The sequence below is a fragment of the Hydrogenophaga sp. genome (assembly GCF_030373225.1).
Taxonomy (GTDB): domain Bacteria; phylum Pseudomonadota; class Gammaproteobacteria; order Burkholderiales; family Burkholderiaceae_C; genus Hydrogenophaga.
On record NZ_JAUCZG010000034.1, the window covers coordinates 1 to 47,761 of the forward strand.

A 47,761-nucleotide genomic window follows, 5' to 3' on the forward strand; every position below is an offset into this window, starting at 1 on the left:
TTACTCACTGATTTATCAGGGGGAGGTGACGCAGGTCATATTGGCACGGGGGGGAGCAGGCTGGCTACCCTGTCTCAGGGGGGCTATTGGGTGGACCGACCCATGCCTCTAATCTGTTTTAAAGCAAACAATATTTGTATTTATAACAACAGTGTGTGATACTCGAAACCTGACCAAGCCAACACAAGGAGCCCACCATGAGCGCAGTTGCTGAGCGTGAAGTGACCACGGCAGACGACCGTGGCGCCCTTGCCAAGATGGTTATGGGGTTGTTCGACCACTGGAAGCTGAGTACCGAAGACCAGGCAGCTTTACTGGGTATCGCTAGCAGCAACCGGGCGGCTTTGTCGAACTACCGCAGTGGCAAGCCTATCGGCACCAGCCGTGACCAGTACGAGCGCGTTGGCCACTTGCTTGGCATTCACAAGAATCTGCGCCTGCTGTTTCCACAAAACCGGGATCTGGTCTATCGCTGGATGACCACCCGGAACAAGGCTTTCGACAATTTGACCCCTGTTGAGGTGGTGAGGGAGTGGGGTTTTGCGGGCCTGCTGATGGTGCGCAGCTACCTGGACCGCGCCCGGGGCATCTGAGTCAGACCTGGAATGAATTCCCTGTTCGCCCAACTCACCCTGGCAGACTTTCAGCAGGATGTGGCCCGCAATATCGTGTCGTTGCGTCAATCACAAGACCTGTTCGATGACCTGACGCCAGATCCAGCCGAGTGGCTGTTGGCGCAAAAGGTGGAGGACGAAGTCAAGCCACCGCCATACCGATCCAGGACGCCAATCATTGATCGCCCGTTTGAAGATGCACAGTGGTTCAACGCCATCATGTGGCCGTTCAAGCATCGGCAGTCGAGCCGGTTTTCTGATGGGACCTACGGCGTCTGGTACGGCTCGGAATCGGTCGAGACGACGGTGTATGAGTCTGCTTACCACTGGCACAGAGGCTTGCTGTGCGACGCTGGGTTTGAGCAGATGGGGGTTATCGCCGAGCGCAAGGTGTATTCGGTGGCCTGCCATGCAGCGCTGCTGGATTTTCGGCAAGCTTCTCACAAACATCCGTATCTCTTGCATCCATCGGACTACGGGTTGTGCCAGTCGGTGGGGTCCAGGATTCACCGGGAGGGCCACCCTGGGCTTGTGACCCAGTCGGTGCGCCGTCCAGCCGGCCAGAACGTGGCGATTTTCAATCCAGGTGTTCTATCCAATGCACGGCACAACTGCCAGCTGACCTACCGGCTGGAGGGCGAGCAGATCGTGGTGGAAAAACAGCCTGGGATCACGTGGATCACATTGGCCACAGCGCGCTTTTCTTAGCTTGCTGAGCCGTCAGAGGGCCGCAAAGAGTTTGTGGGTGGCAACAGAAGGTATGACCAGGGGTGCGCGAATATTTTGCGACCTGGGATTTCTGGTCAGCACGGAAACGCCAACGTGAGCATCGCAGTGGAGGTGATGTTGGTCCGAACACGGACGCAAGGTGCCGGAAAAAAATACTTCCGACTGTCATCTTGTAGGAGAAGCTGACGTAGTCCGAGAAGAATCACCCTGCTCAAGGGAGAAAAACTACGACTCGGTCTTCATGGAAGAAACCAAGCAGTTTTATAGAGACCTATGTCTCAGTGCTTAGCAAGCCAGTGCTTCCCAATACATACGCTTTTATCTCCACCCTACCCACGATTTAATGTGGGTTTTTTTGTGGGTCAGAAATCTTAAACTGACGTAAGTTGTTGATTTATAAGGAATACTGGCGGAGAGGGCGGGATTCGAACCCGCGGTGGGTATTAGCCCACACACGCTTTCCAGGCGTGCGACTTAAACCGCTCATCCACCTCTCCGGGAAGCCCGCGATTGTAGCAGTGTCCCGGTGCGGTTCAGGATGCCGGGCTGCCGTCGGCGGTTTTGTGCCAGGCGTGTTGTTGCAGCACTTCCAGCGAAACGTGTTGCAGCGTGGCGGCGTTGGTGGCCTCGAGCACCAGGGGTGGGGCCACGCCGGCCTGCAGGGCTTCGAGCCAGCGCTGCACGCACAGGCACCAGCGGTCGCCGGGTTTGAGGCCGGCGAACCGCCATTCAGGCCGTGGCGTGCTGAGGTCGTTCCCTCGCTCACGCGAGAAGTCGAGGAACGGCGCGGTGACGCGCGCGCACACCACGTGGGTTCCGTGGTCATCGGGGCCGGTCTCGCAGCAGCCGTCTCGGTAGAAGCCGGTGAGCGGGTCGTAGGAGCAGGGCAGCAGTTCGGTGCCGAGGACGTTGCGCGCCAGGGTCATGGTGGTCTCTGCAGAGGAATGGGAATCAGACGGTCTTGGTGCTGCCCACCATCTTCATGGCCGAAGCGATGAGGGCGGAGACTTCGGTCATGTTGCTCGGAACGATCAGGGTCGTGGTGGCATTGGCGGCTACCTTGCTGTAGGCCTCCACAGCGCGCTCGGCCACCTTGAGTTGCACGGCTTCCTGACCACCCGGCTGGCGAATCGCCTCAGCCACTTTGCGGATGGCTTCTGCGGTCGCTTCGGCCACGGCCAGAATGGCCGAGGCTTCGCCCTGGGCGTTGTTGATTTCGGCCTGCTTTTCACCTTCGGAGCGGGCGATGAAGGCCTCGCGCTCGCCGGTGGCGATGTTGATCTGTTCCTGGCGACGGCCCTCGGACGCCGCGATCAAGGCGCGTTTTTCACGTTCTGCCGTGATTTGCGCCTGCATGGCCAGAAGAATTTCTTTCGGTGGCGTCAGGTCCTTGATCTCGTAGCGCAGCACCTTCACGCCCCAGTTGAGCGCGGCTTCGTCGATGGCATGCACCACCTGCGCGTTGATGATGTCGCGCTCTTCGAACGTCTTGTCGAGCTCCAGTTTGCCGATCACCGAGCGCAGCGAGGTCTGCGCGAGCTGGGTCACGGCGACGATGTAGTTGGACGAACCGTAGCTGGCGCGCATCGGGTCGGTGACCTGGAAATACAGGATGCCGTCAACCTGCAACTGGGTGTTGTCGCGCGTGATGCAGACCTGGCTCGGCACATCGAGCGGGATTTCTTTCAGGCTGTGTTTGTAGGCCACCTTGTCGATGAAGGGCACGAGGAAGTTCAGCCCCGGGGCGAGCGATGACTGGTATTTGCCCAGGCGCTCGACCACCCAGGCGTTTTGTTGCGGCACCACCTTGACGGAGCGGGTGATGAAGATGGCGGCGACGATGATCAAAAGGATGGCAATTTCCATGGCGGGCGGTTCTCTAAGAGTTGCAAAAACGGGGGGGGGGACGCGGGGGCAGGGCGGCTTCGGCGTCAGACCTTGTCGACCAGCAGGCGGCTGCCCACCAGCTCGGCCACGCGGTAGGCGCCGGGTGTGGGCGGGTTGCCTGGACGGTGGATCACGGTCCATTGCGCACCCCGGTATTTGACGCTGGCGGTGCCGTCGACGTTCCATTCATCGATCTGCAGGATCTCGCCCACGTCCAGGTTGACGCTGCGCATCGCACGAACGGACGGGTCGCTGGCGCGCCGCTTCTTGACGAAGTACCACGCCACGACGGCCGCAGAGCCGGTGAGCGCGGCAACACTCAGCTGGCCTGTCATGCCCAGACCGGCGTGTGCGGCCAGCGCCCCTGCAGCCATGCCCACAGCCAGCATCAGCAGGTAAAACGTGCCTGTGAACAGTTCCAGCGCGACGGTGGACCCCGCCAACAACCACCACAATGTTGATTCCGACATGCATGCTCCCGATGTTCTGAGGTGATGTGTGCGGCCTGAGCGCCACCCGAAGTGTGAAAAGCGAAGGTGGCGTTTGTCTGACCGAAGCCACATTTTGCGGCAAATGCTCGGCAACGCCCGGACCGGGACACATGTTGTCCGTACACTTCGCGCCTGCTTGGCCGCAAAGGCCCATTCACCAACAGCCTCCTTTTGCCCGATGGCCGCCTGCGCGGCTGGAGAAACCCATGAAATTCCGCTTCCCCATCGTCATCATCGACGAGGACTTCCGCTCTGAAAACACCTCGGGCCTGGGCATCCGCGCGCTGGCTCAGGCCATCGAAGTCGAAGGGTTCGAGGTGGTCGGTGTGACCAGTTACGGCGACATGAGCCAGTTCGCGCAGCAGCAAAGCCGGGCCAGTGCCTTCATCCTGTCGATCGACGACGAAGAGTTCAGCCATGGCGCCGATCTCGACCCGGTGGTGCTGAACCTGCGCAACTTCATCAACGAGGTGAGACGCAAGAACTCGGACGTGCCGATCTACATCTACGGCGAGACCAAAACCAGCCGGCACCTGCCCAACGACATCCTGCGCGAACTGCACGGCTTCATCCACATGTTCGAGGACACCCCGGAGTTCGTGGCCCGCCACATCATCAGGGAAGCCAAAAGTTACCTCGAAGGCATCCAGCCGCCGTTTTTCAAGGCGCTGCTCGACTATGCCGAAGACGGTTCCTACTCCTGGCATTGCCCGGGGCATTCGGGTGGCGTGGCCTTCCTGAAGAGCCCGGTGGGGCAGATGTTCCACCAGTTCTTCGGCGAAAACATGTTGCGGGCCGACGTCTGCAACGCGGTGGAAGAGTTGGGCCAGCTGCTCGACCACAACGGCGCCATTGGTGCGAGTGAACGCAACGCCGCGCGCATCTTCAACGCCGACCACTGTTTCTTCGTGACCAACGGCACCAGCACCAGCAACAAGATGGTCTGGCACCACACGGTGGCGCCGGGCGACGTGGTGGTGGTCGATCGCAACTGCCACAAGTCCATCCTGCACAGCATCATCATGACGGGTGCCATTCCCGTCTTCCTGAAACCCACGCGCAACCACTACGGCATCATCGGCCCGATTCCGCAGAGCGAGTTCGAGATCGATGCCATCAAGGCCAAGATCCGCGCCAACCCGCTGCTCGCCGGCGTGGACCCGGACACGGTCAAACCCCGGGTGCTTACGCTCACGCAATCCACCTACGACGGCGTGCTCTACAACACCGAAGCCATCAAGCAGATGCTCGACGGCTACGTGGCCAACCTGCATTTCGACGAAGCCTGGCTGCCGCACGCGGCCTTTCACCCCTTCTATGGCAATTTCCACGCCATGGGCAAGAAGCGCGTGCGCCCGCTCGAGTCGGTGGTGTACGCCACGCAGTCCATCCACAAGCTGCTCGCGGGCATCAGCCAGGCCAGCCACGTGCTGGTGCAGGACTCCCAGCATGTCAAGCTCGACCGCCACCTCTTCAACGAGGCCTACCTGATGCACACCAGCACCAGTCCGCAGTACGCGATCATCGCCAGCTGCGACGTGGCGGCGGCCATGATGGAGCCGCCCGGTGGCCGCGCGCTGGTGGAAGAGAGCATCTTCGAGGCACTCGATTTCCGCCGCGCCATGCGCAAGATCGATGCCGAGTTCGGTGACGACGACTGGTGGTTCAAGGTCTGGGGTCCGGACGATCTGGCCGAGGAGGGCATGGGCGAGGCGACCGACTGGGTGCTCAACCCCGACCCCGCCGGCTCACAGGCCACGGCCAAGGAATGGCACGGCTTTGGCGACATGGCGCCGGGCTTCAACATGCTCGACCCGATCAAGGCGACCATCGTCACGCCGGGCCTGAATCTGGACGGCCGCTTCGAGCCCGAAGGCATACCGGCATCCATCGTCACCAAGTTCCTCGCCGAGCACGGCGTGGTGGTCGAGAAGACGGGCCTCTACAGCTTTTTCATCATGTTCACCATCGGCATCACCAAGGGCCGCTGGAACACCTTGCTCACTGCGCTGCAGCAGTTCAAGGACGACTACGCCAAGAACCAGCCGATGTGGCGCATCCTGCCGGAGTTCTGCCAGAAGCACCCGCGCTACGAGCAGATGGGCCTGCGCGACCTGTGCCAGCACGTGCACGAGCTCTACGCCCGCTACGACATCGCCCGCCTCACCACCGAGATGTACCTGAGCGACCTGACACCCGCGATGAAGCCCACCGACGCCTTCGCGCACATCGCGCAGCGAACCACCGAGCGGGTGCCGATCGACGAACTCGAAGGCCGCATCACCACCAGCCTGGTGACGCCGTACCCGCCCGGCATTCCTCTGCTGATCCCCGGCGAGGTGTTCAACAAGAAGATCGTCGACTACCTCAAGTTTGCTCGCGAGTTCAACGCCCAATGCCCGGGCTTCGAGACCGACATCCACGGCCTCGTCGAGATGGTGGGCGACGACGGCAGGAAGCGTTATTTCGCCGACTGCGTGAAGGCCTGATCAGCGCAATGCGTCAGGTCGCACCCGCAGGAAACTGGCAAAGCGCGGCACACCGCTTTCGTTGACGCCGCGAAAGCGGTACGTGACCCACTCGCCCAACGCGGGCGGATGATCACGCTGGGCATCGGTGAAGCCGTTGCCCAGGCGGAAGCGCACACCATCGGGCGTTTCCACGAGCAAGGCGCCCATGCGGCCGGTGTGCCGGCCCTGCCCGGGCAGGTGCTGCAGCACGCGCGCTTCGGCGTCTTCGTGCGTCTTCACCTTCAGCAGGTCGCCGGTGCGTTTGGCGCGGTAGAGCGAATCGCCCCGGTGCAGCATGAGCCCTTCGCCGCCGTTCTTCACCGTGTGGTCGAGCCGCGCCATGAGCTCGGCATGGCTGCTCACGCGCTCCTGCGCCACCGCCTGCACCCATGGTCGATCGAGCTGCAGGACCAGCGTCTGGTAGGCCTGGATGCGCTCGGTGAAACGCCCCGGTTGGGCTGGCAGGTCGAACACCATGAAGCGCACCTTGCGCCACGCGTTGTCGTCGGGGGTCTGGCGGCGCACGGCAGAGAGTGTTTCTTCGAAGCGGCCGCGGCCGATCCACAGCTCGCCATCCATGGGCTCAGCGGGCCAGCCGGCGGTGAACCATGCAGGTGCGGCGATCACGTCGCCTCCACGGGTCAGCAGTCGGCGTCCATCCCAGAAGCCGCGCAAGCCGTCGTACTTTTCGCTCAGCCAGTAGTCGCCCAGCGGCACGCCGGGCCGATAGACGTTGGCGAGCATCAGGCTGGGCACATCTCCAGCCCACGAAGGACCGGACACGCCAGCCGCCACCAGGCTCAGCAAGCCAAGAAAATCCCGCCGCTTCATGAAGGAGTTTGGAGCAGGCCGTTTTCAGCCCAGCGCGTCGCTGTCGCGGCTCACGCCCGTGGTGTGGCTGTAGCCACCGTCCACGTAGGTGATCTCGGCGGTCACGCCGCCGGCCAGGTCGCTCAGCAGGAACGCGGCCACGTTGCCGACGTCCTCGATCGTCACGTTGCGACGGATCGGCGACGCACTGGCGACCATGCCCAGCAACTTGCCGAAGTCCTTGATGCCGCTGGCGGCAAGGGTCTTGATCGGACCGGCGCTGATGCCGTTGACCCGCATGCCCCTGGGGCCGAGCGACTCGGCCAGGTAACGCACTGACGCCTCCAGGCTGGCCTTGGCCAGACCCATGGTGTTGTAGTTGGGCACCGCGCGCAGCGCACCGAGGTAGGTGAGGGTGAGCAGGGCCGACTTCGGGTTGAGCATCGGCAGCGCGGCCTTGGCCATGGCGGGGAAGCTGTAGGCGCTGATGTCGTGGGCGATTCGGAAGTTCTCGCGGGTCAGGCCATCCAGAAAATCCCCGGCGATGGCCTCGCGCGGCGCGAAGCCGATGCTGTGCACAAAGCCGTCGAAGGTGGGCCACACCCGGGCCAGGTCGGCAAACAGTTTCTCGATCTGCGCGTCGTCACCGACATCGCAGTCGAAGATGAGTTTGGAGTCGAAGTCGGCGGCGAACTCGGTGATGCGCTCCTTGAAGCGTTCGCCGACATAGCTGAAGGCCAGCTCGGCGCCTTGCTGGTGGCAGGCCCTGGCGATGCCGTAGGCGATGGACCGGTTGGACAGCACGCCCGTGATCAGCAGTTTCTTGCCGGTAAGAAAACCCATGTTTCTGTCTCCAATGAAAAATCCTTCAGAATTGTCGCATGCACTTTTTGCCCACCCGACCAGGCCACCGACTCGCTTCGCTGTCTCTGGCCGCGTTGCTGGTGCTCTGGAGTTCGTCGGGCTGGGCGGCCCACGGTTACGCGCTGTGGGGCGAGCTGAAGTACCCCGACGGCTTCACGCATTTCGCCTACGTCAATCCGCAGGCACCCAAGAGCGGCGAGTTGCGTCTGGTGAGCAACCAGCGGGCCAGCACGTTCGACAAGTACAACCCCTTCACCCTGCGAGGCAACGGCCCGGCCTACCTCTCCAACCTGATGTTCGACTCGCTGCTGGCGGGCTCGCTTGACGAAACCGGTGCCGGCTACGGCCTGCTGGCCGAAGACGTTCAGGCCGCGCCCGATGGCCTGTCGGTCACGTTCCGGTTGCGCACCACCGCGCGCTTTCACAACGGTGACCCGGTGCTGGCAGCAGACGTCAAGCACACATTCGACACCCTGATGGGCCCGCACACATCGCCGGTCTACAAGACCATCCTGGCCGACGTGGCCGGCCTCGATGTTCTTGACGAGCGCACCGTGCGCTACCGTTTCAAGGTACCCAACCGCGAACTGCCGCTCACCGTGGGCGGTCTGCCGGTGTTCAGCCGGGCCTGGGGCGATGAGGCCGACCCGGCCACCGGGCAACGCAAGACCTTCGACAAGGTGGTCACCGACATCCCCATTGGCAGTGGACCCTACAGAATCGGCCCGGTCAGTTTCGGCAAGGACATCACCTATGTGCGCGACCCGGCGTATTGGGGACGCGACCTGCCGGTGCGCCGCGGCACCGCCAACTTCGACCGCATCACGGTCAAGATCTACCGCGACAACACCGCGCGGCTGGAGGCGCTGAAAGCGGGCGAGTTCGACCTCATGCGCTTCTTCTCGGCCGGTGATTGGGCGCGCCGTGTGACCGGGCGCAAGTTCGACACCGGCGAGCTCGTCAAGGGCGAATTCACGCACCGACTGCCGACCGGCTTCCAGAGCTACGTGCTCAACACCCGGCGTCCACCACTGGACGACATCCGCGTGCGCCAGGCCTTGGGCCTGGCCATGGACTACGAGTGGATGAACCGGCAAATGTTCTACAACGCGTACCAGCGTGTGCAGGGCCTCTTTGGCAACACCGACTGTTCGGCCAGCGGCATGCCCGGCGCACAGGAGCTGGCGTTGATGGAGCCCCTGCGCGCCCAGTTGCCGCCGGCCGCGCTGGGCCCGGCCGTTGTCCCTCCACGCACGGATGGTGAGAACTCCTTGCGCCAGAACCTGCGACAGGCCCAAGCCTTGCTGCGCGAGGCGGGTTGGTCGGTGCAGAACGGCGTGCTCAGGGACGCCCAGGGCCAGCCGCTGGAGTTGGAGTACCTCGACAGCAACGAGGTCGGCGCAAGGGTGGTGGCGCCATGGATCCGCAACCTCGAGAAGCTGGGCATCACGCTGCGCTTTCGTCCGGTGGACTTTGCGCTTTACCAGCAGCGCCTGCGCACCTTCGACTTTGACGTGTTGACGCTGGCCTTCGGCGGAACACACAACCCTGGCTCGGAGTACGCCGATCTGTTCGGCTCCGAGGCGGCCAAAACGCCCGATTCGGGCAACTTCACCGGCATTGCCAGCCAAGCGGTCGACACGTTGATCACCCGCATGACCAGCGCCAGCACACGGACCGACTTTCTGGCGGCGTGCCGCGCACTGGATCGCGTCATCACCCACAGCCATGTGCTGATCCCGCAGTGGTCGGCCACCACGCACCGCATGGCCTACAACGCATGGCGGTTGGAGCGGCCATCGGACATGCCTCCCTATGCCACCGGTGAAGCGTGGGCCATCGATACCTGGTGGGCGAAACAATGAGCACCTCCGTGCTTTGGCCGTGTTGGTTTGATCGACCGTTCGTGAAGGCGCAGTGACCATGTGGGTGTACATCCTCAAACGCCTTTTGCTCATGATCCCGACGCTTTTCGGGGTGCTGCTCATCACCTTCGTGGTGGTGCAGTTTGTGCCCGGCGGCCCGGTGGAGCAGTACCTGGCCGAAGCGCGCAGTGCCGAGGGTGGAGCAGCCGAAGGAGGTTCGGTGTACCGCGGAGCACAGGGCGTCGATCCGCAACGCATCGAGCAGATCAAGGCGCTGTATGGGTTCGACAAACCGGCGCACGAGCGCTTCATCGACATGTTGGGTCGCTTTGCGCGTTTCGATCTGGGCACCAGCTTTTTCCAGAACAAACCGGTGGGCGATCTCATCATCGAAAAGCTTCCAGTCTCCGTCACCCTGGGCCTCTGGACCTTTCTCATCAGCTACGGCGTGGCCGTGCCACTGGGCGTGGCCAAAGCGGTGCGAGCCGGTTCGCGTTTTGATCTGGTGACCACGCTGCTGGTGCTCATCGGCTACGCCATTCCGGGGTTCGTGCTGGGTGTGGCCCTGCTGGTGATCTTTGGCGGGCAGTTGCAGTGGTTTCCCTTGCGCGGGCTCACGTCGTCGAACTGGGAAGAACTCGGTTGGGGCGCGCGCATCGTCGACTACCTCTGGCACATCACGCTGCCTGTCACAGCCATGGTGCTCGGCAGTTTCGCCGTGACCGCGATGCTCACCAAAAACGCGTTTCTGGAAGAGATCCGCAAGCAGTACGTGATGACCGCGCGCGCCAAGGGCCTGAGCGAGCGGCAGGTGCTGTGGAAGCACGTGTTCCGCAACGCACTCATTCCCATCGTCACCGGATTTCCGGCCGCCTTCATCGGCGCGTTCTTCACCGGCGCGCTGCTGATCGAGACGCTGTTTTCGCTCGACGGCCTGGGCCTGCTGAGCTACGAGAGCGTGATCCGGCGCGACTATCCGGTTGTCATGGGAACGCTGTTTCTGTTCACCCTGATCGGCCTGGTCACCAAGCTGATCTCCGACCTGTGCTACGTGTGGGTCGACCCCCGCGTGAAGTTCGACTGATGGCCACCGCTTCCGTGAGCCCGGGGCGGCGCGCCTGGCAGCGCTTCAAGCGCAACAAGCTCGGCTACTGGAGCTTGGTCGTCTTTTGCGTGCTGGTGGTGCTCAGCCTGTTTGCCGAGCTGATTTCCAACGACAGGCCGCTGATCGTTCGTTACGAGGGCCAAACCTATTTTCCGGTACTGAAAGACCACGCGGAAACGGTCTTCGGCGGCGACTTCGACACCCCCACCGACTACCTCGACCCCTTCATTCAGGAGCAGATCTTCAAGGGTGACAACTGGGCGCTGTTCGCGCCCAACCCCTATGGCGCCAACACCATCAATTACTTTGCGGAGTCGCCCAACCCGGCCGGGCCCACGGCCGCCAACTGGCTCGGCACCGACGATCGCGGGCGCGACCTGCTGGCGCAACTGATCTACGGTTTTCGGGTGAGTGTGCTGTTCGCGCTGGCGCTCACCGCCATCGGTGTGGTGCTGGGCATCGTCACGGGCGCGATTCAGGGCTTCTTTGGTGGCAAGACCGATCTGGCTTTCCAGCGCTTCATCGAAGTCTGGGGCTCCATGCCCGAGCTCTACCTGCTCATCATTTTCTCGGCGGTGTTCGCGCCCAGTCTGGCGCTGTTGCTGGTGTTGCTGAGCCTGTTCGGCTGGATGGGGCTGTCCGACTATGTGCGCGCCGAATTCCTGCGCAACCGCCAGCTCGACTACGTGCGCGCCGCGCGCGCGCTGGGCCTGTCGAACTGGCAGATCATCTGGCGCCACGTGCTGCCCAACAGCCTCACGCCGGTCGTGACCTTCCTGCCGTTTCGCATGAGCGCGGCCATCCTGGCGCTCACCTCGCTCGACTTTCTCGGCTTGGGTGTGCCGCCCGGCACGCCATCGCTGGGCGAGTTGCTGAGCCAGGGCAAGAACAGCATCGATGCCTGGTGGATATCGCTCTCCACCTTCGCGGTGCTTGTGGGCACGCTGCTGCTGCTGACCTTCATGGGTGATGCGCTGCGCGATGCCCTGGACCCACGGAAGGTGGACAAATGACAGCCCCCACGCTGCTCGAGGTGAAAGACCTGCGCGTGTCCTTTGGTGGTCAGGAGGTTGTGCACGGCATCGATTTTTCCATCCAGGCCGGCGAGAAACTGGCGCTGGTCGGAGAGTCGGGCTCGGGCAAGACGGTGTCTGCCCTGTCGTTGCTGCGCCTGGTGCACAACGCCGAGGTGAGCGGCTCGGCGCTGCTGAACGGACGCGATCTGCTGTCCCTGACCGAGCACCAGTTGAGAGGTGTGCGTGGCGACGAGGTGGCGATCATCTTTCAGGAGCCCATGACGGCGCTCAATCCGCTCTACACCGTGGGCGACCAGATCGGTGAGGTGCTTCAACTCAAGAAGGGCTTCACGCCGCGGCAGGCCCTGGCCGCCACCGTGGAGTTGCTGGCTTCCACCGGCATCCCCGAGCCGGCGCGCCGTGCCGATGCGTTTCCCCACCAGCTCAGCGGCGGCCAGCGGCAGCGCGCCATGATCGCCATGGCCCTGGCCAGTGCGCCCAGGCTGCTGCTGGCCGATGAACCCACCACCGCGCTGGATGTGAGCCTGCGCGGCCAGATCCTCGACCTGCTGGCCGACCTGCAGCGCCAGCACGGCATGGCCGTGCTGCTGATCACCCACGACCTCAACCTGGTGCGACGGTTTGCCGACCGTGTGGCCGTGATGGAGCAGGGCCACCTGGTGGAGCAGGGCGCCGTGGCCGACGTGTTCGCCGCACCCCGGCATCCGTATACGCAGATGCTGCTGGCGAGCAAACCCGAACGCGACGTGGCGCCCGCCGAGCCACCGGCCGCCGATGCCACGCCGGTGTTGCAGGCCCGCGGCCTGCGCGTGAGCTACCCGGTGCCGCTGCCCGGGCTGCGTGGCTGGTTCAAGAAAGGCGAATTTGTCGCGGTGCAGGGCGCCGACCTGACACTGGCGCCCGGCCAGACCCTGGGCGTGATCGGGGAGTCGGGTTCGGGCAAGTCGACGCTGGCCCTGGCCGCGCTCGGCCTGTTGCCCCACCAGGGCAGCCTGCAGGTCACCGGCGCCGATTGGGCACAGGCCATCAGGAGCGGCCAGGGCCGGGCGCTGCGCCAGCGGGCGCAGGTGGTGTTTCAGGACCCGTTTTCCTCGCTGTCGCCGCGCATGACCATCGAGCAGATCGTGGGCGAAGGCCTGCTGGTGCACCAGCCCGGACTCACGTTGTCGCAGCGCCGCGAACGGGTGGTGCTGGCGCTGGCCGATGTCGGCCTGGTGGACGATCCAACGCGGGGCGGCGACTGGCTGCAACGCTATCCGCACGAATTCTCGGGCGGGCAGCGCCAGCGCCTGGCGATCGCCCGCGCGCTGATCATCGACCCCCGGTTGCTGGTGCTCGACGAGCCCACGAGCGCCCTGGACGTGACGGTGCAAAAGCAGGTGCTGGCCCTGCTGCAGCGCCTGCAGCGCGAACGCGGCCTGAGCTATCTGCTGATCACACACGATGTGGACGTGATCCAGGCGATGGCGCATCAGGTGATCGTGATGAAGGACGGTGCGGTTGTGGAAAGCGGCACCGTCGAGCAGGTGCTGCGCGCGCCCGAGCACCCCTACACCCGCACCCTGGTGCAGGCCGCGGCCTGACACCTGGCTCCGCTTTGACCTGAGTCAGGGCCGCGGCGGGGCGTGGGGCGTATAACCTGCGCATGGATCTTTTGCCAGCTTCTACCCCCACCCAACCCGTCACCCTGCAGTCGCCCTGGCGCTGGCTCGCACTGGGCTGGGCCGACCTGCGGCGCAACCCCTTGCCCGGGCTGGCTCACGGTGTCTTGCTGACCGCCTTCGGCTGGCTGCTGTTGTGGGCCGCGCGGGACCAGTTCTGGTTGCTCGCGGGCGCCTTTTCGGGCTTTCTGATCGTCGCCCCCATCCTGGCGACCGGCCTGTACCAGGTGAGCCGCCAGCAACGCGCCGGGCTCGGCGAGGTGGTGCAACTCTGGCGCTCGGGCGACGGCCGACTGATCAGGTTCGGCCTGTTGCTGGGTCTGGCCGGCACCGGCTGGGTGCTCACCTCGGCCGGGCTGATCACCTGGGGGTCACCGGTGCCCATCCTCAAGCCGATGGACTTTCTGCGGCACGTGGTGCTGGTGCGCCAGATTGGCCTCTTTGAAGCCTGGTTGCTGCTGGGCGCCTTGCTGGCAGCACCCGTGTTCGCGTCTACGGTGGTGGCCCTGCCCATGCTGGTGGACAGGCCGGTCTCGGTGATGGCAGCGGTGGCCGAGAGCTGGCGTGCCGTGGCCAACCACCCCGGACCCACGGCGTTGTGGGCGGTGGTGATCGCCCTGCTGGTCGTCGTGGGCATGGTGACCGCCTTGCTCGGGCTGGTCGTGCTGATTCCCCTGCTGGCCCATGCAAGCTGGCACGCCTACCGCGACCTGACCGCCCATCGGATGGGGCGCTGAGCCATGGGCAACACCGTTTTCGGCTACACCGAGGGCCAGATCGCCCAGTTCGGACTGACCTTCGGGGTCGGGGCCTTCATCCTCTACATGCTCTTCATCGTGTTCAATCTGGCGCGCGAATCCAAGGCCGGGAAGTTCGGCACCTTCGTGCTGTTTCTGGTGCTGTCATTCGGCATGCTGGGGTTTCTGGCCAAGAACCTGATTCAGTGGGTGCTTGGAATTTGAACGGCGTTCACGACTGATCGGCGATTCGGTTGCCAATCGCTCGTCGCAGGCGTTACAATGCGAGCTTCACGACCAAATGGGCGGGTAACTACCGGCCCATTTTTTTTGGCCGAACGCTTTTGACCCTGGGGTAATCCACAGGGTTCAACGCATGGCACGCATCGGGCACGCATCGGGCACGCATCGGGTAAACAGCATCAGCATGGCTTGGCAAGAGATCGTAGAGCAGACCGTCACCGGACTGGGTTTTGACCTGGTGGAGCTGGAGCGCTCGGGCAGCGGCTTGCTGCGCATCACGATCGACTTGCCATGGCAGGCACCGGTTGAAGGTGAGCCGGCGGCGCCCGAGCGTTTTGTCACGGTCGAAGATTGCGAAAAGATCACGCGTCAGCTGCAATACCTGCTGGAAGTGGAAGGCCTGGAGTACCGGCGCCTCGAGGTGGGTTCGCCGGGCATCGACCGGCCGCTGAAGCGCGAGATCGACTATGTGAGGTTTGAAGGTCACGTGATCGACCTCACCTTGAAGGCGCCGATCGGCGCCACCGGAACCGATGTGGCGGCGAACCGGAAGAAATTCAGGGGCACGCTGGAGCGTGCGGACGATGGTGTGCAGTGGCAGGTGGTGTGGAGCGATGCGCCCGAACCCAAGCCGGGCGCGCGGGTGAGCAAGAAGCGCGCTGCCGTGCCGATGCAGGCCATGACCTTTTCGCTGGACGACATCCAGCAGGCGCGTCTGGCGCCGATCGTGAATTTCAAGGGCCGACAGGCTCCCGGAGCATTGGCTTCAGACAGTGACGAGTGAGAGAAATCAAAGTGACCCAGGACAAGCAATTCGGAAAGGTGGGCGAGTGAAATGAACCGCGAAATGTTGATGCTGATCGATGCGATCTCGCGCGAAAAGAACGTCGAGCGCGACGTCGTGTTGGGCGCTGTTGAACTGGCGCTGGCCTCGGCCACCAAAAAACTCTACAAGGGCGACGTGGACATCCGCGTGGCCATGGACCCGGACACCGGTGCCTACGAAACCTTCCGTCGCTGGCTGGTCGTGCCCGATGAAGCCGGCCTGCAGAACCCCGATGCCGAAGAGCTGCTCACCGATGCCCGCGACGAGCTCGCCGACATCGAAGAGGGTGACTTCATCGAGAAGCCGGTGGAGAGCGTTCCGATCGGGCGCATCGGCGCCATGGCCGCCAAGCAGGTGATCCTGCAGAAGATCCGCGACGCCGAGCGCGAGATGCTGCTCAACGACTTCATGTCGCGCGGCGACAAGATCTTCGTGGGCACCGTCAAGCGCATGGACAAGGGTGACCTGATCATCGAGAGCGGCCGCGTCGAAGGCCGCCTCAAGCGCGGCGAGATGATTCCGAAGGAAAACTTCCGCACCGGTGACCGCGTTCGCGCCATGATCATGGACGTGGACCTGACCCTGCGCGGCGCACCCATCCTGCTGTCGCGCTCGGCACCGGCCTTCATGATCGAGCTCTTCCGCCAGGAAGTGCCCGAGATCGAACAAGGCCTGCTGGAGATCAAGACCTGCGCCCGTGACCCGGGTTCGCGAGCCAAGATCGCGGTGCACACCAACGACCGCCGCATCGACCCGATCGGCACCTGCGTGGGTGTGCGCGGTTCGCGCGTCAACGGCGTGACCAACGAGCTGGCTGGCGAACGCGTCGACATCGTGCTGTGGTCCGAAGACCCTGCGCAGTTCGTCATCGGCGCGCTGGCCCCGGCCAACGTGGTCTCGATCGTGGTGGACGAAGAGCGTCACGCCATGGACGTGGTGGTGGACGAAGAGAACCTGGCGATCGCCATCGGCCGCGGCGGCCAGAACGTGCGCCTGGCGTCCGAGCTGACCGGCTGGCGCATCAACATCATGACGGCCGACGAGTCGGCCCAGAAGCAGGCCGAAGAGGCCGACGGCATCCGCAAGGTGTTCATGGCCAAGCTGGACGTGGACCAGGAGATCGCCGACATCCTGATCGAAGAAGGCTTCACCAGCCTCGAAGAAGTGGCCTACGTGCCGCTGCAGGAAATGCTGGAGATCGAGTCGTTCGACGAAGACACGGTCAATGAGCTGCGCACCCGCGCCAAGGATGCCCTGCTGACGATGGAAATCGCTCGCGAAGAGAGCGTCGAAGAAGTTTCGCAGAACCTGCGTGACCTCGAAGGCGTGACCCCCGAGTTGATTGCCAAGCTGGCCGACGCCGGCATCCACACCCGCGACGAGCTGGCCGATCTGGCCACCGACGAGCTCACCGACATCACCGCACAGACGCCTGAAGAGGCCACCGCGCTGATCATGCTGGCACGCGCTCACTGGTTCACCGGTGACGAAGCGCAATCCACGACCTGACCAGCGGAGGCCCATCGGAGAATAGAGACCTATGACAAGTACCACCGTCGCCGAACTGGCTGCCGAGCTGAACAAGCCCACCACCGTCCTGCTGGAGCAACTCTCCGCGGCCGGCGTGCCCAAGTCATCCGGGGCCGATCCAGTCACCGAATCCGACAAGCAATCGCTGCTGGGCCACCTCAAGGCCAGCCACGGCACGGCCGGCGGTGAACGCAAGAAGATCACCCTGGTGAAGAAATCGACCTCCGAGATCAAGCAGGCCGACTCCACCGGTCGTGCCCGCACGATCCAGGTGGAAGTGCGCAAGAAGCGCACCTTCATCAAGCGCGATGACGAGGTTGCCGTGCCCGAGGCGGTTGAAGAGCCGGTGGTGGCCGCGCCGGTGATCGACACCGAAGAGTTGGCCCGCCGCGAGGAAGATGCCCGCCGCCAGGCCGAGCTGCTGCGTCGCCAGGAAGAAGAGTTCAACGAAAAGCGCCAGGCGCGCGAAGCCGAAGAAGCCCGTCAGGCGCAAGCCGCTGTCGAGCAGGAGCGGGCCAGCGCCGCTGCGGCCGAAGCGGCTGAAGCGGCCGAAACCGCCGCACGTGCGGCGGCCGAAGCGGCCTCGCCCGAAGGCATCTCCGAGGCAATCGCGGCCCGCACCGCGAAAGAGGCCAAGACCAAGACGGCCAACCTGGAGCGCGACTCCGCTGCCCGTGTCATCGCCGACCGCAATGCCGAGAGCAAGCGCGCCGACGACCTGCGCGCGCAGGATCTGGTGGAGCGCCGTCGCAAGGCCGAGGCCGAAGCGGCCAACATCCGCGCCATGATGTCGGCCCCGGCCAAGACGCTCGTGGCCAAGAAGCCCGAGCCACCGCCGGTCGACCCCAAGGCCGGCATCAAGGGCACATTGCACAAGCCCGCCGGCACGCCCGGCAAGCCCGCCACCACCGCTGCAGGCGCAGCCACGGCCGGCGCGGCCGGCAAGAAAGAGGTCAAGTCCGAGAACCTGTCCTCGACCTGGAAGGACGACGCGGCCAAGAAAAAAGAAATCAAGACGCGTGGCGACACCAGTGCCGGGCGCTCGACCAACTGGCGCGGCGGCCCGCGCGGTCGACGCGACTCGCGCGACTCCCGCGACACCGGCCAGAGCAATTTCGTGGCGCCGACCGAACTCAAGGTCATTGAAGTGCACGTGCCGGAGACCATCACGGTGGCCGAGCTGGCGCACAAGATGAGCCTGAAGTCTTCCGAGGTGATCAAGCAGCTGATGAAGCTGGGCCAGATGGTCACGATCAACCAGCCGCTGGACCAGGACACCGCCATGATCGTGGTGGAAGAACTGGGTCACAAGGCCGTGGTGGCCGCGCTCGACGATCCGGAAGCCTTCGCCGACGATGAAACCGCGCAACAGGAACACGAGTTGCTGCCACGCGCACCGGTGGTCACCGTCATGGGCCACGTGGACCACGGCAAGACCTCGCTGCTTGACTACATCCGCCGCGCCAAGGTGGCTGCGGGCGAAGCGGGCGGCATCACGCAGCACATCGGCGCCTACCACGTCGAAACCGAGCGCGGCATGATCTCGTTCCTCGACACCCCGGGTCACGAGGCGTTCACCGCCATGCGTGCCCGCGGCGCCCAGGCCACCGACATCGTGATCCTGGTCTGCGCGGCCGACGATGGTGTCATGCCGCAGACGAAGGAAGCCATCAAGCACGCCAAGGCGGCCGGGGTGCCCATCGTGGTCGCGCTGACCAAGATCGACAAACCGGGCATCAACCTCGAGAAGGTTCGCTCCGAACTCGTGGCCGAAGAAGTCGTGCCCGAAGAGTTCGGCGGTGACGTGCCGTTCGTGGGTGTGTCGGCCAAGACCGGCGTGGGTATCGACGCCTTGCTGGAGCAGGTGCTGCTGCAAGCCGAGGTGCTGGAACTCAAGGCCCCGGTGGAAGCCATGGCCAAGGGCCTGGTGATCGAGGCCCGTCTCGACAAGGGCCGCGGCGCAGTGGCCACGGTGCTGGTTCAGAGTGGCACGCTCAAGACCGGTGACGTCGTGCTGGTGGGCCAGACCTCGGGTCGTGTGCGCGCCATGCTGGACGAAAACGGCAAAAGCATCAAATCGGCCGGCCCTTCGATCCCGGTGGAAATCCAGGGTCTGTCGGAAGTGCCCCAGGCCGGCGACGACTTCATGGTGATGACCGACGAGCGCCGTGCGCGCGAGATCGCCACCTACCGTGCCGGCAAGTTCCGCAATACCAAGCTGGCGCGCCAGCAGGCCGCCAAGCTGGAGAACATGTTCTCCGACATGTCGGCTGGTGAAGTCAAGCTGCTGCCCATCATCGTCAAGTCCGACGTGCAGGGCTCGCAGGAAGCGCTGGCCCAGTCGCTGCTCAAGCTCTCGACCGACGAGATCAAGGTGCAGCTGGTGTTTGCCGGTGTGGGCGGCATCAGCGAGTCCGACGTCAACCTGGCGATCGCCTCCAAGGCGGTCATCATCGGCTTCAACGTGCGCGCCGACGTGGGTGCACGCAAGCTGGCCGAAGGCAACGACGTCGATCTGCGCTACTACAACATCATCTACGACGCGGTCGATGAGTTGCGCGCGGCGATGTCGGGCATGCTGGCGCCCGAGAAGCGCGAAGAGGTCATCGGCTCTGCCGAGATCCGCACCGTGTTCGTGGCCACCAAGATCGGCACCATTGCCGGCTGCATGGTCACGGCTGGCCAGGTCACCCGCAGCGCGCATTTCCGCCTGCTGCGCGACAACGTGGTCATCTACACCGGCGAGATCGACACCCTCAAGCGCCTCAAGGACGACGTGCGCGAAGTCAAGGAAGGCTTCGAGTGCGGTATCAAGCTGAAGAACTACAACGACATCAAGGAAGGCGACCAGCTCGAATTCTTCGAGGTCAAGGAAGTGGCCCGCACGCTGTAAGCGGTGATCTGCATGGTTCGCAAAGCCTCCTCCACCCCCAACCGCGGTTTCCGCGTGGCCGACCAGATCCAGCGCGATCTGGCCGAGCTGATCGCGCGCGAGTTGAAAGACCGCCGGGTGGGCATGGTCACGATCAACGCGGTCGAGGTCACGCCCGACTATGCGCACGCCAAGGTGTTCTTCAGCCTGCTCACCGGTGACCCGGCCGAAACGCTCGAAGGCCTCAACGCCGCGGCGGGTTTCCTGCGCAGCGGCTTGTTCAAGCGGCTGCACATCCACACCGTGCCCACGCTGCATTTCGTGTTTGACCGCACCACCGAGCGTGCGGCCGACATGAACGCCTTGATTTCCAAGGCAGTGTCTTCTCGGTCAAAGGAAGAGTAAACATGAGCACCGCAGGGCCGCCCCAGGGAGCGAACGCCCCCTTGGGGGGTGGCGATGCACGCGCAACGGGCGAGCGTGGGGGCAAGACGCACGCGCCACGCACAAGGGTGCAACGGCGCCCTGTGCACGGGGTGCTGTTGCTGGACAAACCGCTGGGTCTCTCCAGCAACCAGGCCTTGCAGAAAGCCAAGTGGCTGCTGCGCGCCGAGAAGGCCGGCCACACCGGCACGCTCGACCCGCTGGCCACCGGGGTGTTGCCGCTGTGTTTTGGCGCCGCCACCAAGTTCAGCCAGATCCATCTGGATGCCGACAAGACCTACGAAACGGTGGTGCGCCTCGGCGTGAAGACCAGCACGGCCGACGCCGAAGGTGATGTGATCCAGACCCGTGACGTGGCTTGCACGCCGGGGCAGGTGGTCGAAGTGCTGGATGGCTTCATGGGCCCCGTCACGCAGGTGCCGCCGATGCACAGCGCGCTGAAGAAAGACGGCAAGCCGCTGTACGAATACGCCCGCCAGGGCGAGACCGTGGAGCGCGAAGCGCGCCATGTGGTGATCCACGACCTCGACCTGCTCGACATGCAGCTGCAGGGCGAGGCGCCGTTCTTGCGCCTGCGCGTGCGTTGCAGCAAGGGCACCTACATCCGCACCCTGGGTGAAGACATTGCCGAAGCCCTGGGCTGCGGTGGTCACCTGAGCATGCTGCGCCGCATCGAAACCGGGCCGTTCGATGCTTCGCAATGCATCACGCTCGACGCCCTCGAAGCGCTGGATGAAAGCGAGCGCGTGTCGCTGCTGCTGCCGGTGCAGACCCTGCTGGTCGGACACCAGCGCGTCACGCTCGACGCCGACGATGCCGGACGTTTCCTCAGCGGCGTGCGCCGCCGGGGCGACTGGGCCGACATCGAGCGGGTGGCCGTGTTCGGACCGGCGCCCTCTGCGGACGAAGAGACCCTGCCTTCACAAGCCGTGCTGCTGGGCAGCGCGCACACCCTGTCGGGTGAACTGATCCCGGGGCGGCTGCTGAGCCCCATCGAAATACAGCAAATCCTGGAAACCTCACCGGAACTCGCATCATGAGCAAACAAATCCGCAACATCGCCATCATCGCCCACGTCGACCATGGCAAAACCACCATGGTGGACCAGCTGCTTCGCCAGTCGGGCACCTTCGCCGAACACGAAAAGATCGTGGACACGGTGATGGACAACAACGCCATCGAGCGCGAGCGGGGCATCACCATCCTGGCCAAGAACTGCGCCGTGAGCTGGGAAGGCACGCACATCAACATCGTCGACACCCCCGGCCACGCGGACTTCGGTGGTGAGGTCGAGCGCGCCCTGTCCATGGTGGACGGTGTGGTGCTGCTGATCGACGCGCAGGAAGGCCCGATGCCGCAGACGCGCTTCGTGACCAAAAAGGCGCTGGCCCTGGGCCTCAAGCCCATCGTGGTCGTGAACAAGGTGGACAAACCGGGCGCGCGTCCGGACGCCGTGATCAACGCCGCGTTCGACCTGTTCGACAAGCTCGGCGCCAACGACGAGCAGCTCGACTTTCCCGTGGTCTACGCCTCGGGCATCAACGGCTGGACCTCGCTGGTCGAAGGTGCGCCCGGCGAGCAGTGGGGCCCCGACATGTCGGCCCTGTTCAACACCGTGCTCAAGCACGTCAAGCCGCAGGACGGCGACCCGGCCGCTTCGCTGCAGCTGCAGATCTCCGCGCTCGACTTCTCCACTTTCGTCGGCCGCATCGGCGTTGGCCGCATCAGCCAGGGCACCATCAAGCCCAACATGGACGTGGTGGTGATGGAAGGCGCGGACGGCAAGGTCGTCAAGGGCCGTGTCAACCAGGTGCTCAAGTTCCAGGGCCTGGACCGTGTGCAGGTCACCGAAGCCGGCCCGGGCGACATCGTGCTCATCAACGGCATTCCCGACATCGGCATCGGCGTGACCGTGACCGACCCGCTGAACCCCGCGCCGCTGCCCATGCTCAAGATCGACGAGCCCACGCTGACCATGAACTTCTGCGTGAACACCAGCCCGCTGGCCGGGCGCGAAGGCAAGTTCGTCACCAGCCGCCAGATCTGGGACCGCCTTCAGAAGGAGCTGCAGCACAACGTGGCCCTGCGCGTGAAGGAAACCGACGAGGACGGCATTTTTGAAGTGATGGGCCGCGGTGAACTGCACCTGACCATCCTGCTGGAAAACATGCGCCGCGAAGGCTACGAACTCGCCGTCTCCAAGCCACGTGTGGTGTTCCGCGAGATCGACGGCGTGCGCCACGAACCCATTGAAATGGTGACGGTGGACATCGAGGAGCAGCACCAGGGCGGTGTGATGCAGGCGCTCGGCGAGCGCAAGGGCGAACTGGCCAACATGGAACCCGATGGCCGTGGTCGTGTGCGTCTGGAGTACCGCATTCCCGCGCGTGGTCTGATCGGCTTCACCAACGAATTCCTGAACCTCACCCGCGGCTCCGGCCTGATCGCCAACATCTTCGACGGCTACGAGCCGCACAAGGGCGACATCGCCAGCCGCAAGAACGGCGTGCTGATCTCCATGGACGACGGTGAGATCTTCACCTACGCCCTGGGCAAGCTCGACGATCGCGGCCGCATGTTCGTGCGTGCCGGCGACCCGGTGTACGAAGGCATGATCGTCGGCATCCACAACCGCGACAACGACCTGATCGTCAACGCCACGCGCACCAAGCAGCTGACCAACTTCCGCGTCAGCGGCAAGGAAGACGCGATCAAGATCACGCCACCGGTCGACCTCAACCTCGAATACGGCGTCGAATTCATCGAGGACGACGAGCTGGTGGAAATCACGCCCAAGAGCGTGCGTCTGCGCAAGCGCTTCCTGAAGGAAAGCGACCGCAAGCGCGCGTCCAAGAGCGCCTGAATTCCCGATCGCCCCGAGCTGGTCCTCCGCCAGGCTCGGGACGAACGCATCCAGGGGGCTTCGACAGGCTCAGCCCGAACGGGGTGAGTTCATCCGAACAACGGCAAAAGACCACCATGCCCTTGCGCGCACTCAACCGCCTGACCCATACCCAGGCGGTGTTCCTCATGCTGGCGGTCACGCTCATGTGGTCGATCGCAGGGGTGGTGTCGCGCCAGCTGGAATCGGCAGCGCGTTTCGAGATCACATTCTGGCGCAGCGCTTTCACGGCGCTGTCGCTGCTGGTCATCCTGCCGCTGTGGCGTCAGGCCGACCGCCGCCAGGGCCACCTGGTGGAGCCGACGGCGCAGCCTTCGCTGCGGCGCTGGCTCAAGCGCCACTGGGGCCTGATTCCCGAATCGTCGGCGTTCTGGATCTCGGGCGTGTGCTGGTCGGTGATGTTCACCGCCTTCATGCTGGCCCTGAGCTTCACCAGCGTGGCCAACGTGCTGGTGATCATGTCGGTGGGGCCGCTCTTCACCGCGCTGGTGGCGCGCATCTTCATCGGGCAGCAGCTGGCTGCGCGCACCTGGCTGGCCATCCTGGCCGCCGGTGCCGGCATCGCCTACATGTATGGCAGCCAGTTCGTGGCGGCGCTGGCCCGTCCCGAGATCGACACCGGCGGACTGGTGTTGGGCTCGCTCACCGCCCTGTGTGTGCCGATCGCAGGTGCCATCAACTGGACGGTGGTCCAGCGCAGCCAGAGCCAGGGCGAAAAGATCGACCTCGTGCCCTCGGTGCTTCTCGGCGCGGTGATCTCCTCGCTGCTGACACTGCCGCTGGCGTTGCCATTCGCCGCCACCGCTGGCGACGTGGCCTGGCTGGCGCTGCTCGGCCTCGTGCAGCTGGCCATCCCCTGCGCGCTGTCGGTGGTGTGCGCACGTGTGCTCAAGGCACCCGAAGTGTCGCTGCTGGCCTTGCTGGAGGTGATCTTCGGCATCCTGCTGGCCTGGGTCTGGGCCAACGAAGTGCCGGGCGACGAGGTGCTGCGGGGCGGCAGCCTCGTGATCGGCGCCCTGGTGATCAACGAACTGCTGGGCTGGCGCTCGCGCACGGGGTCCCCGCGCATCCAGACCGTCGACCAGCAACCCCGATGAACGATTCCTGCGGAAGAACCCCGATGAACGCCTCCACCTCCGAATCCCACGTCATCGCCGAAGTCCTCGGACGCGTCGGCTGCATCACCCTCAACCGCCCGAAGGCGCTGAACGCCCTGTCGCTGGACATGATCCGCAGCATCACCCAGGCGCTCGTGTCCTGGCGCGACAGCGATCAGGTGCAGGCGGTGGCGATCCGCGGCGTCAACAAGGAGGGCCCGTTCGGCAGCTTCTGCGCCGGTGGTGACATCCGTTTCTTCCACCAGGCCGCCCTCGCAGGCGACCCATCGCTGGAGGACTTCTTCACCGAAGAGTACGCGCTCAACCACCTGATCCACACCTACCCCAAGCCCTACATCGCCTTCATGGACGGCATCGTCATGGGCGGCGGCATGGGCATCAGCCAGGGCGCGAGCCTGCGCATCGTCACCGAGCGCAGCAAGCTGGCCATGCCGGAAACCCACATCGGACTCTTTCCCGACGTGGGCGGTGGCTACTTTCTGAGCCGGTGCCCGGGTCGCCTGGGCGAGTACCTCGCGCTCACCGGCCAGGTGCTCGGCGCACGGGATGCCATGGCCGCGGGCCTGGCCGACGGTTTCATCGAATCGGGCCGCCTCGCGGGCCTGTGGAACTCGCTGGCGCAAACGCCGTTCGAGAACGGCGCCGCGGTGGAGCGCTGGTGCGCCAGTCACCTCAGCACCACGGTGGCCCCGGGCAGCTGGCCAGCCAGGACCATCGATCGGGTGTTCGGCCTGCCCGACATGCACGCCATCATGTCCACGCTGGAGTCGGACGACAGCGACTGGGCCAAGGCCACCGCCGCCACGCTGCGCCACCGCTCACCGCTGATGCTTCATGTGGTGCTCGAACAGGTGCGCCGCGCCCGTGCCCTGGGTCTCGCCGACAACCTGCGCATGGAGCGCGGCCTGGTTCACCGATGTTTCCACCTGCGCCCGGGCGCGGCCAGCGAGACGGTGGAGGGCATCCGCGCGCTGGCGGTGGACAAGGACCATCAGCCGCGCTGGAACCCGCAGCGCATCGAAGAGGTGGGAAGAGGGCAGGTGGCCGAGTTCTTCACCAGTCCGTGGCCGGCGCAAGACCATCCGCTGAAACACCTGGGCTGATGCGGCGCGGGGGCTGGCGCGCGAGCGCTCAGCGGTGGCGCGTCTTCATCACCCGCTCGACCTCGCGTTTGCCTTCGCGGTCCTTGATGGTGTCGCGCTTGTCGTGCTCGGCCTTGCCCTTGGCCAGCGCCAGCTCGCACTTCACCTTGCCGTTTTTCCAGTGCAGGTTGAGCGGAACCAGGGTGTAGCCCTTTTGCTCCACCTTGCCGATGAGGCGGCGGATCTCGTCCTTGTGCAGCAGCAGTTTTTTGGTGCGCACCGCATCGGGGCTGATGTGCGTGGAGGCCGTGTGCAGCGCATTGATCTGACAGCCGATGAGGAACAATTCGCCGCTGCGGATGACCACATACCCGTCGGTGAGCTGCACCTTGCCTTCGCGCAGGGCCTTCACCTCCCAGCCTTCGAGCACCATGCCGGCTTCAAAGCGTTCCTCGATGGCGTAGTTGAAAAACGCCTTCTTGTTGTCGGCGATGCGGCTGTCGAGGCCTTTGGTGGGAGTTGCTTTGCTGTTTTTGGTGGCCATGGCGCGCGAGGTGCGGCCGTTTCAGGCCAATACAATGCAGTTGATTGTATGAAAACGATTCACAAGTCAGTCCTGCTGTGGCACAGCGCTCCCGAAATGTTCGCGCTGGTGACCAACATCGAACACTATCCGCAGTTTCTGCCCTGGTGCGATCACGGCGAAGTGCTGGAGCAGGTCGAGGACGGCATGGTGGCGCGTGTGGGCATGGCCATCAGCGGCCTGCGCCAGAGTTTCACCACACGCAACACCCACGAAACCGACCGCAGGGTGCTCATGGAACTGGTCGATGGGCCGTTCTCCCGGCTCGACGGCGTCTGGGCGTTCACGCCTCTGGGTGACGGCACCCAGCGCGCCTGCAAGGTCGAATTCACCCTGAGCTACGGCTTCTCCAGTTCCACGCTGGCAGCGCTCGTGGGCCCGGTGTTCGACAAGATCGCCGGCAACCTGGTCGACGCCTTCGTCAAACGCGCCGATCAGGTCTACGGCGCGGACTGAACCCGCCATGCACATCACCCTGGTTCATTCGCCGGCGCCGCGCCAGGTGACCGAGGTCGCCATCGAGGTACCGCCGGGCTGCACCGCTCAGCAGGCACTCGGGCAAGCCGGCTGGTTCGACAGCTTCCCCGAACTTGGCACGCCGGCCCTCACGCTGGGTGTCTGGGGCCGGCGGGTCGGCCCGGGCCACGTGCTGCGCGAGGGTGATCGCCTGGAGGTCTACCGGGCCCTGCGCGTGGACCCCAAGGTGGCCCGCCGCGAGCGATTCGTTGGACAGGGTGCGCGGGGAACCGGGCTGTTCGCCCGAAGAAAAGCCGGCTCCAAGGCCGGCTACTGAACCGCTGAGGCAGACCGCCTGACGGCTATTTGGGCATGGGGCCGCAATCGCTGCGGATGATGCTGTCCATGCGCTGCGATTCCGCGGCCTTGGCCTGGTCGTCCATGATCACGCGCTCTCCCTTGGCGTTGGTGGTTGCCAGGCGCACACCGGACTCCATCGTGATCTTGGCCTTGCGTGCGCGCTCACAGCTCTCGGCACGCACCTTGGCCACGCGCTCGAGTTCGGCCTTCTTTTTCGCTTCCTCGGCCTGTTCGGCCTGCTTCTTTTTCGCTTCCAGCTCGGGGTCGCGGGCCGGAATCCGGGGCGCGGCGGGCGTGGCGCCGGCAACAGCCCCCGTGGCTGCTTCCACGGCTGCCGGTGGAGGCGCCACCGTCAAGGCACCTGGCTGCTTGAGGATGTTCTTGTCGGGGATGTTGGCCGGCGGTGGGGTGTCGCTGAACACCTTGCGCCCGGTGCCGTCGATCCATTGCCACTGGGCCAGAGCCGCGGAGCTGCAGACGAGCAGCAAACCCAGCAGAAAGGGATTGCGCCAGGACGATTGGGGTGTGGGAGCTTGTGCCATGGCGCCAGTTTATCCGCGAGACCTGGCACGGCAGCACTCCTTCGGCCTCGGGCACGCACCAGCAGGGGCAGCGGTGGTTTTTCCGCACTGAGCGGTCGCGGCCCGGGGTGGCCGCGCGCGGGTTTGCCCGCAGGGTGGGCGGCTACAATCGACGCTTTTGGAGCTTTCCTCATGCGCCTACTCGGCAAAGCGCTCACCTTCGACGACGTGTTGCTGGTGCCAGCGTACTCCCAGGTCCTGCCCAAGGACACCTCTCTTGCCACCCAGTTCTCCCGCAACATCCAGCTGAACCTGCCCCTGGTGTCAGCCGCCATGGACACGGTCACCGAAGCCCGGCTGGCGATCGCCATCGCGCAGGAAGGCGGCATCGGCATCATCCACAAGAACCTCACGCCGCAGGAACAGGCGGCGCATGTGGCCAAGGTCAAGCGCTACGAGTCGGGGGTGCTGCGCGACCCGGTGGTGATCTCGCCGCAAACCACCATCAGGCAGGTGATGAAGCTGTCCGAAGAGCTGGGCATTTCCGGCTTTCCCGTGGTCGAGGCAGGCCGGGTGGTCGGCATCGTCACCGGACGCGACCTGCGTTTCGAGACCCGATACGACCTGCCGGTGAGCGAGATCATGACGCCGCGCGAGCGCCTGATCACCATGCCCGATGGCACCACGCCGGCCGAGGCCAAGACCCTGCTCAACAAGCACAAGCTCGAACGCCTGCTGCTGGTCAATGACGGGTTCGAGCTCAAGGGCCTGATCACGGTCAAGGACATCACCAAGCAGCTCAACTTTCCCAACGCCGCCCGCGATCCCTCGGGTCGCCTGCGCGTGGGTGCGGCGGTGGGTGTGGGCGAGGGCACCGAAGAGCGCGTGGAAGCCCTGGTCAAGGCCGGTGTGGACGCGATCGTGGTCGACACCGCGCATGGCCACAGCAAGGGCGTGCTCGATCGCGTGCGCTGGGTCAAGCAGAACTACCCGCAGATCGACGTGATCGGCGGCAACATCGCCACCGGCGGTGCGGCCATGGCGCTGGTCGAGGCGGGTGCAGATGCGGTCAAGGTCGGCATCGGCCCGGGCTCGATCTGCACCACCCGCATCGTGGCCGGCGTGGGTGTGCCGCAGATCATGGCCATCGACAGCGTGGCCACCGCGCTGCAGGGCACGGGCGTGCCGATGATTGCCGACGGCGGTATCCGCTACAGCGGCGACATCGCCAAGGCGATCGCCGCCGGTGCCAACACCGTGATGATGGGCGGCATGTTCGCCGGCACCGAGGAGTCGCCTGGCGAGATCGTTCTGTACCAGGGCCGCAGCTACAAGGGCTACCGCGGCATGGGCTCCATCGGGGCCATGCAGCAGGGCAGCGCCGACCGCTACTTCCAGGAGTCGAGCACCGGCAATCCCAACGCCGACAAGCTGGTGCCCGAAGGCATCGAAGGCCGCGTGCCCTACAAGGGCTCGGTCGTCTCCATCATTTTCCAGATGGCCGGTGGCCTGCGCGCGGCCATGGGTTACTGCGGCTGCCCGAGCATCGAGCACATGCGCCACAAGGCGGAGTTCGTCGAAATCACCTCGGCCGGCATCCGCGAGAGCCATGTGCACGACGTGCAGATCACCAAGGAAGCCCCCAACTACAGAGCAGACTGAGCGCCCAGGCGCCGGCGGCCGTCCCGATGGACGGCCTTTTTGCTTTCTGAACAGCCCAACCCGACACCGCCATGCAGCACCAGAAAATCCTCATCCTCGATTTCGGCTCCCAGGTCACCCAGCTGATTGCGCGCCGCGTGCGCGAGGCCCATGTGTACTGCGAGGTTCATCCCTGCGACGTCAGCAGCGACTGGGTGCGCGAGTTCGCCGCCGACGGCCAGCTCAAGGGCGTGATCCTCTCCGGCAGCCATGCCAGCGTGTACGAGGTGGACGACAAGGCGCCGGATGCGGTCTACGAGCTGGGTGTGCCGGTGCTGGGCATCTGTTATGGCATGCAGACCATGGCGCAGCAGCTCGGCGGCAAGGTGGAGGGTTCGAACTCGCGCGAGTTCGGTTACGCCGAGGTGCGCGCGCGCGGTCACACGCCGCTGCTCAAGGACATCGCCGACTTCCACACGCCGGACGGCCACGGCATGCTCAAGGTCTGGATGAGCCACGGCGACAAGGTCACCGAAATGCCCTCGGGCTTCAAGCTCATGGCCAGCACCGACAGTTGCCCGATCGCCGGCATGGCCGACGAGGCTCGTCACTTCTACGGTGTGCAGTTCCACCCGGAGGTCACGCACACGGTGCAAGGGCGCGCGATGCTCGAGCGCTTCGTGCTCGACATCTGCGCCACCCGGGCCGACTGGGTGATGCGCGATCACATCGAAGAAGCGGTGCAGAAGATCCGCGAACAGGTGGGTGACGAAGAGGTGATTCTTGGCCTGTCGGGCGGTGTCGATTCGTCGGTGGCCGCCGCGCTGATCCACCGTGCGATTGGCGAGCAGCTCACTTGCGTGTTTGTCGACCACGGCCTGCTGCGCCTGAACGAGGGCGACATGGTGATGGACATGTTTGTCGGCAAGCTGCACGCCAATGTGATCCGGGTGGATGCGGCCGACCAGTTTCTGGGCCACCTGGCCGGCGTGAGCGATCCGGAAGCCAAACGCAAGATCATCGGGCGCGAATTCGTCGAGGTCTTCAAGGCCGAGGCCGCCAAACTCATCTCAAGTGGTGCATCAACAAACGGCGCCAAGTGGTTGGCACAAGGCACTATTTATCCCGATGTGATCGAATCGGGTGGTGCCAGAAGCAAGAAGGCCGTGACCATCAAGAGCCACCACAACGTGGGAGGCCTGCCGGAGCAGCTGGGCCTGAAATTGCTGGAGCCGCTGCGCGATCTGTTCAAGGACGAGGTGCGTGAACTGGGCGTGGCGCTCGGCCTGCCGCACGACATGGTCTATCGCCACCCGTTCCCGGGTCCGGGCCTGGGCGTGCGCATCCTGGGCGAGGTGAAGAAGGAATACGCGGACCTGCTGCGCCGGGCCGACGCGATCTTCATCGAAGAACTGCGCTCCACCATCGACCACCCCAGCGGCAAGAGCTGGTACGACCTGACCAGCCAGGCCTTCACTGTCTTCCTGCCGGTCAAGAGCGTGGGTGTCATGGGCGACGGCCGCACCTACGACTTTGTCGTGGCCCTGCGCGCCGTACAGACCAGCGACTTCATGACCGCCGACTGGGCCGAACTGCCCTACGCCCTGCTCAAGAAGGTCAGCAGCCGCATCATCAACGAGGTGCGCGGCATCAACCGCGTGACCTACGACGTGAGCAGCAAGCCGCCGGCCACGATCGAGTGGGAGTGAGCCGGCTACATCTTTCTTCCTTCAAGCCCTGAAGGGCTGCCACCAAGTTTCAAAAAAGCAAACAGCAGGCGTCCGCACGACCCGACTAGCCTTTAGGACCAGCAATTTCCAGGGAGATGGCTCCCAGCCTGCGTGGATCCCATGAGGATGAGCCGACTCACCAAGGACATCATGGACGTCTCCTGAGTCCTTTTCGATCGCGAAGGGTGTCCAATCCACCGGCCAAGGAAAACGCCATGCTCGCTGAGATCGAGCTTGGATTTTGCCCAAAGCTTCTTTCAGGTGCACTCGGCTGACCCCCGGACAGGAGAAATCACCAAGCAGTAGCTCAGACGCGCGGAGACGGAGGCGGGCGGAACGCCGTGGTCGAGGCCAGGACCGCCCAGCCACACCAGCTCCGCGCGGTGTCCACAAACTGGGATGGGCTCTTCCGGAGGGCAAGCACTGGCGCGAGAAACGTCTGCGGCAGTCATGCGCGAGTGCCTGATAGGCGACGTCGTCGGCTCCATTCGTAGATGTGTGAGATGGAGCTGCGCTCCCGGCTGGTCGTGCATTGCGACAATGCACCAGATGCAAGAGGTGTTCCGACAAATGGCAACAGTATCGCGACCGCCTTGAGCGATCCTGCCAAGCCTTGGCACTACGGGGTCAACAATAGCTTCAACGGCGAGTTGCGCGACGAGCGGCTGTCGTTGGAGTGGTTCAGATCCTGAAAGGGGGCTGCCGCGGTCAATGAAGTTTGGCGGAGCCACTGCAACACGGTGCGTCCCCGAAGCAGCTTGGATTCCCTTACGCAACATGAATTCAAGTCGCATAATCAATCCATTACCATCCGGGCTGCCTTCCGGGAAGGAATAGATTGAAAAAGCCGAGCATGTCACACACTTTTAAATCATAAGTGACAGTGAAGGCTTGATGACCGTACTGAAGACGGTTTGCACCCGAACATTTGATCCCGGAACGGGGGGTGACCTGCTTGGGTAGGTGGTGCAACCGCCGGCATCGCATACAGAGTCAGGACATGCGAACTCACGGAATTGAGAGTATTCGGCGTAAGCTTGGCTGTGAGTGGTGCAGGAACACCAAAGGATATTGGAGTCGAATGTTGCCATGGCTGCGAACGGACTTGGCTGACCCGTCTCGATCAAGGATTTTCGTGAATTCATGTCCGAGATCTTGGCAAATAGGACTATGTCAATAGCCACCTCGGGGTTGCAAGTGATGATGCCGGACCATTATTTGTGGACTTTTGATTTGAAATGAGGTTGGGCAGGGATTGATTTGAACTTGTACATTCAAATGGATTGATATCATGATTGTAAGATCTGGCCAAGCAACACTACTCCCCATACAGTATCTGAGAGGGGTTGCAGCCATGATGGTCGTTTATCATCATGCAGGGTCTCAAATACCGGCATTTGAACCATTCCTGCCGGGTTCATTTGGCTCCCTGGGCGTTGATATATTTTTTGTAATCAGCGGCTTCATTATGTATATCACCACCGCTGGTTCAGTCATTACTCCCGGCGAATTCATGATGCGCCGCATCATTCGCGTCGCGCCCTTGTATTGGCTTCTAACATGTCTGATGTGCCTATTGTGGCTGATATTTCCCGGCTTCTTCAAAACACTGTCTGTCACGACATCGACATTTTTTCAGAGTCTTTTCTTTATCCCTCATTATTCTCGGGCCTTCCCTGACAGCATTTTCCCGCTGCTCGTTCCTGGATGGACATTGAACTATGAGATGTTCTTTTACGCACTTTTCGCGCTTGCATTGTTCTTGCCAAAAAATTATCTTCTCCCCGCTGTGGCCGCGCCGATGTTGGGACTTGTGTTTTTGGGTGCAACGTTCAGTCCGATCGATTCGGCTATGTTGTCCACCTACACTAGTCCACTTCTGCTGGAGTTTACATCTGGTGTTTTACTTGGAAAAATCTGGGCAAACCAGCAAAAGGGCTTCTCCACTGTCGTTGGAGTTTTTTTATTTTTTTCAGGCTGGTTTTTTCTTGCCTACAACAGTCTGCATCCTGCTGCCAAATACCTGCATATTCTTGGTGCCACATTGATCGTTGCAGGGTCGCTCAATGTTGATTTTCTGCGCTGGAAAAATGACCTTCTCAGAATAGTGGGTGATGCCAGCTATTCAATTTATCTCAGCCACATTTTTACCCTTGGAGTTTGTCGAGTGGCATGGGTTCGTCTATTCGATACCGACAGCAACGGCTTCAATGCCATTGTATTTGCAGTTGCAGTGATGGTGATTTGCATTGTCGTCGGCGTGGTGGTTTATCGGTATGTGGAGAATCCACTCACCCGTTACCTAACCCGACGTTACTCCGTGCAGTTGAATCAATCAGGTGTGCGATCCGTGTAGTCCGGAACTGGATCGCCTTTGCACAACCATGAATGGTCTGCCAACCATCCCCGTCCCCGGGACTTCCGTCGACTACCCGGATCAGTGCCTCTGGCGATCGCCCCGTTCCTGATGGGCCTGCAGATCGACCGTCGACTCGGCCTGCTGCGTTCGCTGCTGGTGTACCGCGGCATTCCGTGGCGGGGCAGGCAGCTGCGGCGGTTTTATCGTCGTTTCGTGCCGGCGGGTGGGCTGGCGTTTGATGTGGGTGCGCATGCCGGCAACCGCACGGCGGCGTTTCGACAGCTTGACGCGCGGGTGGTTGCGCTGGAGCCGCAGGCCGATTTTCTGCGGCTGTTGCAGCGCCGTTTCGGCAGCGACGACCGGGTGAGCCTGCTGCCGCAGGCGCTGGGCCGCGCGCCGGGACAGGCGCAACTGATGGCGAGTCCGCGAACGCCCACGGTGGCCACCTTGTCCAGCGACTTCGTGCGGCGCGGCGGTGCGGCACCCTCGTTTCGCGGCGTGCAGTGGCAGGCGGGGCCGCTGGTCGAGGTGACCACGCTGGACGCGCTGATCGCGCAGCACGGCGTGCCCGACTTCGTGAAGATCGACGTGGAAGGCTTCGAGCTGGAGGTGCTCATGGGCCTGAGCCAGCCGCTGGCGGCGGTCTCGTTCGAGTTCCTGCCTGCCGTGCGCGACGTGGCCCTGGGCTGCATCGACCGGCTGGAAGCGCTGGCCGGCGTTGGCCGTTACCGCTATGCCGTGTCGCTGGGTGAGCGCCTGAGCCTGCTGCAGCCGCAGGGCGAGTCGGCCGAGGCCATGCGCGACTGGCTGCGCGCCATGCCGCCCGATGGTCCGTCCGGCGACGTGCACGCCTGGCTGGCCCGCTGAGTTCAGGAACCCGGCAGCGATCGATCGTTTGAGCTGGCCGGGTCTGCCGGCCGCTGAACGTGCTCGAAGCCCTGGCTCTCCTGGGCGCCTGGCGCGTCGAAGGCGTTCAACAGCACGGGTGTCAGGGCGGCCATGTTGCCCAGCGCGGTCGGCGGCAGCGCCAGGCCCGGCACAAACCCGCTGCCCAGCAGACGCTGCAGCAAGGCCGGGTCGTCGGCGATCACGTGCACCGGCACGTCCCACGAGGCACGCTGGCCACTCACCAGGGCCGGCGGCTGGTGGTCGCCGACGATGATCATCACCATCGGCCGGGCTGCCCGGTGTCGCAGGTAGTCGGCCATCCACGCATGCTGGTAGTGCATGCCCTGCAGATAGAGCGCCACGGGCGGGTTCAGGGACGCGCTGGCCGGGGGCGTCGCAGCCACGCCGGCCGCGTAGGCCGCCGGGCCGGTCAAGGCCTGCCAGTCGGTGCTGAACGGGGCAAGCGGGTGGAACGGCGCGTGCGTGCTGGTGGTGGCAAAGACGGCCAGACGCGGTTCGCGCGGAGTGCTGCGGTCAAGTTCCTGCGACTGCAGCAGGGCCAGTGCGGCCTGGTCGGGGATGCGCCAGTAGCCGAAGTCAGGCCCCTGGTAACCGATGCCCGCGTCGTCGGCGAGCCGGTCGAAGCCGTAGAAGGCGCCCTCGGGCCAGGGGCGTTTGAGACCGGGCATCCAGCCCACAGTGCGGTAGCCGTGGTTCGCAAAATGCCGCACCAGCGTGGGCCGCTGGCTGGTCAGCAGCAGGTCGTGATCGGCCGGATCGGCGGTGTCGACGCCCGCGAGCAGGGCGGCGTGGGACAACCACGACGAGCCGCCGAAGGTGGGTGCGGTCACGCGCGCCGACACCACGAGGCGGCCGCTGTCTTCGATCGCCCGGGCCAGCTCGGCGCGCGGTGCGGCCAGCGCAGCGGCCATTGCGGGGTCGTCGAAGCTGATGGCACCAAAGGACTCGGCGAACACCAGCAGCACGTCGGCAGGCCCCTGCGCGCCCACCAGGCCGGAGAGATCACCGTCGAACGCCGGGCCTGGGCCCAGCGCGGCGCGGGCCTGCCCGGGCAGCCACACCCTGGCGAGCAGCCGGCCCTGCTGCCACAGCGTGGGCGCCAGCGGCAGCGAAAAGAACCAGCGGGTGTCGCGCTGGTCGGGCACATGGGCAGCAAAGCTCAGCGTGCAGGCCGCCGTACCTGTGAGCAGCCAGGGCCGGCAGGCAGGCCAGGCCAGGCAGCGCGCAAGCGCCTCGATGGCCAGTCGCACCAGCGCTGCGAGCAGCAAACCGCCCAGCACCAACGTCGCGACACCGGCGGCCACCTGCCAGCCCGGCAGCGATTCCAGCGCAACCTTCAGCAGTTCGCCGGCATGGCGGCCGTCCCAGTAGAGGTTGACCGGGCGCCCGAGCACGGCCGGTGCGGTGACGCTGGCGTACCGCGCCAGCACCAGCGCCATGAAGCCCACGGTGCAGACGGTGGCGGCCCGGCGCGACAAGCCGTTTCGCCAGCCCACCCAGGCCATCAGGGCCACGACCAGCAGGCACAGCTCGAACGACAGGCGCGGCATGTGGGCCACGCCGAAACCGGGCCAGCGGTTCTCGAACGTCAGCAGCGTGTTGAGCAGGCCGAAGGCAATGACAAAACGCAGCAGCCAGACCGGCGCCCCGGAAGGCGCCACGGCCCCCGACCTCACTGCCGGACGGCCTCGAATTCGATGATCAGCGGCACCTCGTCGCCCACCCAACCGTTGGCCACCGCGTAGTTCATGCCGTAGGCGCTGCGCTTGAAGCTGCCGCGTGCGGACACGCCCATCACATAGGGTTTGCGCAGCGGGCCACCCAGCGGCGATTCGGCGCTCTTGTTCCAGGTGGCCTGCAGGGTCAGCGGCAACGACTTGCCGAGCAGCTCGAGCTGGCCGCTGATCTCGAAGTTGCGCTCGGCGCTGCGCTTGGCGCTGGTGGCGGTGAACACCATCCTGGGAAACTCGCCGCTGTTGAGAAAGTCCGGCCCTTTGAGGTGGTCGTCGCGCTTGCGCTGGTTGCTGAAGACGCTGGCGGTCTCCACCTCGATGCGCACGTCCGACAGCGTGGCCGTGGCCTCGTCGAAGCGGTAGCTGCCGCGCACCGAGCGGAACAGGCCGAGGATCTTGGCGTAGCCGATGTGGTCGACGAGGAAGGCCACCGTGGTGTGGTCGGGATCGAGTTCGTAACGCGCCGCCTGGGCCTGGGCGGGCGCCGTCATCAACAGGGACGCGCTGCCGGCCAGGGCGGCCCACAGGGTGAGGGTGGTCAAGGTGTTGGCACGCATGGTTCAGGTCTCCGGTGGGGTGGGGCGCTGGCGCGCCAGGGTTCGCACGTCGATGGCGAAGGACAGGGTCAACAAGGCCAGGCTGGTCGCGGCCAGGCCGCTGGCCAGCAGCGGCGGCACGATCGGCCCCAGGCAGACGATGAGGGTGGTGATCTGCACCACGCACACGGTCTGGCGGCGCTTGCTGGGTGGCAAGGGCCCGTTCAGCCAGGGCCAGACCAGGGCGGCTGCGACAAAGGCGTAGCGCATCAGCCCGCTGGCGAGGATCCAGGCACCCGCCTGACCGGCCTGCAGCACGAGCGCACACAGGACCAGGGTGAAGGCGGCATCGGTTTCCATGTCGAAACGCGCGCCGAACGCACTGGCCAGGCCACTACGCCGCGCCAGTGCTCCGTCCACCGCATCGAGCAGCGCCGTGAGCGTGGCCGCAACCACCAGCGCCCAGGCAGCGAGCGACACGTCGCCCAGCGGCGCGCTTGGCACGGCCTCGCCCACCAGGGCCGCCATCAGCGCCATGGCGCCCAGGCGGGCCAGCGTGATCCGGTTGGCCGGGCCGAAACGGGCATGGGGGTGGGGCCGGGCCGGCGCCACCAGCGCCCGCCACACCAGCCAGGCACCGGCGGCGTACACGGCGGCGGCCTTGAGCACGTGGTCGGCGCCGAGTCCACCGATCGAGGCCAGAGCGGATGCCGCGAGCAGCACAACGGTGCCCACGGCCGCCAGTTCGCGCGCGGCATCTCGCGCCAGACCCGGGTGGTTTGCGATGTCCTGTCGGGGCGGGGGCGTTATCGGAGGGCTGCCTGCGGTTTTCATCGGCTGCAACATAAGATGGGCTCGCCTGTCGGCGGTTCCAGGGCGGTTCGGGGGATCATGGCACGCACCTCCGTTCGGACACGACATATCCCTTTTTGTTCATGGCCTCGCCTTCACCCTCTTCAGACACCACCGCCCAGGCCTGCTGGACGGTTGCACCCGGACTCGCCCAGATCCGCGAAGCGCCACTGCCACCGCTGGCCCCGGGAGAGGTTCGCGTGCGCACCCTGCACACCGGCGTGAGCCGGGGCACCGAGCTGCTCGTGCTGCGCGGCGAGGTGCCGGCCAGCGAGGCCCAGCGCATGCGCGCGCCGTTCCAGCAGGGCGACTTTCCCTTCCCGGTGAAATACGGCTACGTGAACGTGGGCGTGGTCGAGGCGGGTGCGGCCGAGCTGCTGGGGCGCACGGTGTTCTGCCTGTATCCGCACCAGACCGTGTTTCAGGTGCCGGCCGACGCGGTGGTGCCGCTGCCGGCGGGTGTGCCGCCGGCGCGTGCCGTGCTGGCCGCGAACCTGGAGACCGCGATCAATGCGCTGTGGGACGCCAGCCCGCGCCTGGGCGACCGCATCGCGGTGGTGGGCGGCGGCACGCTGGGCCTGCTGGTGGCCTGGCTGGCGGCCCGGTTGCCCGGTTGCCAGGTGCAGGTGGTCGATACCGAACCCGGTCGCGAGGGCCTGGCGCGCGCGCTCGGTGCCGGCTTTGCCTTGCCGGCCGACGCACGCACCGACGCCGACCTGGTGGTTCACACCAGTGGGCAAGGCGCGGGGCTGGCCACGGCGCTCGGGCTCGCCGCCTTTGAAGCCACCGTGCTCGAACTGAGCTGGTACGGCAGCCGCGCGGTGAGCGTGCCGCTGGGCGAGGCTTTCCACTCGCAGCGCCTCACGCTCAAAAGCTCGCAAGTGGGCCATGTGGCCACCGCGCAGCGCGGGCGCTGGAGCCACCGCCGCCGCCTTGAACTCGCGCTGTCCCTGCTCACCGACCCGGTGCTGGACCGCCTGATCACGCACAGCGCGCCGTTTCACGAACTGCCGACCGTGCTGGAGCGTCTGGCAGCGGGTGCCACCGACACGCTTTGCCACCGCATCGATTACCCCATCTGAAGAAAAGAGAACAACCCATGTACGCCGTCAACGTCAGAGACCATTTCATGATCGCCCACAGCTTCCAAGGCGAGGTGTTCGGCCCCGCGCAGCGCATGCACGGCGCCACCTACGTGGTGGACCTGGAGCTGCGGCGCGCAGTGCTCGACGCCGACGGCATCGTGGTCGACATCGGTCTGGCCACGCAGGTGCTGCGCGAAGAACTCGCCGCACTCAACTTCCGCAACCTCGACGAGGTGCCCGAGTTCAAGGGCCGCAACACCACCACCGAATTCCTTGCCCGCTTGATCTTCGACCGCGTCGCAGCGCGTCTGGCCGCGGGTGCACTCGGCGTGAACGCCTTGCCATCGGCGACTTCCGCCGGTGTGCAGCACCTTCGCGTGACCCTCAACGAATCGCACGTGGCCTGGGCCTCGTACGAGGGTGCCGTGCCGGTGCCTGCCACCGCGTGAGCGCCATGCCCGGCCCGCGCGCCTGCTGCTTCCTGATTCCGGGCGACTGGAACATCCCCACCGGCGGGTACACCTGCGACCGCCGGCTGGTGCTGGCCTTGCGCGAGGCCGGCTGGAGCGTCGAGGTTCTGGTGCTCTCGGGCGCCTGGCCGCAACCCGACGCGTCGGACCTCGCTGCCGCCGCGGACCTCATCGAACAGCTGGCCGACGGCACGCTGGTGGTGGCCGACGGACTGGCGTTCGGCGCCCTGGCCGATGTGGTGGCGCCGCACGCCGCACGCCTGCGCTGGGTGGCGCTGGTGCACCACCCGCTGCACCTCGAAACCGGCCTGGACGCGCAAGCACAGGAGCGCCTGCGCACCCGCGAGACGCAGGCGCTGCGGCATGCGCGGCAGGTGGTGGTGACCAGCCCCCGCACCGCGCTTGACGTTGCGGCCATGGGAGTACCACCACGGCAGATTGCCGTGGTGGAGCCCGGCACCGACCCGGTGCCGGCGCGCGACCGACCGGCCACGTCATCCGGCCCGGTGGCGCTGCGCCTGCTGTGCGTGGCCACCCTCACACCGCGCAAGGGCCACGCGCTGCTGCTGCAGGCACTTGCCGGGCTGATGCACCTGAACTGGACGCTGCACAACGTGGGCAGCGCCGGGCGCGATCCCGGCACCGCCACCCGCCTGCACGGGTTGGCGGCGCCCCTGGGCGAGCGGGTGTTCTGGCACGGCGAGGTCGATGCTGCTGCGCTGCAGGCGCACTACGCAGCGGCCGACGTTTTTGTGCTGCCGTCGCTGCACGAGGGCTACGGCATGGTGATCACCGAGGCCTTGGCACACGGGCTGCCGGTGGTGGCCAGCGACGCCGGCGCACTGGCGCAAACGTTGCCGGCCCAGGCGGGTCTGCAGGTGGCCGCCGGCGAGGTCGCCCCGTTGCAGCTCGCGCTGGAGCGCGTGCTCAGCGACGCCGCACTGCGCGAACGCCTGGGCGCCGGTGCCCGAGCCGCCGCCTCGCAGCTGCCGAGCTGGCCGCAACAGGCCGCGCGCTTCGCCGGCGTGCTCGGGGAGGTCGCATGAGCGCGGCCACCTTCAGCGCGGACTGGCTGCGGCTGCGCGAACCCTTCGACGCAGCGGCGCGCGAGGAAGCGGCCGCCGGGCTTCGCTTGACGTCGCGGCTCTCGGCATGGCGACCGCCGGAGACCGGTCCCTGGCGCGTGATCGACCTGGCCTGCGGCACCGGCGCCAACCTGCGCTGGCTCGCGCCCCGTCTGGGCGGTTCGCAGCAGTGGCTGGTGGTCGATCACGACGCGCAGCTGTTGCAGCGCTGGCCCGAGCACCTTGCACCGGCAGGCGGCCTGCCTGGCGAGCCCGCGGAAATGGACAGCGAGCCGGATCTGAACCGCCCGCTGGCTCTGGCCGGAGCGGGGTTCGAAGCGGCCATCGTGCGCCAGCAGATGGACCTGATGGCGGGGCTGGAGTCGCTGCCCTGGCACGCCGCCGACCTGGTGACGGCCTCGGCCCTGCTCGATCTGGTGGGGCTGGACTGGTTGCACCGACTGGTGCGGGCCAGCGCGGCATCGGGCGTGGCCTTGCTCATGAGCCTGAACGTGGATGGCCGGCACATCTGGACGCCCGAGGACGAACTGGACGACACCGTGGGCCGGCTGTTCGCCGACCACCAGCGGCGCAACAAGGGCCTGGGCCCGGCGCTCGGGCCCGCCGCGGTCGACGCGCTGCAGGCAGCGCTGGGCGCCGCCGGCTACCGCGTGTTCCGCGCTGCCAGCGACTGGTGGGTGGATGGCAGCGGCGGCGAACAGCCACTGGCGCTGCAGAGCGCACTGATCGACGGCATGGCGGCGGCGGCTGGCGAACAGTCACCCGCGTCGGCGCCGGCGGTGCGCGCCTGGCGCCAGCGGCGGCTCGCGGTGGCCGCCGAGGCCCGGTTGCGCGTGGGCCATCTGGATTTGCTGGCCCTGCCGGGCTGACAGGCGCCCGGCCTCACACCGAGCGCAGGTCCAGGTCCCAGAGCATGTCCGGGCCGAGGGCCACCGTGCGAGCTGGCGGGCGCGGGCAATCGGCCATCACCGCCTGGGCCGGTGCCTGCAGGCCCCGGCGTCCGTTGCCGATCAGCACCGGCGCCACCACCAGATGCAGGCGGTCGAGTGCGCCCGCCGTGAAAAACCGCGAGACGGTGATGCCGCCGCCTTCCACGAACAGCAGCCGCAGCCCGCGACTGGCGAGTGCGTCCACCGCCCGCTGGGGGTGGTGGCCCGCCGCTGTGTCATCGGCGATCAGGTCGTCGACGGCCAGCACCTCGGCTGAGCAGGTCCGCTGGCCCGGCGAGCGACCCAGCCGGGCGCGTGCCCGGGCCGCATGCCGGCTGTCACACAACCACAGCGTGGGCGCCTGCCCGTCGCGGAACACGCGCGAGAGACCATCGAGTCGCGCCGCCGGATCCAGCACCACGCGCACCGGCTGCGGGCCGGGTACGCGCCGGGTCGTGAGTTGCGGGTTGTCCGTGGCCACCGTGCCGGCGCCCACCAGCACCGCGTCGCACAGCGCGCGCAGGCGGTGCAGGTGCAGCAGACAGTGGGGCCCGTTGACGTAATAGGAGTCACCGGTGGCAGTGGCCACGAAGCCGTCCAGGCTCTGGCCGAGCTGGGCCACCACCCAGGCGCGGCCGCCCGGCCCACGCTGGCGGGTGCGCGCATCGAGCAGGGGCTTGTACAGCTCGAACAGGGCCGCGGCACGCGCGCTCATCGGCCCTTGAACCGCCCAGCCCTCGCCAGGCTTCGATTGCAGCAGCGAGCAAGGGCCGCCATCGCGGGCACGCAGCATTTGCGTCCACAGGCCGGGCCAGTCGTGCGGCACATCGAGCACCGGGTCGCTGGCCGCTGGCAAGGAGGTGAGCGTCACGGTCGAAGGCATCGCGGCATCATCGCATCGGCTCTGCGGCACCGTGGCATCAACCGGAATAGCCCTCGACTTCACCACCAGACCCCCCGGTGCTCACTTCCACCGGGGTGCGTAGTAGGGGTCGTCGGCATCGCTGCCCCCCGCGCCTTCGGGTGCCGCTGCAGGCAGGCCGGCCAGGCACAGGGCGATGCCGATCCCGTGCAGCCACAGCGGCAGCAGCGCCGCCGGCGTGATGGATGCACTGCGCCACGACACCAGCACCAGCACGCCGGCGACCGAGCCCAGCATCGCAGCGAGCTGGGCCAGCAGCAGCGATCCGCCAACAGCGGCCCAGGCGGCCAGCGCCAGTGCGGCCAGCGTCAGCAGCAGGGTGGACACCCGCCCGCGCACCCGCCCCAGGGCCCTCGTGCCCGGCGCATGCAGTTCCGTGGCGAGGGCAGCCAGCACGGTGCCCACCAGCGTCACCCAGGGCAGCATCTGCACGCGCGAGCGGGCTGGCCAGTCGAAACCGGGCCAGATGGCCAGCGCGATGACGAGGCCGAGGGCAGCCCCCAGGCTCGCCCAGCGCGGGCCGGCCAGGCGCAGCAACAGGCAGGCCAGCACCGCCAGCGCGAGGGGAAGCACCAGGCTCTGGAAGGCGGGGTGGTGAAGAAAGGACATGGTGGTGGTGCTCGCAAGGCGCGGCGTGACAGGACGTGGCTGGATCATCCCACCGGCGCCCGAATCCGGACTGCGGGAATACACTGCGGCAGCCCCACCCAAAGCAACGTCCGCGAGAGTCCCGCATGTACCTGCCGCCACAGTTTGCCGCCCAGGATCCCGCCATTGCCCGCGACCTGATGCGGGCCCACCCGTTCGCCAGCCTCGTGTCCACCGACGACGACGGGTTTCCGTTTGTCACGCCGCTGCCGCTGCACCTGGTGGAGGAAGACGGTGGTCTGACCCTGCTGGGCCACGTGGCCAGGCCGAACCCGCACGCCCGATACCTGCGCCGGCAGAGCGCGGCCCTGGTGGTGTTCCAGGGCCCGCAGGCCTACATGACGCCGCGGGTCTATCCCGATCTCACCCGGGTGCCCACCTGGAGCTATCTCGCGGTGCACGCGCGGGTGCAGGTGAGCTTCATCGAGGCCTTCCAGGACAAGGACCGCCTGATCAAGCACCTGATCCACGACCACGATCCGGCCTATGACGCTCAGTGGCGCTCGCTGCCCGAGGACTACCAGCACAAGATGATGGGCGGCATCCATGCGTTCGAACTGCGGGTGAGCGAACTGCAGTGCAAGGTCAAGCTCAACCAGCACCGGCCGGAGTCGCACGCCGCCATGCTGGCGGCCTACGAGGCGGGCAACGAGAACGAGCGCGCGCTGGCCGGCTGGATGCGCCGGCTCGGTCTGACCGGGTCGCCCGCATGAGGCGACGGACCTGGCTGCTCGCGTCGTCGCTGCTGCCCCTGGCTGCGTGGGCGCAGGCGGCTGCGTCTGCCGAACGGCGCTGGAAGCCCGAACTCGATGCGTTCGCGGCGGCCGATCGCCAGCAGATGCCGCCGCCCGGCGGGGTGTTGTTCATGGGCAGTTCGTCGATCCGTTTCTGGAACGGCCTGGCGACGGCCTTTGACGATCAGCCGGTGGTGATCCAGCGGGGATTCGGCGGCTCGCGCCTGGCCGACTGTGCCGACCTGGTGCCCCGTCTGGTGCTGCCCTACCAGCCGCGCCTGGTGGTGCTGTACGCCGGAGAAAACGATGTGAACGAAGGCGCCCGGCCGGCCGAGCTGCTGGCGCATTTTGTTCGGTTCGTGCAGCAGGTGCGCGCGGCCTTGCCGGCCACCCGCGTGGCCTACATCTCGATCAAACCGAGCCCGTCACGGCTGGCCCACCTGGCCGACATGCGCGAAGCCAACCTGCTGATCCAGACCCACGTGCTGCAGCACGACCACCTTGACTACATCGACGTGCACGCCGCCATGCTCGACAACGACGGCCGCCCGCGACCCGAGCTGTTCGTGCGCGACCAGCTGCACCTGAGCGCCGAGGGCTACGGGCTGTGGCGCCAGATCGTCTCAGCGCACCTGCGGCCCTGAGCGCCACACGGGCGCTGGCCGACGGCCCCGTCGCTCATGCGCCTGCACCGCCATCGCCACCGCAAACAGGCCGGCGAAGGCGCCCGCCAGCAGCGCCACATCGGTGCGCCACGGACGCACCACCTCGGTCGAGCCGAAGAAGGCGAGGGTGAAGAGGGCGATCACGATGTGGGCGCAAAACACCGACAGCGCATGGCGCCCGAGCAACTCCAGCGGCAGCGGACGCGGCAGCACGCGCTTGAGCCAGGGACCCGAAGCCACCAGCAGCACGAACACGCTGGCGAAATTGAGCACCCGCAGGGGCCCCAGCGACCACTTGTCCAGCAGCAGGCCCACCGCGGGCACGCCCGGCATCGGATCCTGGCCGACCATGTGGCGCCACAGCAGCATGCCCGCGGCGTACACCGCGGCCGGCACCACCACCCACAGCGGCATGCGCGGCAGTGGCTGCTGGCGCGCGCCCAGCCACAGACCTGCGATCCACAGCGCCTGCCAGGCCAGCCAGTGGAAGGCGCCCATGTCCTTGTAGGGAATCGGCAGCCCGGTCATGCTCACGGCCAGCCCGTGCAGCGTCAGGCCCAGGCCCCATTGTTCGGCCAGCCAGAGCAGGGCGCTGAGCGCCAGCACGGCCGACCAGCCGCTGTGCAGGGCGTGTCGCAGCAGCCAGGGGCTCAGCAGCATCAGGGCGATGTACAGCGGCAGGATGTCCAGCAGCGGCGGGTTGTGCAGCAGCAGCGCCGCACCGACCACGGCGGAACGCGGATCGATGAAGAAGAACTCCAGCAGGCCGGTCACGCCCCCTTGCCGGTTGTGCACGCCCAGCCACGCGATCACCGTGAAGGCCAGCAGCAGCAACGCGAGCTGGCACAGGTAGAGCCTGAGCGCCCGCTCGTGATAGGCGGTCTGCATGGCCGCCACACCGTCCCGGCGGGCGCGCTGACCATAGACGCGGCCGGCCATGAAGGCCGACAGGAACACGAAACCCTCGGCCGCTGAAACGAAGCCGAACGGCTGGCCCGATGGCAACGAATACATCGTCGGCATGTGGGTGAGCGTCATCAACACCAGCATCAAGCCCCGCAGGGCGTCGAGCTCCCAGCGTCGGGTCGAGGGATGGAGGAGGGGCGTGGACATAGGGAAAACCAGAACAACCCGCGATCATGCCAGAGGGCCCGGGCGCAGCCGCGGTGCAGGGGCGCTGTCCTACACTCGAGCGGATGTCCGAATGCACGCTCACCGACGAAGACTTCATGCGACTGGCGCTTGCCGAGGCCCGGGCCGCGGGCAGGGCAGGCGAAGTCCCGGTGGGGGCGGTGGTGGTGAAGGACGGACGCGTGATCGCCACCGGGCGCAACGCCCCGATCGACGGATTCGACCCAACCGCTCACGCCGAAATCAAAGCCCTGCGCGCCGCCGCGCAGGCATTGGGCAACTACCGGCTGGACGGCTGCACCCTGTACGTGACACTGGAGCCCTGCGCGATGTGCAGCGGCGCCATGCTGCACGCCCGGCTGGCCCGGGTGGTGTTCGGTGCGTCCGACCCCAAGACCGGCGCGGCCGGCTCGGTGCTCGACCTGTTCGGGCTCGCCCAACTCAACCACCAGACCGTGGTGCAGGGCGGTGTGCTGGCGAGCGCCGCCGCCGACCTGCTGCGCGGATTTTTCAAGGAGCGACGCGTGAACCCACATCCCCTGCGCGAAGACGCGCTGCGCACGCCGGACGAGCGCTTCGCCGACCTGCCGGGCTACGCCTGGCAGCCCCGCTACCTGAGCGATCTCCCGGCGCTGGACGGCTGGCGCATGCACTACCTCGACGAGGGAGCGTCCGCTGAAGGAACTGCGCAGCCTGGCCTCACCTGGCTCTGCCTGCACGGCAACCCGGCCTGGAGCTACCTCTACCGCAAGATGATCCCGGTGTTGCTGGCCGGCGGCGGTCGTGTCGTGGCGCCCGACCTGATCGGCTTTGGCCGCAGCGACAAGCCCAAGAAAGACGCTGCGCACACCTTCGCCTGGCACCGCCAGGTGCTGCTCGAATTCATCGAGCGGCTGGACCTGAACAACGTGGTGCTGGTGGTGCAGGACTGGGGCGGACTGCTCGGTCTCACGCTGCCCATGGAGGCGCCCGGGCGCTACCGCGGCCTGCTGGTGATGAACACCACGGTGGCCACCGGTGAGACACCGTTGTCGCCGGGCTTCCTCGCCTGGCGCACCATGTGCGCGCAGAACCCGGAATTCGACGTGGCGCGTCTGTTCGCGCGCGGCAACCCCCAGTTGAGTGCGGCCGAGTGCGCCGCCTACAACGCGCCGTTTCCCGACCGCGGCCACCGCGCCGCCCTGCGCGCCTTTCCCGCGCTGGTGCCCGAACACCGGGGCGACGACGGTGCCGACGTCAGCCGTCGGGCCCGGGCGTTCTGGTCCAGCGACTGGCGTGGTCAGAGCCTGATGGCGATCGGCCAGCTGGACCCGGTGCTGGGTGAACCGGTGATGCGCGAACTGCATGCGTCGATTCGCGGCTGTCCCGAGCCGATGCTGCTGCCGCAGGCCGGCCATTTCGTGCAGGAGCACGGCGAGGCCGTCGCCGAGGCGGCGGTGCGCCATTTCACCCCTTGAGCCATCCGATCACGACCCCCCTTGCCGACCTCGCACACCATGAGCCACATCTACATTTACTCTCCCTCCAGCGCGGTGCGCGACAAGGCCGCGTTTCGCCGTGGTGCGGCCCGGCTCCGGCAGCTCGGACACGACGTGGAAATCGACGAGACGGCGCTGGCCAGCCACATGCGCTTCGCAGGCGACGACGCCACCCGGCTGGCCGCCATTGCGCGCGCTGCGGCCAGTGGCGCCGACGTGGCGCTGATCTCGCGGGGCGGCTACGGCCTCACGCGCATCCTGGGCGAGCTGCCCTTCAAGAAGCTGGCCAAGGCCATCGACGGCGGCACGCAGTTCGTGGGCCTGAGCGACTTCACCGCGCTGCAAATGGCCTTGCTGGCGAAGACCGGCGCATGCAGCTGGGCCGGCCCGGCGCTGGGGGAAGACTTCGGGGCCGAGGCGCCCGACGACATCATGGAAGCGTGTTTCGACGACCTCGTGGTCGGGCACGGCGAGGGCGCCGGGTGGCGCCTGCCGGTTGGCGATCTGCGGGCCATGAAGCCCGGCAAGGGCGATGCGCCGCCCGCACTGCGCGTGCGCTCGGCCACGCTGTGGGGCGGCAACCTGAGCGTCGTCTGTTCACTGGTCGGCACGCCCTGGCTGCCCGCCATCAGCGGCGGCATCTTGTTCCTGGAAGACACCCATGAACACCCCTACCGGATCGAACGCCAGCTCACCCAGTTGCTGGATGCAGGCATCCTGGGTCGTCAAAAGGCGGTGCTGATGGGTTCGTTCAACCGTTTCAAGCTGGTGCCCGGTTACGACCGGGGCTTCAATCTGCAGACGGTGGTCGACTGGCTGCGCACCAGGACCCGAACGCCGGTGTTCACCGGCCTGCCGTTCGGCCATGTGCCGACCAAGGTGCTGCTGCCCGTGGGGCGTAAGGTCGACCTGATGGTGGAAGGGCGCGACGCCCTGGTGTACTGGGGCTGAGCAGCCCCGGGTCGCTCAGCGGCGGCTGCGGCTGGCTTCGATGAGGCTGCGCGGCACCAGTCCCTGAAACACCGGCGAGAGGCTCTGCACGCGGTGCACGGCGAGCGCTTCGCCGTGGATCTGGCTCAAGGCGGCCACCATTTCCGCCCGTGCAAACCACAGGGCATGGGGATCGTGCAGGTATTTCAGCCGGCGGGTGAGATCGGGATTGATCTGCGCGCCGTCTTCGCCGAGCACGTCAAGCATGGCTTTTCGAACAGGCTCCAGCGCCTCGCCCGGGTCCTGATGAACCTCGGGGCTGAGCAGTGCGGAAATGCTGTTTCGAATACTCGGCTTGAACCAGCGCATGGTGTGACCTCAACGACTTTTATAGGAATGTGGCCGGAGGATACGTTCACTCACCGTGTTCGTGCAATCCCGCACGTCGTTTGGGGGGCCTGAAAACAACAAGCAAATCAAAGGTTTACGAAGATATTTTTATCCCATGCTTGAAGTTAATGGTACCTTTTGTATTCATTTCCACGAAATGAATCATCTTGAATGATTACCCGGCATCGAATGCAATGGCGCCGATGCGACAGGCGCATCGAACAGGACTGGACAGGCCGGCGCGCGTCAAGGTAGTTGTCGCCTGAGTCACGCAGCTTTGAGCTGAG

General features: G+C 65.7%; 45 protein-coding genes, 1 tRNA gene and 1 pseudogene. 32 read left to right on the plus strand and 15 right to left on the minus strand.

Annotated features, from left to right (window positions below):
* Nucleotides 1–197: 197 nt before the first annotated feature.
* Both QUV35_RS16040 and QUV35_RS16045 read left to right on the plus strand, forming a co-directional pair.
* Nucleotides 198–593, plus strand: coding sequence for an MbcA/ParS/Xre antitoxin family protein (locus QUV35_RS16040; protein ID WP_300876311.1), 396 nt, complete (start codon nucleotides 198–200; stop codon nucleotides 591–593).
* Between the two features lie 12 nt (nucleotides 594–605).
* A complete protein-coding gene (locus QUV35_RS16045; protein WP_300876314.1) occupies nucleotides 606–1,322 on the plus strand; it encodes an RES family NAD+ phosphorylase in 717 nt (238 codons plus the stop codon).
* Between the two features lie 428 nt (nucleotides 1,323–1,750).
* Here the strand turns inward: QUV35_RS16045 and QUV35_RS16050 are convergent.
* From QUV35_RS16050 to QUV35_RS16065, 4 genes are all read right to left on the minus strand, one after another.
* A tRNA-Ser gene (locus QUV35_RS16050) sits at nucleotides 1,751–1,840 on the minus strand.
* Nucleotides 1,841–1,876: 36 nt separating this feature from the next.
* The gene (locus QUV35_RS16055) at nucleotides 1,877–2,269 is read right to left on the minus strand and encodes a DUF2237 domain-containing protein (protein ID WP_300876316.1); all 393 of its coding nucleotides are present in this window, start codon (nucleotides 2,267–2,269) and stop codon (nucleotides 1,877–1,879) included.
* Between the two features lie 25 nt (nucleotides 2,270–2,294).
* Complete coding sequence (locus tag QUV35_RS16060; RefSeq protein WP_300876318.1) at nucleotides 2,295–3,209, minus strand: stomatin-like protein; 915 nt, start codon at nucleotides 3,207–3,209, stop codon at nucleotides 2,295–2,297.
* Nucleotides 3,210–3,274: 65 nt separating this feature from the next.
* Complete coding sequence (locus QUV35_RS16065) at nucleotides 3,275–3,700, minus strand: NfeD family protein (RefSeq protein ID WP_300876321.1); 426 nt, start codon at nucleotides 3,698–3,700, stop codon at nucleotides 3,275–3,277.
* Between the two features lie 227 nt (nucleotides 3,701–3,927).
* Here QUV35_RS16065 and QUV35_RS16070 point away from each other — a divergent pair, with 227 nt between their 5' ends.
* Entirely contained in the window at nucleotides 3,928–6,210 is a 2,283-nt protein-coding gene (locus QUV35_RS16070; RefSeq protein ID WP_300876324.1) for an arginine/lysine/ornithine decarboxylase, read from the plus strand.
* On the opposite strand, the gene QUV35_RS16075 is transcribed toward QUV35_RS16070, so the two are convergent.
* Entirely contained in the window at nucleotides 6,211–7,062 is an 852-nt protein-coding gene (locus tag QUV35_RS16075) for a DNA ligase (protein WP_300876327.1), read from the minus strand. It abuts the gene before it with no gap.
* Between the two features lie 24 nt (nucleotides 7,063–7,086).
* Nucleotides 7,087–7,884: an enoyl-ACP reductase FabI gene (gene fabI, locus QUV35_RS16080; protein WP_300876329.1), complete on the minus strand. Its 798-nt coding sequence runs from the start codon at nucleotides 7,882–7,884 to the stop codon at nucleotides 7,087–7,089.
* Between the two features lie 38 nt (nucleotides 7,885–7,922).
* On the opposite strand from fabI, the gene QUV35_RS16085 reads away from it, so the two are divergent.
* The 14 genes from QUV35_RS16085 (at nucleotide 7,923) to QUV35_RS16150 (ending at nucleotide 25,348) form a co-directional block, all read left to right on the plus strand.
* Nucleotides 7,923–9,770, plus strand: a complete 1,848-nt coding sequence (locus tag QUV35_RS16085) for an extracellular solute-binding protein (RefSeq protein ID WP_300876332.1) — start codon at nucleotides 7,923–7,925, stop codon at nucleotides 9,768–9,770.
* Nucleotides 9,771–9,828: 58 nt separating this feature from the next.
* Complete coding sequence (locus QUV35_RS16090) at nucleotides 9,829–10,854, plus strand: microcin C ABC transporter permease YejB (RefSeq protein ID WP_300876335.1); 1,026 nt, start codon at nucleotides 9,829–9,831, stop codon at nucleotides 10,852–10,854.
* The gene (locus QUV35_RS16095) at nucleotides 10,854–11,888 is read left to right on the plus strand and encodes an ABC transporter permease (RefSeq protein WP_300876339.1); all 1,035 of its coding nucleotides are present in this window, start codon (nucleotides 10,854–10,856) and stop codon (nucleotides 11,886–11,888) included. The genes QUV35_RS16090 and QUV35_RS16095 overlap by 1 nt, the downstream gene beginning before the upstream one ends.
* On the plus strand, nucleotides 11,885–13,495 hold the full coding sequence (locus QUV35_RS16100; protein ID WP_300876342.1) for a dipeptide ABC transporter ATP-binding protein: 1,611 nt from the start codon (nucleotides 11,885–11,887) through the stop codon (nucleotides 13,493–13,495). Before QUV35_RS16095 ends, QUV35_RS16100 begins: the two co-directional genes overlap by 4 nt.
* Nucleotides 13,496–13,557: 62 nt before the next feature.
* A complete protein-coding gene (locus tag QUV35_RS16105) occupies nucleotides 13,558–14,310 on the plus strand; it encodes a DUF2189 domain-containing protein (RefSeq protein WP_300876345.1) in 753 nt (250 codons plus the stop codon).
* Between the two features lie 3 nt (nucleotides 14,311–14,313).
* On the plus strand, nucleotides 14,314–14,535 hold the full coding sequence (locus QUV35_RS16110) for a DUF2788 domain-containing protein (RefSeq protein ID WP_300876348.1): 222 nt from the start codon (nucleotides 14,314–14,316) through the stop codon (nucleotides 14,533–14,535).
* 202 nt (nucleotides 14,536–14,737) lie between these two features.
* Nucleotides 14,738–15,337: a ribosome maturation factor RimP gene (gene rimP / locus QUV35_RS16115; protein ID WP_300876351.1), complete on the plus strand. Its 600-nt coding sequence runs from the start codon at nucleotides 14,738–14,740 to the stop codon at nucleotides 15,335–15,337.
* A gap of 51 nt (nucleotides 15,338–15,388) precedes the next feature.
* A complete protein-coding gene (gene nusA, locus QUV35_RS16120; RefSeq protein ID WP_300876354.1) occupies nucleotides 15,389–16,888 on the plus strand; it encodes a transcription termination factor NusA in 1,500 nt (499 codons plus the stop codon).
* A gap of 31 nt (nucleotides 16,889–16,919) precedes the next feature.
* Nucleotides 16,920–19,802 carry a translation initiation factor IF-2 gene (infB, locus tag QUV35_RS16125; protein ID WP_300876357.1) on the plus strand — a complete coding sequence of 961 codons (2,883 nt, stop codon included), beginning with the start codon at nucleotides 16,920–16,922 and terminating at the stop codon, nucleotides 19,800–19,802.
* Nucleotides 19,803–19,814: 12 nt separating this feature from the next.
* On the plus strand, nucleotides 19,815–20,186 hold the full coding sequence (gene rbfA / locus QUV35_RS16130) for a 30S ribosome-binding factor RbfA (protein ID WP_159606121.1): 372 nt from the start codon (nucleotides 19,815–19,817) through the stop codon (nucleotides 20,184–20,186).
* 2 nt (nucleotides 20,187–20,188) lie between these two features.
* Nucleotides 20,189–21,265: a tRNA pseudouridine(55) synthase TruB gene (truB, locus tag QUV35_RS16135; RefSeq protein WP_300876368.1), complete on the plus strand. Its 1,077-nt coding sequence runs from the start codon at nucleotides 20,189–20,191 to the stop codon at nucleotides 21,263–21,265.
* Entirely contained in the window at nucleotides 21,262–23,088 is a 1,827-nt protein-coding gene (typA, locus tag QUV35_RS16140) for a translational GTPase TypA (protein ID WP_300876370.1), read from the plus strand. Before truB ends, typA begins: the two co-directional genes overlap by 4 nt.
* 116 nt (nucleotides 23,089–23,204) lie before the next feature.
* A complete protein-coding gene (locus tag QUV35_RS16145; protein ID WP_300876372.1) occupies nucleotides 23,205–24,224 on the plus strand; it encodes a DMT family transporter in 1,020 nt (339 codons plus the stop codon).
* Between the two features lie 23 nt (nucleotides 24,225–24,247).
* Nucleotides 24,248–25,348 (plus strand): enoyl-CoA hydratase/isomerase family protein, encoded by a 1,101-nt coding sequence (locus tag QUV35_RS16150; RefSeq protein ID WP_300876375.1) that lies wholly within the window; start codon nucleotides 24,248–24,250, stop codon nucleotides 25,346–25,348.
* A 28-nt stretch (nucleotides 25,349–25,376) separates the two neighbouring features.
* Here the strand turns inward: QUV35_RS16150 and smpB are convergent, their stop codons facing one another.
* Nucleotides 25,377–25,871, minus strand: a complete 495-nt coding sequence (smpB, locus tag QUV35_RS16155) for an SsrA-binding protein SmpB (protein ID WP_300876378.1) — start codon at nucleotides 25,869–25,871, stop codon at nucleotides 25,377–25,379.
* A gap of 48 nt (nucleotides 25,872–25,919) precedes the next feature.
* Here smpB and QUV35_RS16160 point away from each other — a divergent pair, with 48 nt between their 5' ends.
* On the plus strand, nucleotides 25,920–26,366 hold the full coding sequence (locus QUV35_RS16160; RefSeq protein ID WP_300876381.1) for a type II toxin-antitoxin system RatA family toxin: 447 nt from the start codon (nucleotides 25,920–25,922) through the stop codon (nucleotides 26,364–26,366).
* A gap of 7 nt (nucleotides 26,367–26,373) precedes the next feature.
* The gene (locus tag QUV35_RS16165) at nucleotides 26,374–26,703 is read left to right on the plus strand and encodes an RnfH family protein (RefSeq protein ID WP_300876384.1); all 330 of its coding nucleotides are present in this window, start codon (nucleotides 26,374–26,376) and stop codon (nucleotides 26,701–26,703) included.
* Nucleotides 26,704–26,728: 25 nt separating this feature from the next.
* On the opposite strand, the gene QUV35_RS16170 is transcribed toward QUV35_RS16165, so the two are convergent.
* Nucleotides 26,729–27,268 carry a DUF4124 domain-containing protein gene (locus QUV35_RS16170; protein ID WP_300876388.1) on the minus strand — a complete coding sequence of 180 codons (540 nt, stop codon included), beginning with the start codon at nucleotides 27,266–27,268 and terminating at the stop codon, nucleotides 26,729–26,731.
* A gap of 171 nt (nucleotides 27,269–27,439) precedes the next feature.
* Here QUV35_RS16170 and guaB point away from each other — a divergent pair, with 171 nt between their 5' ends.
* The 5 genes and pseudogenes from guaB (at nucleotide 27,440) to QUV35_RS16195 (ending at nucleotide 33,844) form a co-directional block, all read left to right on the plus strand.
* The gene (gene guaB, locus QUV35_RS16175) at nucleotides 27,440–28,909 is read left to right on the plus strand and encodes an IMP dehydrogenase (RefSeq protein WP_300876390.1); all 1,470 of its coding nucleotides are present in this window, start codon (nucleotides 27,440–27,442) and stop codon (nucleotides 28,907–28,909) included.
* A gap of 71 nt (nucleotides 28,910–28,980) precedes the next feature.
* Nucleotides 28,981–30,597: a glutamine-hydrolyzing GMP synthase gene (gene guaA / locus QUV35_RS16180; RefSeq protein ID WP_300876393.1), complete on the plus strand. Its 1,617-nt coding sequence runs from the start codon at nucleotides 28,981–28,983 to the stop codon at nucleotides 30,595–30,597.
* A gap of 611 nt (nucleotides 30,598–31,208) precedes the next feature.
* A pseudogene (locus QUV35_RS16185) lies at nucleotides 31,209–31,460 on the plus strand (integrase core domain-containing protein); the annotation flags it as partial.
* Nucleotides 31,461–31,909: 449 nt separating this feature from the next.
* Complete coding sequence (locus tag QUV35_RS16190) at nucleotides 31,910–32,974, plus strand: acyltransferase (protein ID WP_300876396.1); 1,065 nt, start codon at nucleotides 31,910–31,912, stop codon at nucleotides 32,972–32,974.
* Between the two features lie 84 nt (nucleotides 32,975–33,058).
* Nucleotides 33,059–33,844, plus strand: a complete 786-nt coding sequence (locus QUV35_RS16195) for an FkbM family methyltransferase (RefSeq protein WP_300876398.1) — start codon at nucleotides 33,059–33,061, stop codon at nucleotides 33,842–33,844.
* A gap of 2 nt (nucleotides 33,845–33,846) precedes the next feature.
* Here the strand turns inward: QUV35_RS16195 and QUV35_RS16200 are convergent, their stop codons facing one another.
* Genes QUV35_RS16200 through QUV35_RS16210 form a run of 3 tightly spaced genes read right to left on the minus strand, consistent with a single transcriptional unit; the run spans nucleotide 33,847 to nucleotide 36,890 of the window.
* Nucleotides 33,847–35,547: a sulfatase-like hydrolase/transferase gene (locus QUV35_RS16200; protein ID WP_300876401.1), complete on the minus strand. Its 1,701-nt coding sequence runs from the start codon at nucleotides 35,545–35,547 to the stop codon at nucleotides 33,847–33,849.
* A gap of 11 nt (nucleotides 35,548–35,558) precedes the next feature.
* On the minus strand, nucleotides 35,559–36,176 hold the full coding sequence (locus tag QUV35_RS16205; RefSeq protein WP_300876403.1) for a YceI family protein: 618 nt from the start codon (nucleotides 36,174–36,176) through the stop codon (nucleotides 35,559–35,561).
* 3 nt (nucleotides 36,177–36,179) lie between these two features.
* Nucleotides 36,180–36,890 (minus strand): CDP-alcohol phosphatidyltransferase family protein, encoded by a 711-nt coding sequence (locus QUV35_RS16210; RefSeq protein WP_300876405.1) that lies wholly within the window; start codon nucleotides 36,888–36,890, stop codon nucleotides 36,180–36,182.
* A 200-nt stretch (nucleotides 36,891–37,090) separates the two neighbouring features.
* On the opposite strand from QUV35_RS16210, the gene QUV35_RS16215 reads away from it, so the two are divergent.
* The 4 genes from QUV35_RS16215 to QUV35_RS16230 are packed head-to-tail and all read left to right on the plus strand — an operon-like array spanning nucleotide 37,091 to nucleotide 40,516.
* Complete coding sequence (locus QUV35_RS16215; RefSeq protein ID WP_300876407.1) at nucleotides 37,091–38,089, plus strand: zinc-binding alcohol dehydrogenase; 999 nt, start codon at nucleotides 37,091–37,093, stop codon at nucleotides 38,087–38,089.
* A gap of 17 nt (nucleotides 38,090–38,106) precedes the next feature.
* Nucleotides 38,107–38,541, plus strand: coding sequence for a 6-carboxytetrahydropterin synthase (locus QUV35_RS16220; RefSeq protein WP_300876409.1), 435 nt, complete (start codon nucleotides 38,107–38,109; stop codon nucleotides 38,539–38,541).
* Between the two features lie 5 nt (nucleotides 38,542–38,546).
* Nucleotides 38,547–39,608, plus strand: a complete 1,062-nt coding sequence (locus tag QUV35_RS16225) for a glycosyltransferase family 4 protein (RefSeq protein WP_300876412.1) — start codon at nucleotides 38,547–38,549, stop codon at nucleotides 39,606–39,608.
* On the plus strand, nucleotides 39,605–40,516 hold the full coding sequence (locus QUV35_RS16230; RefSeq protein ID WP_300876415.1) for a class I SAM-dependent methyltransferase: 912 nt from the start codon (nucleotides 39,605–39,607) through the stop codon (nucleotides 40,514–40,516). Before QUV35_RS16225 ends, QUV35_RS16230 begins: the two co-directional genes overlap by 4 nt.
* A 13-nt stretch (nucleotides 40,517–40,529) precedes the next feature.
* Here QUV35_RS16230 and QUV35_RS16235 read toward each other — a convergent pair whose 3' ends face one another.
* Together QUV35_RS16235 and QUV35_RS16240 are read right to left on the minus strand one after the other, a co-directional pair.
* A complete protein-coding gene (locus QUV35_RS16235; RefSeq protein ID WP_300876417.1) occupies nucleotides 40,530–41,459 on the minus strand; it encodes a RibD family protein in 930 nt (309 codons plus the stop codon).
* 81 nt (nucleotides 41,460–41,540) lie between these two features.
* A complete protein-coding gene (locus QUV35_RS16240) occupies nucleotides 41,541–42,107 on the minus strand; it encodes a hypothetical protein (protein ID WP_300876420.1) in 567 nt (188 codons plus the stop codon).
* 125 nt (nucleotides 42,108–42,232) lie between these two features.
* Here QUV35_RS16240 and QUV35_RS16245 point away from each other — a divergent pair, with 125 nt between their 5' ends.
* Together QUV35_RS16245 and QUV35_RS16250 are read left to right on the plus strand one after the other, a co-directional pair.
* Entirely contained in the window at nucleotides 42,233–42,859 is a 627-nt protein-coding gene (locus QUV35_RS16245) for an FMN-binding negative transcriptional regulator (protein WP_300876423.1), read from the plus strand.
* Nucleotides 42,856–43,524, plus strand: coding sequence for a GDSL-type esterase/lipase family protein (locus QUV35_RS16250; protein WP_300876425.1), 669 nt, complete (start codon nucleotides 42,856–42,858; stop codon nucleotides 43,522–43,524). The genes QUV35_RS16245 and QUV35_RS16250 overlap by 4 nt, the downstream gene beginning before the upstream one ends.
* Here QUV35_RS16250 and opgC read toward each other — a convergent pair.
* On the minus strand, nucleotides 43,504–44,658 hold the full coding sequence (gene opgC, locus QUV35_RS16255; RefSeq protein WP_300876427.1) for an OpgC domain-containing protein: 1,155 nt from the start codon (nucleotides 44,656–44,658) through the stop codon (nucleotides 43,504–43,506). The genes QUV35_RS16250 and opgC overlap by 21 nt on opposite strands.
* Before the next feature lie 83 nt (nucleotides 44,659–44,741).
* Here opgC and tadA point away from each other — a divergent pair, with 83 nt between their 5' ends.
* Both tadA and QUV35_RS16265 read left to right on the plus strand, forming a co-directional pair.
* Nucleotides 44,742–46,133, plus strand: coding sequence for a tRNA adenosine(34) deaminase TadA (gene tadA, locus QUV35_RS16260; RefSeq protein WP_300876430.1), 1,392 nt, complete (start codon nucleotides 44,742–44,744; stop codon nucleotides 46,131–46,133).
* A 39-nt stretch (nucleotides 46,134–46,172) separates the two neighbouring features.
* Entirely contained in the window at nucleotides 46,173–47,105 is a 933-nt protein-coding gene (locus tag QUV35_RS16265) for an LD-carboxypeptidase (protein WP_300876433.1), read from the plus strand.
* Between the two features lie 15 nt (nucleotides 47,106–47,120).
* Here the strand turns inward: QUV35_RS16265 and QUV35_RS16270 are convergent, their stop codons facing one another.
* Nucleotides 47,121–47,453 carry a hypothetical protein gene (locus tag QUV35_RS16270; RefSeq protein WP_300876436.1) on the minus strand — a complete coding sequence of 111 codons (333 nt, stop codon included), beginning with the start codon at nucleotides 47,451–47,453 and terminating at the stop codon, nucleotides 47,121–47,123.
* Nucleotides 47,454–47,761: the final 308 nt, after the last annotated feature.

What these genes read in the sequence shown, in the direction of transcription:
- QUV35_RS16040 (WP_300876311.1), top strand. Translation starts at nt 198, where the DNA reads ATGAGCGCAGTTGCTGAGCGTGAAGTGACCACGGCAGACGACCGTGGC.
- QUV35_RS16045 (WP_300876314.1), top strand. Translation starts at nt 606, where the DNA reads ATGAATTCCCTGTTCGCCCAACTCACCCTGGCAGACTTTCAGCAGGAT.
- QUV35_RS16055 (WP_300876316.1), bottom strand. Translation starts at nt 2,269, where the DNA reads ATGACCCTGGCGCGCAACGTCCTCGGCACCGAACTGCTGCCCTGCTCC.
- QUV35_RS16060 (WP_300876318.1), bottom strand. Translation starts at nt 3,209, where the DNA reads ATGGAAATTGCCATCCTTTTGATCATCGTCGCCGCCATCTTCATCACC.
- QUV35_RS16065 (WP_300876321.1), bottom strand. Translation starts at nt 3,700, where the DNA reads ATGTCGGAATCAACATTGTGGTGGTTGTTGGCGGGGTCCACCGTCGCG.
- QUV35_RS16070 (WP_300876324.1), top strand. Translation starts at nt 3,928, where the DNA reads ATGAAATTCCGCTTCCCCATCGTCATCATCGACGAGGACTTCCGCTCT.
- QUV35_RS16075 (WP_300876327.1), bottom strand. Translation starts at nt 7,062, where the DNA reads ATGAAGCGGCGGGATTTTCTTGGCTTGCTGAGCCTGGTGGCGGCTGGC.
- fabI (WP_300876329.1), bottom strand. Translation starts at nt 7,884, where the DNA reads ATGGGTTTTCTTACCGGCAAGAAACTGCTGATCACGGGCGTGCTGTCC.
- QUV35_RS16085 (WP_300876332.1), top strand. Translation starts at nt 7,923, where the DNA reads ATGCACTTTTTGCCCACCCGACCAGGCCACCGACTCGCTTCGCTGTCT.
- QUV35_RS16090 (WP_300876335.1), top strand. Translation starts at nt 9,829, where the DNA reads ATGTGGGTGTACATCCTCAAACGCCTTTTGCTCATGATCCCGACGCTT.
- QUV35_RS16095 (WP_300876339.1), top strand. Translation starts at nt 10,854, where the DNA reads ATGGCCACCGCTTCCGTGAGCCCGGGGCGGCGCGCCTGGCAGCGCTTC.
- QUV35_RS16100 (WP_300876342.1), top strand. Translation starts at nt 11,885, where the DNA reads ATGACAGCCCCCACGCTGCTCGAGGTGAAAGACCTGCGCGTGTCCTTT.
- QUV35_RS16105 (WP_300876345.1), top strand. Translation starts at nt 13,558, where the DNA reads ATGGATCTTTTGCCAGCTTCTACCCCCACCCAACCCGTCACCCTGCAG.
- QUV35_RS16110 (WP_300876348.1), top strand. Translation starts at nt 14,314, where the DNA reads ATGGGCAACACCGTTTTCGGCTACACCGAGGGCCAGATCGCCCAGTTC.
- rimP (WP_300876351.1), top strand. Translation starts at nt 14,738, where the DNA reads ATGGCTTGGCAAGAGATCGTAGAGCAGACCGTCACCGGACTGGGTTTT.
- nusA (WP_300876354.1), top strand. Translation starts at nt 15,389, where the DNA reads ATGAACCGCGAAATGTTGATGCTGATCGATGCGATCTCGCGCGAAAAG.
- infB (WP_300876357.1), top strand. Translation starts at nt 16,920, where the DNA reads ATGACAAGTACCACCGTCGCCGAACTGGCTGCCGAGCTGAACAAGCCC.
- rbfA (WP_159606121.1), top strand. Translation starts at nt 19,815, where the DNA reads ATGGTTCGCAAAGCCTCCTCCACCCCCAACCGCGGTTTCCGCGTGGCC.
- truB (WP_300876368.1), top strand. Translation starts at nt 20,189, where the DNA reads ATGAGCACCGCAGGGCCGCCCCAGGGAGCGAACGCCCCCTTGGGGGGT.
- typA (WP_300876370.1), top strand. Translation starts at nt 21,262, where the DNA reads ATGAGCAAACAAATCCGCAACATCGCCATCATCGCCCACGTCGACCAT.
- QUV35_RS16145 (WP_300876372.1), top strand. Translation starts at nt 23,205, where the DNA reads ATGCCCTTGCGCGCACTCAACCGCCTGACCCATACCCAGGCGGTGTTC.
- QUV35_RS16150 (WP_300876375.1), top strand. Translation starts at nt 24,248, where the DNA reads ATGAACGCCTCCACCTCCGAATCCCACGTCATCGCCGAAGTCCTCGGA.
- smpB (WP_300876378.1), bottom strand. Translation starts at nt 25,871, where the DNA reads ATGGCCACCAAAAACAGCAAAGCAACTCCCACCAAAGGCCTCGACAGC.
- QUV35_RS16160 (WP_300876381.1), top strand. Translation starts at nt 25,920, where the DNA reads ATGAAAACGATTCACAAGTCAGTCCTGCTGTGGCACAGCGCTCCCGAA.
- QUV35_RS16165 (WP_300876384.1), top strand. Translation starts at nt 26,374, where the DNA reads ATGCACATCACCCTGGTTCATTCGCCGGCGCCGCGCCAGGTGACCGAG.
- QUV35_RS16170 (WP_300876388.1), bottom strand. Translation starts at nt 27,268, where the DNA reads ATGGCACAAGCTCCCACACCCCAATCGTCCTGGCGCAATCCCTTTCTG.
- guaB (WP_300876390.1), top strand. Translation starts at nt 27,440, where the DNA reads ATGCGCCTACTCGGCAAAGCGCTCACCTTCGACGACGTGTTGCTGGTG.
- guaA (WP_300876393.1), top strand. Translation starts at nt 28,981, where the DNA reads ATGCAGCACCAGAAAATCCTCATCCTCGATTTCGGCTCCCAGGTCACC.
- QUV35_RS16190 (WP_300876396.1), top strand. Translation starts at nt 31,910, where the DNA reads ATGATTGTAAGATCTGGCCAAGCAACACTACTCCCCATACAGTATCTG.
- QUV35_RS16205 (WP_300876403.1), bottom strand. Translation starts at nt 36,176, where the DNA reads ATGCGTGCCAACACCTTGACCACCCTCACCCTGTGGGCCGCCCTGGCC.
- QUV35_RS16215 (WP_300876407.1), top strand. Translation starts at nt 37,091, where the DNA reads ATGGCCTCGCCTTCACCCTCTTCAGACACCACCGCCCAGGCCTGCTGG.
- QUV35_RS16220 (WP_300876409.1), top strand. Translation starts at nt 38,107, where the DNA reads ATGTACGCCGTCAACGTCAGAGACCATTTCATGATCGCCCACAGCTTC.
- QUV35_RS16225 (WP_300876412.1), top strand. Translation starts at nt 38,547, where the DNA reads ATGCCCGGCCCGCGCGCCTGCTGCTTCCTGATTCCGGGCGACTGGAAC.
- QUV35_RS16230 (WP_300876415.1), top strand. Translation starts at nt 39,605, where the DNA reads ATGAGCGCGGCCACCTTCAGCGCGGACTGGCTGCGGCTGCGCGAACCC.
- QUV35_RS16235 (WP_300876417.1), bottom strand. Translation starts at nt 41,459, where the DNA reads ATGCCTTCGACCGTGACGCTCACCTCCTTGCCAGCGGCCAGCGACCCG.
- QUV35_RS16240 (WP_300876420.1), bottom strand. Translation starts at nt 42,107, where the DNA reads ATGTCCTTTCTTCACCACCCCGCCTTCCAGAGCCTGGTGCTTCCCCTC.
- QUV35_RS16245 (WP_300876423.1), top strand. Translation starts at nt 42,233, where the DNA reads ATGTACCTGCCGCCACAGTTTGCCGCCCAGGATCCCGCCATTGCCCGC.
- QUV35_RS16250 (WP_300876425.1), top strand. Translation starts at nt 42,856, where the DNA reads ATGAGGCGACGGACCTGGCTGCTCGCGTCGTCGCTGCTGCCCCTGGCT.
- opgC (WP_300876427.1), bottom strand. Translation starts at nt 44,658, where the DNA reads ATGTCCACGCCCCTCCTCCATCCCTCGACCCGACGCTGGGAGCTCGAC.
- tadA (WP_300876430.1), top strand. Translation starts at nt 44,742, where the DNA reads ATGTCCGAATGCACGCTCACCGACGAAGACTTCATGCGACTGGCGCTT.
- QUV35_RS16265 (WP_300876433.1), top strand. Translation starts at nt 46,173, where the DNA reads ATGAGCCACATCTACATTTACTCTCCCTCCAGCGCGGTGCGCGACAAG.
- QUV35_RS16270 (WP_300876436.1), bottom strand. Translation starts at nt 47,453, where the DNA reads ATGCGCTGGTTCAAGCCGAGTATTCGAAACAGCATTTCCGCACTGCTC.